The following is a 50,283-nucleotide window of genomic DNA, read 5'->3' as shown; positions in this document are numbered from 1 at the left end:
GGTGGCGGGGATCAAGATCCAGACGGTGTTCTAGGCTGTTGCTTCGGACAACCGCGATTCGGTCATGGCCAGCGGCCATTTCTTCAGCGCCGCCCAACGCGGCGCGGCGGGCTGAACAGCCCGGCGTGCAGAACGTAATAGGAGAGTAAGCAATGCCTGTCATCAACCCCGAAGGGAGTACCGGACGATGAGCGAAGGTAACCGCAGTCGATCGCGCCTGCTGCCGAGCCTGCTCGGCCTGTTGATCCTGCTGTCCGGCCTGGCGCTGCTGGCCGGCGGCATCAAGCTGGCGAGCCTGGGCGGCTCGCTGTACTACCTGCTGGCCGGCATCGGCCTGGCCCTGAGCGGACTGTTGCTGCTGCTGGGCAAGCGTGCGGCGCTAGGCCTGTACGCTCTGGTGCTGTTCGCCAGCACCGTCTGGGCGCTGTGGGAAGTCGGCCTGGACTGGTGGCAACTGGTGCCGCGCCTGGCTCTGTGGTTCGTCTTCGGCCTGCTGCTCTGGCTACCCTGGTTCCGCCGCCCGCTGCTGGCCGACGGTCCGGCGCCGCTGGGCACCGCGGCGCTGGGCGTGGCGGTGGTCCTGGCCGGCGCCGCCGCGGTGGGCAGCCAGTTCACCAATCCGGGGCAGATCGTCGGTCGCATCGACCGCGACAGCGGCATGACCAGCACCGCCCCGGCGATGCCGGACGGCGACTGGCAGGCCTACGGGCGCACCGAGTTCGGCGACCGCTACTCGCCGTTGAAGCAGATCACCCCGGCCAACGTCGGCCAGCTCGAGGAAGCCTGGCGCATCCGTACCGGCGACCTGCCGACCGCCGACGATCCGCTCGAACTGACCAACGAGAACACCCCGCTGAAGGTCAACGGCATGCTCTACGCCTGCACCGCGCACAGCAAGGTGCTGGCCCTCGACCCGGACACCGGCGCGGAAATCTGGCGCTTCGATCCGCAGATCCAGAGCCCGGTAGGCTTCAAGGGCTTCGCCCACATGACTTGCCGTGGCGTCTCCTACTACGACGAAGAGCAGTACGCCAGGAGCGACGTCGGCGCGCCGCCGGCCGCGCTCTCCGAGGCCGGCAAGGCGGTCGCCGCCAGTTGTCCGCGGCGCCTGTTCCTGCCCACCGCCGACGCCCGCCTGATCGCGATCAACGCCGACAACGGCAAGGTCTGCGAGGACTTCGGGGTCAAGGGCGCGGTCGACCTGACGGCCGGCATCGGTCCGTTCACCCCGGGCGGCTACTACTCCACCTCGCCGGCGGCGGTCACCCGCAATCTGGTGATCATCGGCGGCCACGTCACCGACAACGAGTCGACCAACGAGCCGTCCGGGGTGATCCGCGCCTTCGACGTGCACGACGGCAAGCTGGTGTGGAACTGGGACAGCGGCAACCCGGACGAGACCGAGCCCCTGGCTCCCGGCAAGTTCTATACCCGCAACTCGCCGAACATGTGGTCGCTGGCCAGCGTCGACGAGAAGCTCGGCCAGGTCTACCTGCCGCTGGGCAACCAGATGCCCGACCAGTGGGGCGGCAACCGCACCCCCGGTGCCGAGAAGTTCAGCGCCGGCCTGGTGGCCCTCGACCTGAACACCGGCAAGCTGCGCTGGAACTACCAGTTCACCCACCACGACCTGTGGGACATGGACGTCGGCAGCCAGCCGACCCTGCTCGACCTGAAGACCGCCGATGGCGTCAAGCCGGCGCTGATCGCGCCGACCAAGCAGGGCAGCCTGTACGTGCTGGACCGCCGCGACGGCACGCCGATCGTGCCGATCCGCGAAGTGCCGGCGCCGCAGGGCGCGGTGGAGGGCGACCATACCGCGCCGACCCAGGCGCGTTCCGACCTCAACCTGCTGCGCCCGCCGCTGACCGAGCGCGACATGTGGGGCAGCAGCCCGTTCGACCAGATGCTCTGCCGCATCCAGTTCCGCTCGCTGCGCTACGAGGGCCAGTACACCCCGCCGTCGGAGCAGGGCAGCCTGATCTATCCGGGCAACGTCGGAGTGTTCAACTGGGGCGGGGTGTCGGTCGACCCGGTGCGCCAGATCCTCTTCACCAGCCCCAACTACATGGCCTTCGTCTCGCAGATGGTGCCGCGCGACAAGGTGCCCAGCGGAAGCAAGCGCGAGGGCGAGACCAGCGGCGTGCAGCCGAACACCGGCGCGCCCTACGCGGTGATCATGCATCCGTTCATGTCGCCCATCGGCCTGCCGTGCCAGGCGCCGTCCTGGGGTGACGTGGCGGGTATCGACCTGACCACCGCCAAGGTCGTCTGGCAGCACAAGAACGGCACCAGCCGCGACAACACCCCGGTGCCGATCGGCCTCACCGTCGGCGTACCGAGCATGGGCGGCTCGATCACCACCGCCGGCGGCGTGGCCTTCCTCAGCGGCACGCTCGACCAGTACCTGCGCGCCTACGACGTGAAGGACGGCAAGCAGCTCTGGCAGGCGCGCCTGCCGGCCGGCGGCCAGGCCACGCCGATGAGCTACACCGGCAAGGACGGTCGCCAGTACGTGCTGATCGTCGCTGGCGGACACGGCTCCTTCGGTACCCGCATGGGCGACTACATCATCGCCTACGCCCTGCCCAGGCAATGACCCGCCCACCGGGAGCCCACAGCCGGCTCCCGGCCTTCCGGGCCTCGGCCCGGAAGGGGCTTTGCCAAGGGGAGGCGCGTTCCCGCCCTTGGCAAAGCCCCTTCGATACCTTGCGACCCGCGGAACCCTGCATGCCGTCCCGACCCCGACCCAGCTTCGTCTCCCACCTGTTGCCCGGCTCCCTGGCGCTCTGCGGCCTGGCCATCGCCTGCGCCGTCCAGGGCGAGGAGCGACGCAGCCTCGAACCCATGGTGGTGACCGGCAGCTACAACCCCAGCGACACCTTCGACCTGCCGTTCTCGGTGGATAGCATCGAGCGTCGGCAGATCGCCGACGGCCAGCTCGGCATCAACCTCTCCGAAGTCCTGCCGCGGGTACCTGGCCTGGTGGTGCAGAACCGCCAGAACTACGCCCAGGACCTGCAAATCTCCTCGCGCGGCTACGGCGCCCGCTCGGCCTTCGGTATCCGCGGGCTGAAGCTGCTCGCCGACGGCATCCCGGCCAGTACGCCGGATGGCCAGGGCCAGGCCGCGACCCTCAACCTCGACGTCGCCGAGCGCATCGAGGTACTGCGCGGGCCGGCCTCGACGATCTACGGCAGCAACGCCGGCGGGGTGATCCAGATGTTCTCCCGCGACGGCCAGGGCGCCCCGCGGGTCGGCGCGGAAGCCACCGTCGGCAGCGATGGCCTGAGCCGCAACCACCTGTACACGGAAGGCGAGGGCGACGGGGTCGGTTTCCTGGTGGATGCCTCGCGGATGGACACCGACGGCTACCGCGACCACAGCGCCGCGCGCCGCGACCAGACCTTCGCCAAGCTCAACTTCAGGCCCGACGCCGACAGCCGCCTGGCGCTGATCTACAGCAGCCTGGAACAGAACGACACTGAAGATCCGCTGGGGCAGACCTGGGACGCCTACAAGCACGACCCGCGCTCCGTCACCGCCAACGCCGAGCTGTACGACACGCGCAAGAGCATCGACCACCAGCAGGCCGGGATGAACTACGAGCGCTACTTCGGCGAGGCGACCTTGCAGGTCAACGCCTACGTGGGCAAGCGCAGTGTCGTGCAGTATCAGGCGATACCCAAGCAGATAGGATGCGAGAGTAATCCGCGTTGCCAGAGAAACGGCGCGGTGATCGACTTCGACCGCGACTTCCACGGTGGCACCGTGCGCTGGCTGCAACCGGTAAGCCAGGCGCCGGGCGAGCTGAACCTGACCGTCGGCCTCGACTACGACCAGAGCCGCGACGACCGTCGCGGCTACCAGAACTTCAACGGCGACCAGCTCGGCGTGAAGGGCAAGTTGCGCCGCGACGAGGTGGACACCGCCACCAGCCTCGATCCCTACCTGCAGGCGAGCTGGGCCATCGACGCCTGGACCCTGCAGGCCGGGGTGCGCCACAGCACCATGAAGATGGAGGTCGACGACCGCTACCTGAGCAACGGCGATGCCAGCGGCTCGCGGCGCTACCGGAAGAACACCCCGTCGTTCTCGGTGATGTACGCCTTCACCCCCGACCTGCACGGCTACCTCAGCGCCGGCAAGGGCTTCGAGACTCCGACCCAGGCGGAGATGGCCTATGCGCCGGTGGCGGCGAACGCGCCGGACGTCTTCAACTTCGGCCTCAAGCCAGCCACCAGCAGCCAGTACGAAGCCGGGCTGAAGGCGCGCCTGTGGGGCAATACGCGGGTCAACGCGGCGATCTTCCAGATCCGCACCGAGGACGAGATCGTCGTCGCCAGCTCCCTCGGCGGTCGCACCAGCTACCAGAACGCCGGCAAGACCCTGCGTCGCGGCTTCGAACTGGGCCTGGAGAGCGAACTGAGCGAGCACTGGAACGCCAACCTGGCCTATACCCGGCTATCCGCCACCTACGATTCGGATTTCGAGGCCGGCGGCAAGACCATCGGCAAGGGCAAGCACCTGCCGGGCGTGCCGGAAAGCAGCCTGTTCGGCGAACTGGTGTGGAAGCCCGCGGAGGGCATCAGCATGGGCTGGGAAGGCATGTACCGCAGCCAGGTCTACGTCGAGGACAGCAACAGCGAAAAGGCCGCGCCGAGCTATGCGGTATTCAACTGGCGCACCCGCTTCGAACAGCGCCTGGGGGCCTGGACCTTCCACCAGCTGGTGCGCCTGGACAACCTGTTCGACCGCCAGTACGTCGGCTCGGTCATCGTCGGCGACGGCAACCGGCGTTACTACGAAGCGGCCCCCGGGCTGTCCTGGTACGCGGGAGCCGGGGTCGAATACCAGTTCTGAAGTGCCGGATGCGCTTGTTCGCGCTACCCGGCCAGCCCTTGTCAGCGTCGTCAATTCCGATTACTGTATGAATGTACAGTAATCGGAAATCGCCTGCCTGCGCGACAAGGAGCACCGATCATGAGCCACAACCTTGCCGAACTGCCGCTGTCCCGACGCCACGCCCTGGAGCGCGAGAAACAGGCCTGCCTGCGCCTCCACCTGTCCCGCAATCGTGCCAGCGAACGCCTGGAGCGCGCCGTGCGCGACGAAGTCGAGCGCCTGCTGGGGGCTCGCGAGCGCCAGGGAACCGGCTGGCCGGAGTGGGTCAGCGCGGAGCTCTGCGTGGCGGACGACCCGCTCTTCGTGCGCAAGGTGGTGGCGCGCCTGAAAGCCGCGGTGGACTGGCAACGCCAGCGCGCAGCCTGAGCGTTGCTCGCTTCAGGCCCCGCTGCCGTCGCTCCCGGGCGCGCGATGATGTTGCAGGGCGCGCTGGCGATGGCCGGCGAGGATGTACCGGTAGATCAGTCGTGCGAGCGGCTCCAGCTCCATTTTCTGGCCGTTCAGCGCGGCGCCGCACAGCGCCAGCTTGACCCGCTTGCCGCCGGCCACCGCGCGGGCTTCGGGGCGGGCGAAAGCCCGCGGGTCGAAACGGGCATGGTTGTCGAAGCTCGGCGCCGTGCAGTCGAAGGTGGTCGCGAAGGTGAGTTCCAGCCAGCGCCCGCGCTCGATCTCCAGCGACTGGAAGGTGTACATCGGCACCTGCGGCGCGTTGGCGAAGGCGATGCTCTCCGGCGTCAGGGTGAGCGCGACCTGGCCGTGGCGCCGGTAGAGGAACACGCCCGCCAGGCAGGCGTACAGGCCGCCGCCCAGCAGCAGCGCGGCTGGCAGCCAGAACAGCCATTGGCCACTGGCCAGGCGCCAGGCGTTGGGCAGCGAAGCGAGCCAGAGACCGGTGGCGCCAGCCACCAGGCCAGCGAGCAGGGCAACGCAGGCGGTGCCCCGCGAGACCTCGCGGATCTCGCAGCGGGCTTCCAGCGGCGGCAATTCGTCGAGGGTTTCGTCAGTTTCTTGCATGGGGATTCTCACAGGTCTTGCCGAGCAGGTCGGCGCTGAGCGCTCGGCTCAACGCCAGGGGGGCGCCGAACCAGACGCCCAGCGCCTGGCTCGGCGGTCGTGTCGGAACGGCCCGGCCGGCGGTCCCGGCCCAGGTGCGTTCGAAGCTCTCTCCCAGCGCCGTGCAGCGCAGGCCCAGCGGAGGGTGGGTATCCTGCGGATGGACCTGGAGTCCCTCCGCCCCGGGGGCCGGTGCTTCCAGGCCGGACTGGCCCAGGTAGACGTGGATGGCGTCCACCAGGTTGTCCGGCGCGCGCGCCGGAGCGAGCAGGCAGTGTTCGAGGAACGCCCGTATCGGCGCGCCGGCCGCCGCGCTGCGCAGCAGGGCCGAGGCCATCGCCGGCGCACCGGCCAGTTGTGCGGCGCGGCGGTCGGCGGCGAATTCGCGCAGGCGGCTCCAGTGGTTCACGGCGAGGCCGAAACGTTCGAGGAAGTACCCGGCCAACAGTCGCGCCGGTTCCAGTGCCGCACGTTCGAAGACGTTGGCTTCCTGCTCCTCGATGGCGGCCAGTTGGCTCGCGGCGCCCTGGTAGATCGGCAGGAAGCGCAGGCTGTAATGGGCGTCGCGGCCGGCGAAGTGGGCCAGTTCGTGAGCGATCACTGCACTCAGTTCGGCGCGGTCCAGCAGGCCCAGCAACGGTAGCGAGAGGTATAGGCTGCGTCCTTCCAGATGCTCGCCGGAAGGTTGCAGGCAGACGCGGTTGGCGGTCACGTAGAAGCCGTCGCAGAGACCTACCAACAGGTGCTGCGGGGCTGGCGTGTCGAGGCGCGCCGCCAGCTCGCGCAGTAGCGTCCAGAGTTCCGGTGCATCCTCTTCGCCCAGCCGGCGGCCGATGACATCCAGGGCCGGCGCCGGGCGCAGGCGCAAGCGGCTGATCTTCGCCAGCATTTGCCACGCCGACGCCAGCAGGCCGAGAAGGATCAGCGCCACGCTCAGTTGGGTGCGTCCTTCGCTGACCGGAACCTGGCCGACCCGCCACAGCCCGAGGATCTCGAACGTTCCGGCACAGGCCAGGGCCAGGGCGAGCAGGCCGATCTGGGCGAGGAGCAGGCAGGGCAGCAGGCGTCGGCCCAGCTCGAACCACAGGAGCAGGCAGCGACGCGAGCGCAGTGCGCTGCGTGCGGCGCCGGCGATGCCGGCCAGGGAGACGGCTCCCAATACGGCGACCAGCGCCGCCAGGCAGGCTCCGCTATCGGCGAGGACGGCGGCGAAGCGATTCAGGCGCTGTGCGCTTCGTGTGTCGGCGAGTTGCTCGTCGAGCCGCGCCAGGGCCAGGTCGCGCACATAGGCCCGGCCGTCCACCCGGACGCTGGCCCTCGGCGGCAGCGCCCGCGCTTCGGCGAGCGCGCGCTCGACCCGCTGCTGCGCGGCGCCCAGTCGCTCGGCCTGCTGCTCGGCGCGCCAGGACTGCCAGGCGCCGAGCCCCGCCAGCAGCGCTGGAACCAGCACCAGGCAAAGCAGCAGCCTTCGCGGATGGACCGTGCCCTTCACTCAGCCCTGGCTGCGCAGTTGTTGCAGGTAGCGCTGGGCGTGGGCGGCCTGGATGTAGGCGTCGAGGATCGCCGCCATGTCGTCGCAGTCCAGCTTCTTGCCATCGCTCTGCAGGCCGGCCGACATGATGGTGATGCGCGGGTCCTTGCCTTTGAAGGCCATGGCCTGGGAGGCGAACACCTGGCGTACGGCGCGATGGGTCGGCAGCGGCGTTTCGGGCCGCAGGTGGAGGGTCTGGGTGGTTTGCAGCATGTCGGCCTTGACGCTGAAATCGATGACGTCGGCCAGCTCGACCGGAGCCGACAGGCTGTCGGCCCAGAGCTGGGTACGGGTCAGGCGCATGAAGGGGGTCTTGCCGGAGTTGCGATGCTGGTAGCCGAGGAACAGCCCGAACAGGCCGAGCAGCAAGCCGACGACGCCGACCCCCGGCTTGCCCTGGGAGAACCACATGCCGGTCATGATGAAGGGCACGATGCTCAGCAGCGGACCCAGCACCACGTACTTGCGGGTATTGGTGAACTCGGTGGCCGGCGGTACGTTGGCGATCACCCGCTCCAGGTGGGCGATGACCTCGGCGGTCTTCGCCTGGTTCAGCTCTTCGTGTTCGGCACCGAGGGTTTCGGCGAGGTTGGAGACGAGGTCCCGGGGTTCCTGGTTGCTCATGGAAATATCCTTGGAGTTGGGAGTGAAGAGGAAGCACTGGGCGGGATCTCGCCCAGTTGGCGGAGCCGGGCCTGGGCGCGGGCGATGTCCAGGTAGAGGTCGATGACCTCCGCGGCTTCCAGTAGCGACAGGTTGCGACCGTTGAGGCGCCAGCCGGGGGACAGCAGGCGAACCCGTGGGCCGTCCCGGCATTCGCTGACGGCACGCGCGGCGAACGGATCGAGCGGGCGCGTGGATGGTGCCGGTAGCGCCTTGCCGTGCAGTTCGAGGACTATCGCGGAGAACCAGACCCCGTCCTCCAGGCGCAGGTCGGCGACCTCCAGCAGGTCCAGCGGCGCCGACAGGCTGCGGGCGCGCAGGCGCCCCTGGCCGAGGACGAGGAACGGCGCGCTCCTGGCGTTGCGCTGCAGGCAGGCCAGGCACATGAGGAGGGCGGCCGCCGCCAGCAGGCACAGCGCCGCCGCCTCATGGCCGGGACCGGGGTGGTCGCGCAAGGTCCAGGCGCCGCCGAGCAGCAGCAGGCCGAGCAGGGCGGACAGCGGCGCCGCGCCACGGGCGGCGCCGATGCTTATCCGGTTGGGGACGCTGGCGACGAAGCGCCGCAACTGCGTGGCTTCGTCGCCCCTTGTCCCGGCGGGGCAGGGCGTTTGCGCGCCCGGCGGGATCACCGGCTTTCCCCGTGGCCTGCATCGAGCAGGCGGTTGAGCCACTGCGTGTCGTCGGCGCTGACGATGCGCCTTGCCTGTCGCAGCAGATCGTCGTCGAGCGCCAGGGAAAGGTCCGCGATCCGCTGGTAGGTCGGCGGGTGACTGTCGAAGGGGTGTTCCAGGCGGCGAGCGCTGTCGTGTTCGTCCAGTTCCAGGGAGTTCCCGCGCAGATGGTCGGTCAGCGCATGCACCAGGTTGCGCGTCTGCGGGCTGGCCAGCAGGCGTTCGATCAGTCCTGCAAGGGCGCAGGTGCGTAGCAGCGCGATGGCGAAGACCCGCGCGCCGGCTACCCGCGCCCCGACCTTGTCGGCGGCCAGTTCCTGGCGGCGATTCCAGTGCAGGTAGGCGCGCTCGAAGCGATCGAGGAAGTACAGCGCGGCCCACAGGCCCGGCTTGCCGAGCAGGCCGACACGCCCATCCTCGGGTGCGGCGATGCGTTCGATGCGCAGGCGCACCTGCCGCTGCAGGAGCGACAGGGAGGCACCGTGGGCGGTGTCGCCGGCGGCGAAGTGGCCCAGTTCGTGGCCGATGATCGCGGCGCTTTCGGCCTCGCTCATGACCGAGGCATAGGTCAGCGGGATGTACAGGGTACGCCCCTCCAGCGGAATGCCGCGGGGCGCCAGCAGGACCTTGGCCTGGGTGACGAAGTAGCAGTGCTCGATGCCGGTGACGACATGGTCCGGTAGCGGCGCTCCGGCGCGGTCGGCGATCTGTCCCAGCCATTGCCAGAGGCCGGGCGCGGCGACCCGGTCGAGTTCGCGGCCGAGCAGGTGGAGCACCGGTTCCTCCAGCGGCAGCAGTTCGCCGCGCAGGCGCCGCAGCATGAGCAGGCCGCCGAGGAACAGCAGCCACAGCGGCAGCGAGAAGAGCAGGGCGACGAAGCCGTGGCTGTGCCAGTGGCTGTAGCTCCACAGCGCTTCGTAGAGCAACTGGCTGGCCAGGGCGGCGACCAGCAGGCCAGCGTGCAGCGGGACCAGTCGACCGAGGCGCCGCCAGGCCGGCGCGAGGTGGCCGAGCAGGTAGGCTTGCGAGCGCATCGAGCGGCGCCCGTCGTATTCCAGTCTCGCCAGCAAGGCGGCCGCGACCAGCGCCGACGCCAGCGCGCAGAGCTTGCCGATAGCGGCCAGCCAGCCGCGCAGAGCCAGCCAAGGATGGTCGCGGCGGATGGCCTCGGCGTCTTCGGCGAACTGGTGAAGATGACCTTCGACGCCATAGGCCGGACGGAACAGGTGACGGGGAATGGCGCCGGCGGCGTCCGGGTCGTTGCGCACCGAGGCGCTCCAGTCGCGCATGAACTGTTCGTCGCGCAGGGTCGAGTCGACCCGGAAGGCCTGCACGGCGGACCAGGCGTAGAGCGCCAGGGGAATCAGGAAGAGGAATGCGAGCAGCCTTACCCGCAGCGTATCGTGGCTCATCCGCGTTTATTTCTGCTCGAGGTAGTCGGTCAGGAATGCCTGGGGCTCGCCTGCGGACGACAGCGACTCGCTATAGGCGACCTGCCGCGTCTGCTGTTCGCCGGGCAGGTAGAGCTCGCCCCAGCCGTCGCGCACGATCAGGATCACATACTTGCTGCCGTTCAGTTCGGTGGAGTAGCGACTGTCCCTGGCGCTCTTTTCCACCTTTACCTTGTGGATCAGGCGGTCCCAGTCGTGGTCCAGACCTTCGACCTGCAACAGCGCTTCGCCGGCCGCCGCTTCGCCGATACGCAGGGTCCAGACCTTGAGCCCCTGCTGGCCCTGGTAGGCCACCACCTTGTCGGCGACTGGCGGCCGCGCCTCTTCGGCCTGCGCCGTGCAAGATCCCCACGCCAGTGCGCCCATCAGCAGTGCCGCAGTCCACTTTGCTATCATTCTCGCCCCCTTTGGCAACGCGATGTAAAAGGGGCGCATCTATTAATACAGGCGCGAGCCACGAACAACCGAGGCGGCCGCCGCTCACAGGAAAAGCGTCGTCGCCCACAGGTTCGGTTCGATCAGCGCACGGAACCATCCTGGAAAGCCGCTGCCTGAACCGGTTCAGATGGTTGCGTCCCACCGATACCTACGCCATGGAAAGCTGGAATCCCTACCACGACACGGAGCTCTATTTCGACGCTCCTTCACCCCTGAGCCAGTCGCAGATCCTCGACGCGCGCGAAATGCTCGGCAGCGCCACCGGTCACTACCAGGCGCGGACGGTGCGCCCGTCGATGCAGTATTTCGATTGCGACCTGAGCTTCACCGAGCCGCTGCGAACCCACAAGGTGCTGCCGGAAGGCCTGTGCATCGTGCAGATGTTCGACGGCCAGTGGCGGCACAGCGTCGACGGCGGCGAGCCTTATCTCTACAACCTGGGCGGTCCTTCGGTGCTCGGCACCGGCGAGCCGATGGAGGCCTTCGATATCCTGCCGGCGGGCAGCCGCGTGCGCCTGGGCGGGCTGCGGATCGCCGCCAGCTATCTGGAAGAGGAACTGGAAACCGGCGATGGCGCCCTGCGGCCGCTGGCGCGGCTGAAGGGCGACGGCGCGAGCTTTACCCAGTTGTCCCGTTGCGGCGCCATCACCGCCCTGTTCGAGCGCCTCTACCAGAATCCATACCGCGGCGCCCTCGGACGCCTGCACGAAGAGAGCCTGACCCTGGGCCTGCTGGTGGAGCTGGCCGCCTACCTGGGCGGCGCGGACCTTCGTCGCGCGCGCACCCCACGCGCCCAGCGCGACCTGGCCCATGAAGCGCGCCGCCTGCTGGAGGCGAACCTCGGTGAGCCGCCGGCCAGCCTCGAACTGGCGCGCCAACTGGGGGTCGGCGAAACCACCCTGCGGCGGATTTTCAAGAACGAGTTCGGTCGCTCGATGTTGCAGTACGTCCGCGACCGGCGTCTCGAGATCGGCCGGCAGATGGTCCGCGAGGGTCGCTGGCAGATCGCGCAGATAGCCTATCGCCTGGGTTACTCCAGTCCGGAAAACTTCACCCATGCCTACCGCGCGCGCTTCGGCCATCCGCCGGGGCGCGAGTGAGGCGGACGCGGTTCAGAGCGAACGCTGGTCGACCCGCGCGGAAAGCTGCTCGGCGCTTTCCTTGCGCTCCGAATAGCGGTCCACCAGGAAGTCCGTGCGCTCGCGCAGGAGCAGGGTGAACTTGAACAACTCCTCCATCACGTCGACCACCCGGTCGTAGTAGGGCGATGGCTTCATCCGGCCCGCTTCGTCGAACTCCAGGTAGGCCTTGGGAACCGAGGACTGGTTGGGGATGGTGAACATGCGCATCCAGCGACCCAGCACGCGCAACTGGTTGACCACGTTGAACGACTGCGAGCCGCCGCAGACCTGCATCACCGCCAGGGTCTTGCCCTGGGTCGGGCGCACCGCCCCGAGTGCCAGGGGAATCCAGTCGATCTGCGCCTTGAATACCGCGGACAGCGCACCGTGGCGCTCGGGCGAGCACCAGACCTGGCCTTCCGACCACTGCACCAGGTCGCGCAACTCGCGGACCTTGGGATGCTCCACCGGTGCATCATCGGGCAATGGCAGCCCGGAAGGGTCGAAAATCCGCGTTTCGGCACCGAAGCGTTCGAGCAGGCGTGCGGCCTCCAGCACCAGCAGGCGGCTGAAGGAGCGCTCGCGGGTCGAGCCGTAGAGCAGGAGGATGCGCGGCCTGTGCCCGGAGACGGGGGGCGGGTCGCCGAGCAGCGCGGGATCGAGGTTGGGTAGTTGTTCGGACATGCTTCCTCCGGTCAGAGCGAGCCGATGCGCTCCAGCTCACGCTTGAGCTGGTCGCGATCCAGGGTAGCGAAGGGCAGGCCGAGGAAGGCTCGGCAACGCTGTTCGATGCGTGCCAGGGTGGCGTGGAACGCCGCATCCCGCAGGGCTTCGTCGCCATCCAGGGCGGAGGGATCGGCCAGGCCCCAATGGGCCTTCAGCGCTGCGCCGAGATACAGCGGGCAGGCTTCCCCCGCGGCGGCGTCGCAAACGGTGATGACGATGTCCGGCGGTGCGCCTTCGAAGGCTTCGCTGCCCTTGCTGTACAGGCCGTGGGTGGCGATGCCGGCCTGTTCGAGGGTCGCCAGGCTGCGCGGATGCACCCGCCCGCTGGGCTGGCTGCCGGCGCTGCATGCCTCGAAACCCGGCGGGGCCAGGTGGTTGAACATGGCTTCGGAAAGAATGCTGCGGCAACTGTTGGCCGTGCACATGAACAGGACTCGCATGGGATGCTCCTGCCGCCGTCGCCGGCGGCCGTCAGATGGCCAGGCGCAGGGCCAGGGCCGAAAGGGTCGCCAGCAGGACCGGCAGGGTCAGCAGGGCGCCGACCCTGAAGTAGTAGCCCCAGGTGATGCGCATGCCTTTGCGCGCCAGCACGTGCAGCCAGAGCAGCGTCGCCAGGCTGCCGATAGGGGTGATCTTCGGACCCAGGTCGCAGCCGATGACGTTGGCGTAGATCATCGCTTCGCGCACCGCGCCGGCGGTGTCGCTGGCCTGGATCGACAGGGCGCCGAGCAGCACGCTGGGCATGTTGTTCATTACCGACGAGAGGGCGGCGGAAAGCAGTCCGGTACCCAGCGCGGCCGCCCATACGCCGTGCTCGGCCAGGCGGTTCAGGAGCTGCGCCAGGAGGTCGGTGAGACCGGCGTTCTTCAGGCCGTAGACCACCAGGTACATGCCCAGCGAGAAGACCACGATCTGCCAGGGCGCTTCGCGCAGCACCCGCCGGGTCGAGATCACCCGCCCGCGCCCGGCCACCGCCAGCAGCAGCGCCGCACAGGCCGCGGCCACCGCGCTGACGGGGACGCCCAGCGGCTCCAGGGCGAACAGCCCGGCGAGCAGGACCAGCAGCATCCAGCCACCGACGACGAAGGTCGCGCGGTCGCGGATCGCCGCCCGCGGCGGCTTCAATTGCTCCAGCGCATAGACCGGCGGCAGGTCGCGGCGGAAATAGAGGAACAGCACCAGCAGGGAGGTCGCGACGCTCACCAGGTTTACCGGCAGCATGACCGCGGCGTACTCGCCGAAGCCGAGCCCGAAGTAGTCGGCCGAGACGATGTTCACCAGGTTCGAGACCACCAGCGGCAGGCTGGCGCTGTCGGCGATGAAGCCCGCCGCCATGACGAAGGCCAGGGTCGCCGCCGGGCTGAAGCGCAGGGCCAGCAGCATCGACATCACGATGGGCGTGAGGATCAGCGCCGCGCCGTCGTTGGCGAACAGCGCCGAGACCGCCGCGCCGAGCAGCACGCAGAAGGCGAACAGGCGCCGGCCGTCGCCGCCAGCCCAGCGCGCGACGTGCAGCGCGGCCCATTCGAAGAAGCCGGCCTCGTCCAGCAGCAGGCTGATGACGATCACCGCGATGAAGGTGGCGGTGGCATTCCAGACGATGTTCCAGACGGTCGGGATGTCGCCCGGCGCGACGCTGCCCAGCGCCAGGGCGAGCAGGGCGCCGATGCTGGCGCTCCAGCCGATGCCGATGCCCCTGGGCTGCCAGATGACCAGGACCAGGGTGAACAGGAAGATGGCGAAGGCGATCAGCATGGGGCGGCTCGCGCTATTGGCAGCAGGCGGAGGCGCGCTGCGGGCGGCCGTCCATGTCGCGCAGGCGCGCTGCGTCGGCTTGCAGCCAGTCGCCGTTGGCCCGCAGGGTCACTTGCAGGACTTCGTGGATCCAGGCCGGCAGCGTAGGGTTCAGGCGGTAATACACCCACTGGCCCTGGCGACGGTCGAGGAGCAGCCCGGCACTGCGCAACTGGGCCAGGTGGCGGCTGATCTTCGGCTGGCTGTCGGCGAGGGCGCACATCAGTTCGCAGACGCACAGTTCGCCCTGGTCGACGATCAGCAGGGTGGCGCGAACGCGCGTCTCGTCGGCCAGGCACTTGAACACTTCGGCGGGGCTGGGCATCGCTGGGCCTTCCTGGATATATGGAAAGCTGAATATACGGATATCCGTATGTATTGCAAGCGCCCCCGCTCCCGCCGGCTAGCGGCGGGCGGCCTGGACTTCCTCGCTCGGCGTGCGCCCGAAGTAGCGCTTGAACTCGCGGCTGAACTGCGAGGGACTCTCGTAGCCGACCTGGTTGGCGGCGGTACTGGCGTTCAGCCCGTCCTGCACCATCAGGCTCCAGGCCTTGTACAGGCGCACGCTCTTCAGGTACTGGAGGGGCGAGGTGAAGGTCATCGCCTTGAAGTTGTGGTGGAAGGTCGACACGCTCATGTTCGCCTCGCGAGCCAGGGTGTCGATGTCCAGCGCACTGGCGTAGTCGGTGTGGATGCGCCGCAGGGCCCTGGCCATGCGCCCGTAGCCGCTGTGCCGGCCGGCCACCGCACGCAGGGCGTTGCCCTGCTCGCTGCGCAGGGCGCGGAAGATGATCTCGCGGACCAGTTGCGGGCCGAGGATATGGCTGTCCAGCGGGCTCTGCAGGCAGCCCAGCAGGCGCATCACCGCATCGGCCATCCCCGCGTCCAGCGGTACCGAAGCCATCGGCGCGCTGGGTGCCAGCTCATTGTCGTCGTCGCTGCCGGGAGCCTCTTCCATCTGTAGCAGCAGTTCCTTCAAGGTGCCGATATCCACGTCGACGCTCACTCCCAGCAAGGGTTCGGCGGCGGAGGCGTGGGTTTCGCATTCGAACGGCAGGGGCACCGACATCACCAGGTAGCGTTCGGCGTCGTAGCGGTAGGTTTCGCCGCCGAGGAAACCGATCTTCTGGCCCTGGGCGAGGATGCAGATGCGCGGCTCATAGAACACCGGGCTGCGCGGATAGGCCTGTTCGGCGCGCATCAGGCGAACCCCGGGGATGCGGGTGGCGTCGAAACCCGGTTCGTCTTGCAGGGTGGCGATCAGCGACGCCATGTCGGTGGAAGTAGTGCTCATGCCTTGGCTGTTTCTCCAGGAGGGGAGGCAAACGTAGCAACCCTGTGCGCGCCTGGGCAGTGGCGGCACGCAACATCGGCACGAATGGGCAAGGCTTCGACAGGAATGGACATTCTGCGGCGGCGCCCATCCGGCGAACAATTGCCCCCCGAACGGACCGCCGCCAGCAAGCCGTCGCGGCCCGCCATCCTGCGAAGAGGACACACCGATGACCCTACAGATCCGCGGCTACGCCGCCCAGTCCGCCAGCACCCCGCTGACCGCCCATCGCTTCGAACGCCGCGCGCCGCGCGCCGACGACCTGGTGATCGACATCCTCTACTGCGGCGTCTGCCACTCGGACCTCCATCAGGCGCGCAACGAATGGCACAACAGCCTGTACCCGCTGGTGCCGGGCCACGAGATCATCGGCCGGGTCGCCAGCGTCGGCGAGGCGGTGAGCGGTTTCGCGGTCGGCGAACTGGTCGGCGTCGGCTGCATGGTCGACTCCTGCCGGCACTGCGCCGCCTGCTCCGAGGGCCTGGAGCAGTATTGCGCGGAATACCCGACTCTGACCTACAACGGCCGCGACCGCCACGACGGCCTGCCGACCTTCGGCGGCTACTCGGAGCGCATCGTGGTCTCGGCCAGGTTCGTCCTGCGCATTCCCCAGGGGCTCGATCCGAAGGCGGCGGCGCCGCTGCTGTGCGCCGGGATCACGTCCTACTCGCCACTGCGTCACTGGAAGGTCGGTCCCGGCAGCCGGGTGGCGGTGGTCGGCCTGGGCGGCCTCGGTCACATGGGCCTGAAGTTCGCCAGGGCGCTCGGTGCCGAGGTGGCCCTGTTCACCCGCTCGCCGGGCAAGGAAGAGGAAGCGCGGCGGCTCGGCGCCGACCAGGTGATCCTTTCCACCGACCCACAGCGGATGGCCGCCGTCGCCGGACGCTTCGACCTGATCCTGGACACCGTGCCGCACCAGCACGACCTCAATCCCTATCTGGCGACCCTCAAGCGCGACGGCACCCTCGTACTGGTCGGCCTGCTCGAGCCGCTGGAGCCGGCGGTGCACGGTGCGCAACTGGTGATGGGACGCCGCTCGATCGCCGGCTCGGCCATCGGCGGCATCGCCGAGACCCAGGAAATGCTGGATTTCTGCGCGGCCCACGGGATCGCCTGCGACATCGAGATGATCGAGATCCAGCAGATCAACCAGGCCTACGAGCGGATGCTGGCCAGCGACGTGAAGTATCGCTTCGTGATCGACATGGCCTCCCTGCAGAAGTCCTTCTGAGACGGGCCGTCGGCGCCGGCGGGCTCAGCAGCCCTCGGCGTCGACCAGGAAGGTCTCGAAACGCACGCTTTTCGCCCCCAGCCGCCAGCCGCCAGACGCCCGCGCTCAGCGGGCCTTGCGCGTCCTCCCGGGCCTGCCAGGCGCGTTCGCAGTCCTCGCGTGAACGCCAGCAGGTGTAGTTCAGCACGTGCTGGCCGTCCTCGCTGGGGTGCAGGCTGGCGGACAGGTAGCCCGGGCAGTTCCTGAAGCAGCGTTCCAGGCGTTGCAGGTGCGCGTTCTGTTCCAGCGCCAGCGACAACTGGCTGGCGGGTTCCACCTCGATATCGATGAGTTGCGCGTAGCACGGCGACCGCTCGCTAGCGGCCGGGCACTGATCGTCGGTGCAGCAGTAGGAGGAGGGGATGAGCATGGCGGGTTACTCCGGGTGACTTGTGTCGAGGGCCGGCCCAGGGTAAAACCTCAAGCAAACTTGAGGTCAAGCCAATCATGAAGAATTCCTGCGCATCTCGTGAACTGAGCGTCGGCGAACTGGCCAGGCGTGCCGGCGTGGCGGTCTCCGCCCTGCATTTCTACGAAACCAAGGGGCTGATCAGCAGCCAGCGCAACGCCGGCAACCAGCGGCGCTTCAGTCGCGAGACGCTACGCCGGGTGGTGGTGATCAAGGTCGCCCAGCGGGTCGGCATTCCCCTCGCGGAGATCGCTCGCGCCCTGCAGACCCTGCCGGCGGGGCGTAGCCCTACCGCGGCGGACTGGGCGCGCCTGTCGGCGCAGTGGAAGGAGGATCTCACCGAGCGCATCGACAAGCTGCTGCTGTTGCGCGACCAACTGGACGGCTGCATCGGTTGCGGCTGCCTGTCGCTCCAGGCCTGCCCGTTGCGCAACCCCGGCGACCAGCTTTCCGCCGAGGGGCCGGGAGCGCACTGGCTGGACGCCGAGGGCCGCGAGCACGACGGCTAGGCAGCGGTCAGCCGTGGTGCTGGCGGTCGGCGACGGCCGGGCTGTCCTGCAGGTTGTCCGGCGGGATCGCCAGGGCGCGTAGCGATCCGGCCATGATGTCGCTGAAGGTGGGCGCCGAGACCAGGCCGCCGAAGTAGCCGATCCTGGTCGGCGAATCGATCATCACCGCCAGCACCAGTTGCGGGTCGGACGCCGGCGCCATGCCGACGAACAGCGAACGGTAGGACTTGTCCGCGTAGCCCCGGCCCGAGGCCTTGCGCGCGGTGCCGCTCTTGCCCGCCACGTGGTAGCCCGGCACGCGGGCGCGGACCACGCCCTTCGGGTCTTCCACCACGGTTTGCAGCATCGCCCGGATGCGCCGTGCGATCTGCGGGTCCATCGCCTGTCGCACCTGGTTCTGCGGGTTGTCGCGGAGCAGGCTGAGCGGCACCAGCTTGCCGTCGTTGGCGAACACCGAGTAGGCCTGGGCCAGCTCGGCGGTGTTCACCGCCAGGCTGTAGCCGAACGACATGCTGGCGGTGGCGATGTTCGACCATTTCTCGTGGAACGGCAGGTAGCCCGGGTTCTCGCCGGGGAAGCCCAGCGACAGCGGCGCGCCGAAACCGACCCGACCGAGCTGTTCGAGGATCGGCTTGGGCCCGATCTGCAGGGCGACCTTGCTCATGCCGATGTTCGAGGAGTTGATCAGTACCCCGGTCATGGTCAGTACGTCGCGCCGGGCGACGTCGTGGATGGTGTGCCCGTCGATGGTCATCCAGCCCGGTGCCACGCTGACTTGACTGTTCTCGTCGAACTTGCCGGAGGCCAGCGCCGCCGACATGCTGAACGGCTTGATCACCGAGCCCGGCTCGAAGGTATCGGTGAGGGTGCGGTTGCGCATGAAGGCCGGGGCGAAGCTGGCGCGGTTGTTCGGGTTGTAGGAGGGGAAGTTGGCCATCGCCAGGATCTGCCCGCTCTTCGGGTTCACCAGGACCGCCGAGCCGGAGTGCGCGCCGAACTTGAGCACGGCCTTTTCCAGCGCCTTGTAGGCGATGAACTGTAGTCGCAGGTCGATGCTCAGGGCCACGTCCTGGCTGGCCTTGGGCGTCTTCAGCACCTTGATGCTGTTGACCAGCGAGCCGCGCGGGTTGATCGCCACCTCGCGTACCCCGTCCTTGCCGCTCAGCCAGTCGTTGAAGCCCAGTTCGGTGCCTTCCTGGCCGCGGCCGTCGATGTTGACCAGGCCGATCAACTGCGCGGTCAGCTCGGAACTGGGGTAGAAACGCTTGTATTCCTTGATCTGGTGTACCCCCGTTATGCCCAGGGCCATCACCTCGCTGGCCTCGATCGGCGACAGGCCGCGCTCGAGGTAGAGGAAGCGCTTGTTCGGGTTGGCCTGGAGCTGGGCCAGCAGCGGCGCCGCGGGGCGGTGCAGGGCGCCAGCCAGGCGCGGCACCTCGTCGAGGTGGGCGGCCATTTCCCTGGGGTTGCACCAGATCGACGCGACTTCGGTGGATACCGCCAGCGGCTCGCCGTTGCGGTCGGTGATCATGCCGCGGGTGACCGGGATCGGCAGGTCGCGGATAGAGCGAAGGTCGCCCTGGTCGGCGAGGAATTCGTGGTCGTGGACCTGGAGATAGACCAACCGTCCGGAGACGGCCAGGGAGGCGAGGACGAACAGGGTGACGACAAGGATGAAGCGGTAGTTTCGGCGTTGACTGCTCATGCAAGGGCACACTGGGGAAGAGGGAGAGCGGAAGCCCGTCCGGGGCAGTGCTGAAACATCCTGTTGCAGTTGGCAACTGTACCGTCACCCGCCACCCGCCGGTCAAGCCCTTTGCCGCCGTCTAGAGCACCAGGCGCATCGCGCAGCGGCTGTCGGCGGCGAAGCCGATCTCCTGCTCGTGGCCGAGGATCGCGCGCAAGCGCTCGCCGGCTTCCTGCCAGGTCAGCCGCTGGAAGCCCAGGCGTGCGTAGAACGGCGCGTTCCAGGGCACGTCGCAGAAGGTCGTCAGGGTCAGCGCCCGGCAGTGGCTGGCGTGGGCGTAGGTCACCGCGCGCTCCAGCAGGCGGCGGCCCAGGCCCTGTTGCTGGTGGGCCTGGGCGATGGACAACTCGGCGATGTGCAACTCGTCGGCGCAGCGTTCGGCGGCGAGGAAACCGACCGGCTGGCCATCGGCGTCTTCCGCCAGCCAGTGGCTGCCGCGCTCGATCAGGCGGCGATGGAAGTCCACCCCGGCGACCCCGGCGTCGGCGATCCAGGCCAGCTCGGGCAGCAGGCGGAAGCTTTCCCCGGCTGAGCGCTCGATGGCCGGGAGCAGCGCGGCGTCCTCGTCGCGGCTGGTTCTGATGCGGTAGTCCATTGGCTTTTCACTCCATGAGCAGGCCGTCGAGCAGCACGTCCAGGGCCTGGCAGGCCCTGGCCAGGCTCTCCGGCGGGTGTTCGGCGTTGGCGATACGCAGGGCGGCGTCCACCAGCGCGCCGTTGAGCAGCCAGGCCAGGGCCTCGGCGTCGGTGCGGCGGACCCGCCCGCTGTCCATCAGTTCGCGCAGTTGCCCGGTCATCGAGCTTAGGCAGCGCAGTTGGCTGGCCTCACTGCTGGGGCTGCCGAGGATGGCCGGGGCATCGCGCAGGACGATGCGCTGGATTTCCGCTTCCAGGGCCATTTCCAGGTAGGCCCGGTTGTAGGCACGGAAGCCGCTCCAGAGGTCCTCGCCGGCAGCCAGGATGGCGCCGAGGCGAAGATTCATCTCGTCGTCGATCTGCTGCACCACCGCGGCCAGCAGGCCTTTCTTGTCGCCAAAGTGGTGATACAGCGCGCCGCGGGTGAGGCCGGCGCTGGCGGTCAGTTCGTCCATCGAGGCGCCGGCGTAGCCGTTGTCGGCGAACGCTCGGCGCGCGGCGTCGATCAGCTTGGCGCGGGTTTCCTCGATCATCTCGGCGCGAGGCTTGCGGGCCATGCGAGGTCTCCGGGTGGCGAAGGGGCTTCAGGATAATTGACATACGCTGCGTATGTCTCCATGATTTTTAACATACGCAGCGTATGTTAATTTCGTCTTCTCCCGTCGTCGCCGGTTCCGCTGGAGCCGGCCAGCCGAGGCTTTCCATGAGCAACCCCTATCTCGAACTGTTCGCCGCGCCCGGCGCCAAGGGCTTTTCAGCCGCCGGCCTGCTGGCGCGGATGCCCCTGTCGATGACCGGCCTGGGCATCGTCACCATGCTTTCCCAGGTGCATGCCGACTACTGGCTGGCCGGTACCGTGGCGGCCACCTTCGTGTTCTGCAATGCCTTGCTCGCGCCGCAGGTATCGCGCCTGGTGGACCGCTTCGGCCAGGGCCGGGTGCTGCTCCCGGCCGCGCTGGCCAGCGCCCTGGCGATGAGCGCGCTGTTGCTGTGTACGCACTATCGAGCGCCGAATGCCTGGCTCTACCTGTTCGCCTTGCTCGCCGGGGCGATGCCGAGCATGCCGGCCATGGTACGGGCGCGCTGGACCGAGCTGTACCGGGGCTCGCCGAAGCTGCACACGGCGTTTTCCTTCGAATCGGTGATGGACGAGGTGTGCTACATCATCGGGCCGGTGCTGGCGGTGAGCCTCAGCGTCGGCTGGTTCGCCGAGGCGGGGCCGCTGCTGGCGACGCTGTTCCTGGTCGCCGGGGTGAGCCTGTTCAGCCTGCAACGCGGCACCGAACCGCCGCTGCATGCCCATCCGCGGCGCCGCGCCGGCAGCGCGCTGGCCTATCCGGCGGTACGCGTGCTGGCGCTGGTGCTGGCCGCCATCGGGGTGATCTTCGGCGCGGTGGAAGTGGTCAGCGTGGCCTTCGCCGAGGCGCACGGCAACAAGGCTGCGGCAAGCCTGGTGTTGTCGGTCTATGCCGTCGGCTCATGTCTCGCGGGATTGCTGTTCGGGCTGCTGCGCTGGCGCCTGGCGCTTTCCCGGCAACTGCTCTGCATGGTTACGCTGATGGCCCTGAGCCTGATGCCGCTGCTAGGAGTGGAGAGCATCCTTGCGCTTGCCCTGACCGTGCTGGTGGCCGGCTTCAGCGTGGCGCCGACGATGATCCTGGCCATGGGCCTGGTCGAGCGCGCGGTGGACCCGGCGCGCCTCACCGAAGGCCTGACCTGGGCCATCACCGGGCTGGGCATCGGCATGGCCTTGGGCTCGGCGCTGGCCGGTTGGGTGGTGGAGGGCTACGGCGCCGCCAGCGGTTTCCTCGTCGCGGTCGGCGCCGGCTGGCTGGCCTGGCTGCTGGCCCTGGCCTGCTTCCGGGTGCTGGCTCAGGACGAGGCCGGAGACTGCGCGGTGTCCGGCTGAGCCGGGAAGGCGTATTCGCGTTCGACCCGGGCGATCCGCGCGCTGAAACCGGCGTACCAGTCGCGCCGGCCGCGCGCCTGGGCGTCGCGGTGCTCCGCGTGGCGGCTCCAGGCACGGATCGCCGCCTCGCTGTCCCAGTAGGAGACGGTGATGCCGAAACCGTCGGCGCCGCGGACCGACTCCACGCCGAGATAGCCCGGCTGGCGGCTGGCCAGTTCCAGCATGCGCTCGGCCGCTTCGGCGTAGCCGTCGTCGACGGCGCTGCGATGGGAGCTGAAGATCACTGCGTAATAAGGTGTCGGGCCGCGCCGGGGGTGGTCGCGGCGCTGCGTCCGGCACGCCTCGACGAATGCCTTCGGCAGTGGCGGCAGGACGCCGGCCAGGGCTGCCCGCTCGGGTTGGAACAGGGTGGCGACGAAGAACGGATGCTGTTCCAGCTCCACCGCGCGGATCGCTCCGTCGGCGCTCCAGGCGCTGGCCCGCAGTGCGCCGCCGGTAAGTTCCGCGGCGAAGCGCGGGGCGATTGCATAGCGGCAATGGTAGTCCGCCTCGATCCAGTCGGCGGCATACGCCAGGGCCAGGCGCGAGCCGCGCAGCAGGCGGACTTCCTCGCGGGCTTCGAGCAGAGCGCAGGGCAGGGCGGCGATCACCGCCTGGTCGCTGTGCGGATGCTCCTCGCCATGGGTCGCCGCCTGCCAGCCGAGGGCGTTGCGGGCGAACTCGAGGATCGTGTGCTGGAAGCCGGCGCAGGTACCGAGGAACGGCCGGCGCCGGCCCCGGGCATGGGCGATCAGGCGCAGCACCGCGTCGGCGTCGCGATAGGGGCTGCCCGGCACGCACCAGAACCCGTCATAGCGCTCCAGCGCCGGCTCGGCGGGCAGGCGGTCGCTGGCCAGCCAGTCGAATGCGATCTCCAGGCCGAGTGCCTCGCCGGCCAGGCGCAGGGCCAGGGGAATCGCCCGGTGGGCGGTGATGTGCGGGTCGTGGTCGCCGACCAGGGCAATGCGCAGCGGCGCCGCGGGAGGGGTGGACATCCGTTTTCGCTCCAGTTTCGCCACGCCGGTTGGCGGGCCCTGGCGCTCACTCTATAGTTGCGTTTCCGCACTCGATATCGGCGCCAATGCAAAAGATGAATGCACCGCTGCAATATCGCCTGGACCATGCCGATCTTGCCCTGGTCCTCGCCCTGGTTCGCGGCGGCAGCCTGGCGCGGGCCGCAGAGTTGCTCAGGGTCGATGTGTCGACGGTCTTCCGGGCCATCCGCCGGCTGGAGAAGAACCTCGGCAAGGCATTGTTCGACAAGAGCCGCAGCGGCTACCTGGCGAACCAGACCGCCCGCCGTCTGGCGCAGCAGGCGGAACTGGCGGAGCAGGCGCTGGAGGCGGCGCGCATCGGCCTCGAACTGGAGCGCGAGGTGCTCAGCGGTACCGTGCGCATGACCTGCTCCGACGCCGTCCTGCATGGCCTGCTGCTGCCGGCGCTGGCGCGCTTCATGCCTGGCTATCCGGCCCTGCAACTGGAGCTGGCGACCTCCAACGACTTTGCCAACCTCAGCCGGCGCGACGCCGACATCGCCCTGCGCATGACCCGCACGCCGCCGGAACACCTGGTCGGGCGCAACCTCGGCGAGGTGCGCTACGTGCTCTGCGCCAGCGAACGCTACCTGGAGGGCCGCGACGCGACGGAGCCCGCCATGCTGCACTGGATCGCCCCGGACGATTTTCTTCCCGACCACCCGAGCGTGGTCTGGCGTCGTCGACACTATCCCGGGGTGCTGCCGGCCTACCGCTGCAACGGCGTGCTGGCGGTCGCCGAGATGGCCCGCGCCGGCCTCGGCCTGGCGGCGATCCCTGCCTACCTGCTACGCGACGGCGACGGCCTGCGGGTACTGGACGCCGACCTCGAGGGCTGCGCCAGCGCCCTGTGGCTGCTGACCCGCCCGGACTGCCGGGCGTTGCGCTCGGTGGTCGCATTGTTCGACGAGCTGGGGCGGCATGTGCGATTGGGAGATGAGTGAAGGGGTGCCCGTGCCTGGTATGGCAACCCTCTCCCGCGAGCGGGAGAGGGGCTGGAATGGCAGGCCTGGCGCTCAGCCGCGATCCGCCGCGGCCGATCCCGGCGGCGGAATGTCGCCCACCGCCGCCGCGCCGGTGTCCTTGCGCAGGCGCCTGACCTCGTCGACGCTGACGCTTGGCGCCTGGTTGCCCCAGCTGGTGCGGATGAAGTTGACCACGTCGGCGATCTCCTGGTCGTTCATCCGCCAGCCGAACGGCGGCATGGTGAAGCTCGACGGTGCCTGGTGGGTGGCCGGCAGGGTGCCGCCCTTGAGCACGATGTGCACCAGGGAGGTCGGGTCGCTGCCGGTCACTACCGGGTTGCCGGCCAGGGCCGGGAAGACCCGCGCATAGCCCTTGCCGTCGGTGCGGTGGCAGGCCCCGCAGTTGTCGACGTAGAGCGCCGCGCCGGTCTTGCTGTCGTCGCCGTGGAACAGTGCCTGGGCTACGCTCTCGTCGTAGACGTGCGGCTGGTCGGCGGGGTCCGCCGGCGGCAGCGACTTGAGGTAGCGGGCGATGGCGGTGAGGTCGGCGTCGGTCATGTACTGCATGCTGTGCACCACCACGTCGGACATGCCGCCGAACACCGCGCTGCGCTCGCTGCGGCCGGTACGCAGGAAGCTGACCAGGTCGGCTTCGCTCCAGCTGCCCAGTCCGGTCCGGTGGTCGCCGCGCAGGCTCTTGGCGATCCAGTTCTCCAGCGGCGCGCTGCCGGACAGGTAGGCCGCGCCATCGCTCGCCGCCAGGGCCTTCTCCTGCATGCCCAGCCCACGCGGGGTATGGCAGGCGCCACAGTGGCCAAGGCCTTCGACCAGGTAGGCGCCGCGCGCCAGCACCGGGTCCTGCCCGGCGGCGGCCTGGAAGTCCTTCACCTCGGGAGCGAAGGTCCAGCGCCAGAATGCCAGCGGCCAGCGCATCGACAGCGGCCAGGGGATGTCGCTGGCCTTGTTGGGCTGCTCCACCGGCTCCACGCCATGCATGAAGTAGGCGTAGAGGGCGCGCATGTCCGCTTCGCTGACTCGCGCGTAGGACGGGTAGGGCATCGCCGGGTAGAGCGTGTCGCCGGACCTGGCCACGCCGTGGCGCACGGCACGGTCGAAGTCCTCGAAGCTGTAGTCGCCGATGCCGGTCTTGCGGTCCGGGGTGATGTTGGTCGAGTACACCGCGCCGATCGGCGTTTCCATCGGCAGGCCCCCGGCGAACGGCTTGCCGTCCCTGGCGGTGTGGCAGGCCACGCAATCGCCGGCGCGGGCCAGGTATTCACCCTGCCTGACCAGGGCCGGGTCCGGCGCTGCGGCGGCCTGGGCGATGCCGCAGGCGAGGGCGGAGAGGGCGAGGAAGGCTGTCGGTTTCATCGTTGCGCTCCTCATGCCTGCACCAGCGGACCGGGGTTCTTCAGGTATTGCTCGCGGATCGCCTTGGCCGACCAGTAGGCCAGCGCCGCCACCAGCCCAGTGGGGTTGTAGCCGGTGCCCTGGGGGAAGGCCGAGGCGCCCATGACGAAGACGTTGTGCACGTCCCAGCTCTGCAGGTAGCGGTTGAGCACACTGGTCTTCGGATCGCTGCCCATGATCGCCCCGCCGAGCAGGTGGGTGGTCTGGTAGACCCGTGTATTGAAGTGGTCGCCGAAGTTCTTGACGCTCACCGAGATGGCCTTCGGGTTCATCGCTTCGGCGATCTTGCGCATGTGCTCGGTGACGTAGCGGCTCATGCGGATCTCGTTGTCCTTCCAGTCGAAGGTCATGCGCAGCAGTGGCTGGCCGTAGGCGTCCTTGTAGGTCGGGTCGAGGTCGAGGTAGTTGTCGCGGTAGGTCATGTTGCTGCCGTGGGCGTCCATCGACACGGTGTGCGTGTAGGCGTCCTTGACCGCCTGTTTCCAGCCGCTACCCCAGCTCGGCGTGCCGGGCGGCACGGCGAGGCCGCCGATCGGCTTGGAGCCGGCCTGGTTGACCCACATCGGCGAGCCGCCGACGAAGCCCAGCGGTCCGTGGTCGAAGTTGTCGGCGTTGAAGTCGTCCACCGCCACGCCGCCACCGCCGGTGCCGACGAAGGGGTTGGTATGCACGTCCTTGTCGAAGAACGCCTTGATGGTGGCCATGTTCTGGTAGGCGAAGTTCTTTCCCACCACGCCCTCGCCGGTGCGCGGGTCGTAGGGCTTGCCGATGCCGGAGAGCAGCAGCAGGCGCACGTTGTGGAACTGGAAGGCGCTGATGATCACCAGCTTCGCCGGCTGCACGATCTCGCGCCCCTGGGCGTCGACGTAGGTCACGCCGGTGGCCTGCCTGCCGTCGCTGTCGAGGTTGACCTTGAGCACGTTGCAGTTGGCGCGCAGTTCGAACAGCGGGGTCTGGCGCAGCGCCGGCAGGATGTTCAGGTTCGGCGAGGCCTTGGAATACATGTAGCAGGCGTAGCCGCTGCAGAAGCCGCAGAAGTTGCACGGCCCCATCTGCACCCCGTAGGGGTTGGTCCAGGGCCCCGAAGCGTTGGCCGCCGGCAGGTCGTAGGGGTGCAGGCCGAGTTCCTCGGCGGCCTTGCGGAACAGTTGCGCGGAGTACACCTGGCGCAGCGCCGGCAGCGGGAAGTCGTCCGAGCGGTCGGCGGCGAACGGATTGCCCTTGCCGACCACCTGGCCCTTGACCGTATGCGCGGTGCCGGAGGTGCCGAAGACCTTCTCGGCGAAATCGAAGTGCGGCTCCAGCTCTTCGTAGCTGACCCCGTAGTCCTGGATGGTCATGCCTTCGGGGATGAATTTCTTGCCGTAGCGTTCCTCGTAATGGCTGCGCAGGCGCAGTTCCTCGGGCATGATCCGGAAATGCACGCCGGACCAGTGCAGGCCGGCGCCACCGACGCCGTCGCCGGGAAGGAAGGCGGAGAGCTGACGGTAGGGCAGCGCGGTGTCGTTGATCCCGTGGCGGATGCTCACGGTGCTCTTGGAGAGATTCTGGAACAGCTTGCCGCGTGTGTTGTAGGTCAGCTCGTCGAGGGTGTTCGGGTAGGCGCCGTCGGGATAGGTATCGCGGTTCTCGCCGCGCTCCAGCGCCACCACGTTGAGCCCGGCCTCGGTCAGCTCCTTGGCCAGGATCGCTCCGGTCCAGCCGAAGCCGACCACCACCGCGTCCACCGGTTTGAGTGTCGTCGCCATGTTCAACCCCTCTCGCCGGAAATCGCCACCGGCGGGAAGGGATACTTCTCGCCGCGGTCGGCCCAGTCCATGAAGTCGGTGCGGGCGCCGGGGAAACCGACCAGCTTCCAGCCCACCAGGCCGCGATTGCCGCCGTGCTGCGGATCGGAGAAGAAGCCTTCGTGGGTGTTTTGCAGCAACTGGCCGAAGAGCAGCTTGGCCGGCAGGTCCTGCAGGTCGATCTGGCCGGCTTCCAGGCGTTGCAGGATGTCGTCCTGCGCCGACGGCTCCAGCTCGGCGAACGGCTTGCCCTGGTTGGCCTTGCTCCAGCGTTCCAGGGCGGCGATGCCGACCCGGTAGATGTCGCGTGGCACCAGCTTCAACTGATGGCCGAACTCCGGCGCGGCGTCGGTGACGAACGGCCCCTGCATGTACCAGAGTGCGCCGTGCCCGTAGGGGGTTTCCATCTGTCGGTCGATGAACTCCGGCACCCCGGCCTCGATGGCGCCGGGGCCGTTGTCGTCGCTGGGGATCAGTCGCGCCACCGCGGCGTTGACGAAAGCCCATTCGGTGTTGGTGAAGAAGCGAGGCTGGTAGCGTTCGCGGGGTTTGTCCTGCTCGGCGGCGGGCGTCTGCATGGCATGGCCGACGCCATAGCCGGCCAGGGTCACCGCCGGGATCACGGTCAGGGTCTTGCGCAGGAAGTCGCGGCGGCCGTTGACGGCCTTGTCATCGGGCATGGTGGGGTCCTCTCTGGATCATCACGGTTTCGTCTTTCTGATAATGATTAGCAGGCTAATTATAAGTTCATGTGTCACGTTGAAAAAACGTTTCAGCAAGGATTCAGGCAGGCCAATACCGGCAAGTGAAGCAGAACGGCGCGCCGGGCGTCGGCCCGGCGCGGCCTTCAGGCGCCTCGCCGTCGCGCCCAGGCCGAAGGATTGACCAGGTTCAGCGGCCGCTCGCCGGCGAGGGCCGCCAGCAGGTTGTCTACCGCGCAGCGGGCCATGGCTTCGCGGGTTTCCTCGGTGGCCGAGCCGATGTGCGGAGTGGCCACCACGTTCGGCAGGCGCAGCAGCGGCGAGTCGGGAGACAGCGGCTCGCGCTCGAACACGTCGAGGCCGGCGGCGCGGATCCGCCGCTGGGCCAGGGCCTCGATCAGGGCCGCCTCGTCGACCACCCGGCCACGGGAGATGTTGATGAAGATCGCCTGCGGGCGCATCCGGGCGAACTGCGCGGCACCGATCAGGCCTTCGGTGGCGGCGGTCAGCGGCAGGGTCAGGCAGACGAAGTCGGATTCCTCGAGCAGCGCGTCGAGGGGGCGGTAGCTCGCTGCGTAGCGTTCTTCGACGTGTGGCTTCGGGCTATGGCTGTGGTACAGCACGCGCATGCCGAAGCCGTGGTGCCCGCGCCGGGCCAGGGCCTCGCCGATGCGGCCCATGCCGACGATACCGAGGGTCTTGCCATGCACGTCGGTACCGAACTGGGCGGCGCCGACGCTCTTCTTCCATTCCCCGGCGCGCACCCAGCCGGCCAGTTCCACTACCCGCCGGGCTGTCGCCAGGATCAGCGCGAAGCCGGTGTCGGCGGTGGTCTCGGTGAGCACGTCGGGGGTATTGCTGAGGAGGATGCCGCGGCGGTCGAGGTAGTCGATGTCATAGTTGTCGACGCCCACCGAGACGCTGGCGATGGCTTCCAGTCGCGGTGCCAGGTCGAGCAGTCCGGCGTCCAGGCGCAGGCTGGCGCCGAGCAGGCCGTGGGCCTCGGGCAGGGCGTCGCGCAGGCGGGCCAGGTCGTCGCGGCCGGGCTCCTCGACCAGGAGCACCTCGACCCGTTCGCGCAGGCGTTCCATCAGGGGCGCGGAGAGACGTTTGTAGAGAACCACTTTCTTCATCGGATGCTCCGGAGTCGGTCAGGGGTGGGCCGGCGCCGCCCGCCGCGAGGCGTGCGCGCGAGCGGCATCGGGCTCGCGCTTGTCGGCGTGCGGGTTGAGGAACACGGTGAGCAGCACCGACAGCAGCAGCGCTCCGCTCATGAACAGATAGGAAGCCCCGGGCCCGCCGGTGATGCCGTTCAGGTAGCCGACCAGCCAGGAGCCGGAGAACGAGCCCAGCGCGCCCATGCTGTTGATCAGCGCCATGGCGCCGCCGGCGACGTTGGCCGGGAGGACTTCCGGGACGATGGCGAAGAACGGTCCGTAGGGCGCGTACATGCAGGCCCCGGCCAGCACCAGCAGGGCGTAGGACAGCCAGAAGTGCTCGCTGCCGAGGGCGTAGGAACCGTAGAAGGCGATGGACGCGATGAGCAGCGGCGGCCAGACGAAACGCTTGCGTTTCTGCAACCGGTCCGAGGCCCAGGACACCCCGAGCATGGCGATCACCGCCGCCAGGTAGGGCAGCGCCGACAGCCAGCCGGCTTCGATGATGTCGATGTTGGCGCCGTGCTTGAGGATCGACGGCAGCCAGAGGACGAAGCCATAGACGCCGATGCTCCAACAGAAGTACTGCAGCGAGAGGACGATGACCTTTGGCGAACGGAACGCCTCGCGGTAGTTCTTCACTGGCTTGATGCCCTGCTGCTCGGCGGCCAGGGCGTCTTCCAGGTCGCGTTTTTCCGAGCCGCTCAGCCAGGCGGCCTGGCGCGGGCGGTCATCCACCAGGCGCCACCAGATGAAGGCCCAGATCACCGCCGGCAGGCCTTCGATGATGAACATCCAGCGCCAGCTGAAATGCTCCACCAGGTAGCCGGAGACCACCGACATCCAGAGGATGGTCACCGGGTTGCCGAGGATCAGGAAGGTGTTCGCCCGCGAGCGCTCGGCGCGGGTGAACCAGTGGCAGAGGTAGACCAGCATCGCTGGCATCACCGCCGCCTCGACCACGCCGAGGAGGAAGCGGATGCCGATCAGCAGATAGACGTTGGCGACCATCCCGGTCAGGGTGGCCAGTCCGCCCCAGAGGATCAGGCTGACGAAGATCAGCTTCTTGACGCTGCGCTTTTCCGCGTAGATCGCCCCCGGCACCTGGAAGAAGAAGTAACCGAGGAAGAACAGCGCGCCCAGCAGCGAGGACAGCCCGGGAGTGATCCGCAGGTCGTCGGCCATCCCGGAGGCGGCGGCGAAGCCGTAGTTGGCGCGGTCCAGGTAGGCCAGGCTGTAGGTGACGAAAACGATCGGCATGATGTACCACCAGCGGCTGCTGGCGAGGCGAGGCATGGTCATGGTCGGGTATCTCCTGAGCTTGTCTTGTTCTTGTCGCAACAGGTGCCGCGTGGGCGGCGGGTTCAGGCGCTCCTGCGGCGCTCGCGGTCGAGCAGTTGGCTGCGTTTCGGCAGCCCCTCCATGTCGCCGCGGACCTGTACCGCGCGGCTGCCGATCCAGTTGCCGCGCGCCACCGCGTCGGGCAGCGGCAGGCCTTCCAGCAGCGCGCTGACCACCCCGACCGCGAAGCCGTCGCCGGCGCCCACGGTGTCCACCACGGTCGCCACCGGCACGCCGGGGACCAGCCCTTCGCCGTGGGCATCGCGATAGTAGGCGCCGCTCGGGCCGAGCTTGATCGCCACCGCGTCGACGCCCATGTCCAGGTAGAACGCGGCGATATCCGCGGGTTCCTGCCAGCCGCTGAGCAGGCGGCCTTCCTCCAGGCCCGGCAGGACCCAGTGGGCATGCGCGGCGAGGGCGTTGATCTCGGCGATCATGCGGCGCTCGCTGGGCCACAGCGAGGGCCGCAGGTTGGGGTCGAAGGACAGGCTGGCGCCCTTGCCGCGCATGCGCCGCATCAGTTCGTGGGACAGTTCGCAGGCACTCGCCGAGAGTGCCGGCGGAATGCCGGTGGCGTGCAGGTGGCGGGCGCCGAGCATTTCTTCGCGGATATGGGCGAGGCCCAGCCGGCTGGCCGCCGAGCCGCGGCGGAAGTACTCGACCCGCGGGTCGGCACCATCGACCTCGCGGGACTTCATCTGGAACCCGGTGGGCGCTTGCGCGTCGACCTCGACGAAGCGGCAGTCGAGGCCCTCGCGGGTCAGGCTGTCGAGTACGAAGCGGCCGAGCGAGTCGTCGCCGACCCTGCTCAGCCAGGCCACCGCGAAGCCGAGGCGGGCGAGGCCGATGGCGACGTTGCTGTCGGCGCCGGCGATGCGCTTGCCGAACTGCTCGACCCGGTCCAGTTCGCCGGGCTGTTCGGCGACGAACATGGCCATGGTCTCGCCGAAGCAGAGGATCTCGAAGTCAGCCATGCTGGCGTTCCTCCTGGGGCTGGCCGAGGCGGGCGAGGGCGGCGATGTGCCGGCGGCTGAGACTGAGCAGGTCGTCGCCCTGCAGCGGGTATTCGATGGCCCGCGCCACGCCTTCCGGGAAATGCTGCAGCAGGCGCTGCCAGTACTGCAGGTCGGCGGCCGACGGCGGCACCGCGACCAGCTTGCCGTCGCGGTTGCGGATCACCGCCTTGCAGTGCACGTAGCCGACATAGCGGCCAAGGCGCAGGGCGGCTTCGTCGGCCGCCTGCTCCTGCCAGCGCCAGTTGCCGATGTCGAAGGTCATCGCCAGGTCCAGCTGCTGGCGTTCGGCGAGGCGGAAGAAGCGTTCCAGCACCTCGATCCGGCCGCCCTGGGGCGTCTGGTCGTTCTCCACCAGCAGTTGCAAGCCGTGGCGCGCCAGGCGCCGGCCGAGGGCGGCGAGATCGGGCTGTTCCGGCAGAAGGCCGAGCGAGACCTTGAGCCATCCGGCTCCGCAAGCTTCGGCGCGGCGCAGGGTCGGCTCCAGCTCGGGGTTCAACTGGCCGTCTTCGCGCCACAGCTCGAGGGGTGAGGAGAACACGCACTCCAGCCCCTGCAACTGGATGGCGGCGGTCAGCGCCTCGGTATCCGGCGGGCCGGCGAAGAGTTCCTCGCGCAGTTCCACGCGCTGCGCGCCGGCCATCGCCAGCAAGGGCAGGAAGCTGGCCTGGCCGCGACTGCGAACGAGGTCCGCGCCATAGCTGGAAAGACTGATGGAGACGGGGTGAAGGGACATTGGCGATCCTCTGAAACCGGTTTCATTTCAAGCCGTGCGAAAGCCGCCGGCAACGCGCCGGCGGCGGGCCGCTAGCCGCGTGGATGGGTCGAGCCGCGAACGATCAGTTGCGCCGGGAAGGTCACCCGGCGCGCCGGCTCGCGGTCGCCTTCGAGTCGCGCCAGGAGGCGCTCGAAGGCGGTGCGGCCGATTTCGTCGGTGGGTTGGGCGAGGGCGGTGATGCCGCTGCCCACCAGTGGGTACCAGTCGAGTTCGTCCAGGGCCAGCAGGCCGACCTCATCGAACAGCCGGCAGCCGAGGTCGCGCAGTTGGCGGGTGGCGCAGAGGGTGGCGACGCCGTTGCAGGTGAACAGCGCCTTCGGCCCGGGGCCGCTGGCCGAAAGGAAGGCGCGCAGGCCGTCGCGGAAGAAGTCGTCGGTTTGCAGGACCTGGCCCTTGAGCGCCGGTCGCCGGCCGATGGAGGCATTGAAGGCCTGGACCCGCTCGATCCGCGAGCTGGTGCCGTCGAGCGGTTCGGTGACCAGCAGGATGTCGCGGAAGCCGCGGTGCTGCAGGTGGTCGAGGGCCTGTTCGACAGCGTCGGCGTTGTCCAGGCCGACCAGGTCGGTATCCAGCTCGGCCAACTGGCGGTCCACCAGCACCATCGGCAGTTCGCGGTGCAGGGCGCGCAATTCGCCGGGATGGTGGCCGAGGGTGTTCACGATCAGTCCTTCGACGTTGTAGGACTGCAGGGCGGCCAGGTGATGACGCTCCTGCTCGTCGTCGCGGTCGGTATTGCACACCACCAGGCTGTAGCCGTGTTCGCGGCAGGCGGTTTCCACGCCATGCATGACGGCCACGGAGTAGGGGTTGAGGATGTCCGCCACCAGCATTCCGATCAGCCGTGTGCGCCCGCGCTTGAGGCCTCGGGCCATCTGGTTGGGGCGGTAGTCGAGCTGGTCGATGGCGCGCTCGATGCGCCGGGCGGTGGCATCGGCGAGCAACTGGCGGTCGCCGCCGATATAGCGCGACACGCTGGCCTTGGAGACGCCGGCGGCCTCGGCCACCTGGTTGATGGTGACGCGGCCACGGCTGGGCAGTACTGAACCATTCACGGACCTGGTACCTCTTGGTGCTGTTCTTATTGGTGTGTCCGGCTGGTCTTCGCCAGCGGATGCCAGGAGTTGAAACCGGTTTCAGAAAATACCAGAAGGCCGATGCCCGTCAACGGGAAAAAAACGCCTACCGGGGCCGAGCCAGGCATGAGGCCAGGACGTTGTTCATGAAAACCGAATAATCGTTTCGAATGATGGTTTGCAATTATTAATGTCGAATGGAATGAATGTGCCATATCTCCATAAATAAAAAGGAAGTTTGTCCAATACTTGAGAAACTACTTTAAGAAGGTTTTGTCGGTAGAAAGCGATCAATCAGGCGAGCTTCGCTGACATGAAAAGCACCCGGCCGACCGTCTGAAGCAGTTCTCATTTATCGGAAAACGAAGGTGGCGCGCTGAAACTTATGCGCGCCTGGCGGTCTTTATCGACGACCTGACCGCCCGGTCGCGTCATCACGCTCACCGATCGTTGCGGGTCCTGTCGAATGCCGCCGTTCCGTCGCAGCAGGATTTTTCGACAAGACCCGTCCGGACCCACTTCCCGGCTAAGGAATGACAGGATGAGCGCCGCCCTGGAGCGATTGAATCATCTGAACCTGAATCACTTGTATGCCTTCGTCGCCGTCGCCGAACACAACAGCTTCACCGCCGCGGCGGAGGCCCTGGGCTTGTCGAAATCGCTACTCAGCGAGCAGTTGCGACGCCTGGAGGCCGACCTCGGGATCCAGTTGCTGACCCGTACCACCCGTCGCATGACCCTTACCGATCGCGGCGAACTGCTGTTCGGCGTGGCCCAGCGCATGCTCGGCGAGCTGGACGGCGCGCTCTCCGATGTGCGCGACCTGCAGGGCGAGCCCAGTGGCCGGTTGCGCATCACCGCGCCGCAGGACTTCGTCAAGTGGCACATCAGCAGCGTTTCCGCGGCGTTCATCCGGCAGTTTCCCAAGGTCCAGGTGGAAATGCTGGCCGATGACCAGTTCAGCGATCTGGTCGGCCAGCGCATCGATCTCGCGGTACGTATCGGCTGGCCGCGCGACTCCGGCCTGCATGCCAGCAAGCTGTGCGACTTCCAGCAGGTTGCCGTGGCGACGCCGGGATACCTCGCCGGCCTGCCGCCGGTGCTCCAGCCGCACGACCTGGCGCGTTGCGAATGGATCGGCCATACCCGCCTGAGCACGCCCTGGACCTGGACCTTCGAACGCCAGCGCGAGCGTGCCACGGTACAGACCCGAGGGCGCCTGCTGGCGAACAACACCCTGGCGGTGTACCGCCTGGTGCTCGACGGTGCCGGCGTCAGCGTGCTGCCGAGCTTCCTGGTAGCCCGCGAGATCGCCCGCGGACGGCTGGTCCGGCTGCTGCCCGGTTGGCGCCTGCCGCAGGGCGGCATCTATGCCCTGTACCCCTCGGCGCGCTACATGCCGGTGCGGGTCAGGGCGTTCATCGAGTCGCTGCGCGAGCATCTCGGTCGCGAGCCGTTCCGCCTGGCGCAGAGCGAATGAGGCTGGGCATCCGTGCTGGGGGGCTGTAGGGCGAATAACGCCACCGGCGTTATCCGCCGCCGACGTCGTGGATAGGCGGCGGATAACCGCGAGCGGTTATTCGCCCTACGGCCCCAGGCTGCCCAGGTAGCCGGCGAGCGCCTGGATGTCGCTATCCTCCAGGCCGCCGGCGACCGCGCGCATGGTCGCGCTGTTGCCGCGCTTGCCGTCGCGGAAGCCGTGCAACTGGGTTGCCAGGTATTCCGCCCATTGCCCGGCCAGGCGCGGCGCCTTCAGCGCCGCCAGGCCCTGGGCGGCGGGCCCGTGGCAGGTGACGCAGGGCGGTACGCCGCGCTGCGCCAGGCCGTTCTCGAAGAGCTGGCGGCCGCGTTCGCGTTGCCTCGGGTCGGCCAGGGTCTGCTCGCCGGCACTCATGCGCTGGGCGGCGAACCAGGCGGAGACGTTGACCACGTCCGCCGCGCTCAGCTCCTCGCCGCGGCCGTTGGTGGCCGGGTTGCGCCGGCGCTGGGTCTTGAGGTCGTAGATCTGCTTGTACAGGTATTCCCGGTCGAGCCCGGCGAGCTTCGGGTAGCTGCGGTTCGGCCGCGGCCCGCCGTTGCCGTCGTCGTCGTGGCAGCGCGAGCACATTTTCTGCGCCATCGCCTTGCCGCGCGCCAGGTCGGCGGGCGCGTCCGGGCCCGGCACGGCGGCGGCCAGCGGCAGGGAAAGCAGGGCCGAGAGGTAGCCGGCCAGCCAGCGTTTGCGCTCAGTCATGCTGCCAGGGCCCCCGCAGCCAGCCGTGGATGTCGTAGTCGGCCATACAGCGCTGGACCATCGCCTCGCAGTAGGCCAGGTGCCCGCGACGGCTGGCCCAGGCCAGCGAGTCGAGGCGGATCTGCTCGGCATTGCCGGAATAATGGCTCTCATAGACCGCGTGGCGCGCGCCGAACTCGCTGCCGGTGGCGTCCCAGATCAGCTTGAACAGCTTCAGGCGCTGCTCCGGCTCCAGCTCGGCACCGCGGTAGTAGCTGTCCACCAGCCGCCGCGCCTCGCCGTCGCGCAGGTCGGCGGCGCCCGAGACGGTGACCAGCGGGGCGCCGCCGAGGGCGCTTTCCAGCAGCTCGCGGACCCGCTTCCAGATCTGCGGCACCTGGATGCGCAGGGCATTGGCGTACTCCAGGCGCGGCACCGCCGACCCGGCGGCGTTGCGCTCCGGGTCGCGGGCCATGGCGGTGGTCAGCGCCTGCAGCAGGTGCTGCAGGGCGATCAGCTCGCCGAGGGCAGCCTGTATCCCGCGGAAGCCCTGGGTGCCATTGGCGCGCACGCCGAGGGAAAGCAGGCCGATCATCAGCTCCAGCTTCACCCCGAGGCGGATGCCGGACTGGAAGTTGTACAGGTTGGCGAAGCCCGACTCGGCATAGAAACCGGTGGCGCGGCGCAGGTCGCGGTAGACCAGGACGTCCTCCCAGGGAATCAGCGCCTTGTCGAACAGCAGCACGCTGTCGTTCTCGTCGAAGCGGCTGGACAGCGGATAGTCGAAGGGACTGCTCGCGCGCTCCTCGTAGGATGGCCGGCACATCAGGCGCAGGCCGGGGTTGTCCATGCGGGCGAAGAACACAACAGCGAAGTCCTCGGCCTTGCCGGCCTCCATCTGCGCCGAGGCGACCGGGGCGACGAAGGTGGCGTTGGTGATGGCGCTGCCGGTGGCGAGCATCTTCGCCCCGCTGACGACGATACCCTGGTCGGTCTCGCGTTCGACGTGGACGAACACGTCGCGCATCTCGTGGATCGCCTTGCTGCGGTCCAGCGGCGGATTGATGATCGCGTGGTTGAGGAACAGCCCGCGGTCGGCGAAGGCGCGGTGCCAGGCGCAGGCGTTCTGCCGGTAGTCGCCGTAGAAGCCGGCGCCGGCCTCCAGCCCGGACATGAACGCCGCCTTGTAGTCCGGGGTACGCCCCATGAAGCCGTAGGTCATGCGCGACCAGCAGCCGATCGCCTCGCGCGCGCCGAGCAGGTCCTCGGCGTTCTGCGCGGGGGTGAAGAAGCGGTGGCTGCGGCGGCCCTGGGCATCGACCCGGGTGAGGACGTCGCGCTGCTCGCCGTGGAGGCCGTCGTAGAGCCCGGCGATACTGCGGCAGGCGTTGCGGAACGCCCTGTGCCGGGTGACGTCGGCGACCCGTTCGCCGTTGAGGTAGACCTGGCGACCGTCGCGCAGGCTGTCGAGATAGTCGGCGCCGGTCATCAGCGCGTTGGGGACGGAATGGCTCATGCTGGTTCCTTGTCGGGACGCCGGCCGTGGCGCGCACGGCCGGCGGGGCGGTCAGTCGCGCTGCAGGTGCGGGTTGCGCAGCGCCGGCTCGGCGTGGATATGCACCCGCCGCAGGTGGCGCGGCGCGCGGTGGGCGAAGGCCTCGCGACCGTGCAACAGGGTCAGGTTGTCGGCGATCACCAGGTCGTCGCTGCGCCAGCGGTGGGCGTAGTGCGCCTGTGGGTGGTACAGGCAGCGGCGCAGGCTGTCGAGCAGTTCGCCGCGCTGTTCCGGGGCGATGCCGTCGTAGTGGAACTCGGAGGGGTTGATGAAGCTGGCGTCGCCCTCGACCGGCGGTTCGCAGAAACGCAGGATGGGGAATTCGCGGCGCGGGTGGCGCTCGACTATCGGCGCCGCCGAGCGGCTGCTGTAGTGCGCCGCGCTGCGCTGGTACCGGCCGCTGGCGCGGCGCCAGAGTTCCAGCTCGCTACTGTCGGCCAGTTGCAGCGCCGCCGGGGTCGAGCTGAAGGTGGTGCGGCCGCCGTCGCTGTCGCCGGGCGCGTCGACACAGTGGAACACCTGGAATTCCGGGACCGTCTCCAGGTACATGCCGTCCCAGTGCAGCGGCACGTAGTTGTTGGCGAAGATGTGGTCCTCGGCGCCTTCCTGTTCCACCAGCTCGAGCACCGCGCCGAACGGCCACAGCATGACTTCGCCGAAGTCGTGGCAGTAGCGGGTCAGGCTCTCGGCGTCGGCGAAGGCGGCGAAGCCGCGCAGGAGCAGCAGGTGGTGGCTGCGAGCCAGGCCCTTGAGCCACTGCGCCGGCAGCTCGCCGACGTGCATGCCGGGGCGGCCGGGCTCCAGCAGCAGGCCGAAGCGCGGCTGGTTGCCCTGTTCGTCGCGCAGCGGCGAGAGACGTACCGGTTGATCGCTGAGATAGGCGTTCATCGTCTGGCTCCTCGGGCTCAGGCCACGGCGGCGCGCCGGGCGGCCCTGGCCGGCAGGCGGTAGTGACTGGGCTGGCCGTTGATCTGCACCAGCTCGCCGCCGAGTTCCAGCACCTCGCTGCGCTTCATCAGCACGAAGCGGTCCTCGGTGTTCACCGCCACGCCGTGCCAGGGCGTCAGCCAGTCGTCGCGGGTCGGCATCATGTGGATGCCGAACTTCAGACTGTCCGCCGGCTGCGGATGGATGGACAGGCGGATCGCGCGGGGGAACTGGTCGGCCAGCAGCGCGCCCCAGGCCCAGCTGCGCTGGATCACCCCGTAGGCGCGCTCCTTGGCGTCGCGTTGCAGGGCAGTCTTCGAGCCCTGGTAGTCGGGGGTCAGGCCGTCCTCGTAGAGGAAACGGGTGATGGCGCGGTACAGCAGCAGGCCTTCTTCGCTGGCCAGCAGGGTCTCGCGGATGCTTTCCAGCGGCTCGGCGTAGCCGTCGATCAGCAACTGGCGGAGCTGCTCGTGGTTGTCGCGCTGGGCCTCGAAGGCGCGTACGTCCTCCAGGTTGAACACACCGATATGGGTGGCGCCGATCTCCTCGATCATCAGGCGCAAGGCATCCTGGTAGGCGCTGATGTGCGCATCGCCGATCCTCACCAGGTCGCCGAACACCCGGCCGTCGGAGCAGACGGTGATCTTCGCGCCCGGTGCATAGAACAGCTGGATGCGCTGGCACAGGTGGTTGAGGAACGACAGCGACAGGCGCTCGGCCATGTCCGGACGGCTGTCGAGAACCTTGCCGGGGTTCGGCGACTTGGCCGGAAACGCCGGCAGGACGAATTCGATGGGCTCGCCGGCTTCGATGAAGGCGGCGATGCGCGGCAACTGGACCTGTTCGATGCGGCGGATCTCGTCCGCTTCGCTGGCGCTCTGGCGATGCTCGGGGTAACGGCGGCGATAGAGCAACAGTTCTTTCAATACGCGTGCGGGAAGGGTGTCTTCGGCGATGGCGTACATGCAGGTGTTTCCTCCTTGTGGGCGGATGCCGGCGGGGCCGGCAGCGGAAGGCGACATCCTGTGGACTCGCCGCCGGGGGATAAACCGGGGAAGGCCGGAAACACTGTTCGCTGAAGCTTGACGATGGGCGCCGGGCACGGGCGGGCCGCCGGTGTTGTCGCGTATCGCGGGGAGGGCTGAAGGAAGCGGCCGCCGGCGGGCGGCCGCAGGGCGGTCAGTCGGCGTTCTCGCCGCACAGGTCGAGGGCGAACCAGCGTTGCGCTTCGTCGCGTCCGAGGCCGGCGCCGAGCAGGCCGAAGAGCTTGCCCAGGGCCGCCTCGCGGGTCATTCCGCCAGCCGAGAGCAGGCCGGCGTCGCGCAGGCGGCTGCCGGCGGCGTAGACGCCGAACTCGACCTGGCCGTAGGCGCACTGGCTGACCGCGGCGAGCAGCACGCCGCGGGCGTGGGCTTCGCGCAGCAGCGCCAGCAGCTCCTCGTCGTCGGACGGGCCGGTGCCGCTGCCATAGCATTCCAGCAGCAGCGCTTCCACGCCGCTGTCGAGCAGCCCGCGCAGGTGCGCGGCGCGCAGCCCTGGATAGAGCGGCAGCACGGCGAGGTTCACTTCCCGGCGCGGCTGGCGGTAGCCGAGCGCCGCAGGCACCGGCGCATGCTCGGCGTGGCGCGGTCGCGGCAGTTCGGCGAAGGCGTCGAACGCGTCGCTGCGCAGCTTGCTGACTCGCGCGCCGTGCAGCAGGGCATCGTTGAAATAGACCTGTACGCCGCGCGCGTGGCCCTCCTGGAGGACGCGCAGGGCGCCGACCAGGTTGTCCCAGGCATCGCTGCCCGGCGCGCCGGCCGGCAGCATGGAGCCGGTCAGCAGCACCGGGATCGGCAGGTCGAGGAGCAGGAAGGACAGCGCCGCGGCGCTGTAGGCCAGGGTGTCGGTGCCGTGCAGGAGCAGCACGCCGTCGTGGCCGGCGTCGAGCGCGGCGACGATGGCGTCGCGCATCGCCAGCCAGTTGCCCTGGGTCATGTTGGCGCTGTCCAGCGGCGGTTGCAGTTCGGCGAAGCGCCAGCGCAGGTCCGGGGCGTCGCCGAGGCTTTGCAGGTGGTCGCGCATGCGCGCTTCGAAGCCACCGGCCGGAGCCAGTCCCTGAGGGGTCTGCAGCATGCCGATGGTGCCGCCGGTGTAGAGCACGAAGAGGTTCTTGACTGGGAGCATCCGTAATCCTTGTGTCGGGCCTTTTCGCGCCGGACGTGCGAAGAGGGGACACCATTGTGGCGCAGGCGCCGCTCCGGGGGGAGGGCGCCTGCGCAAGACTCAGCGATTGCCGCTCGGCAGCGGCTCGGCGTCCGCCTGCGCCGGGGGCTCGGCGCGCTGGCCGGCGGGCCAGGCTTCGCGGTCCAGGTCGAGGTCGGCGAACTGCGCCGAGTCGAACACCGGTTGCTTGATCCCGGCGCGGCGCTGCACGTCATAGTCGCGCATCACCCGCAGGCCGACCTTGAACAGCAGGGCCAGGGCCATCAGGTTGACGAAGGCCAGGCAGGTCATGGTGATGTCGGCGAAGGCGAACACGGTGGACAGGTCCTGCACCGAGCCCCAGACCACCAGGGCCAGCACCAGCGCGCGGTAGCCGATCAGCACCAGGCGGTTGCGGCTGAGGAACTGCAGGCTGTTCTCGCCCAGGTAGAAGTTGTAGAGGATGCAGGTGAAGACGAACAGCGACAGGGCCACGCTGACGAACACCCGGCCCCAGTCGCCGACCACCGCGGCCAGGGAGTTCTGGGTGAGGACGATGCCGTCGCCTTCGAAGCCCGGGGTGTAGAAGCCCGAGAGCAGGATCAGCAGGGCGGTGCAGGTGCAGATCACGAAGGTGTCGAGGAACACGCTGAAGGCCTGGACCACGCCCTGTGCCGCCGGATGGCGCACGGCGGCGACCGCGGCGACGTTCGGCGCGCTGCCCAGGCCGGCCTCGTTGGCGAAGACGCCACGCTTGACGCCCATCACGATGGCGCTGCCGAGCAGGCCGCCGAACGCCGGGTCTAGGCCGAAGGCGCTCTTGACGATGGTTTCCAGCATTGCCGGGACGTGCTCGATCTGGCTGGCGATGACGTACAGGGTGACGCCGATGTAGGCCAGGGTCTTGATCGGCACCAGCAGGTCGGAGACCGCGGCGATGCGCTTGATGCCGCCGATGAAGACCACGCCGAGCAGCACCGCCAGGGCGATCCCGGTGTGCTGCGGGGCGAAGCCGAAGGCGTTCTGCAGCGAATGGGTGACGGTGTAGGACTGCAGGCCGTTGAAGGCGAAGCCGTAGGTCACCAGCAGGAGTACCGCGAAGACCACCGCCATCGAGCGCAGCTTCAGGCCGTGCTGGATGTAGTAGGACGGGCCGCCGCGATACAGGCCGTCGCCGTCGCTGCGCTTGTAGACCTGGGCCAGGGTGCATTCGAAGAAGCTGCTGGACATGCCGACCAGCGCGGTGACCCACATCCAGAACACCGCCCCCGGACCGCCGAGGGTCACGGCGATGCCGACCCCGGCGATGTTGCCGGCGCCGACCCGGCCGGCGAGGCTCAGCATCAGGGCCTGGAAGGAACTGAGCTGGCCGGCCTGGCCGCGCAGCGATTCCCTGAATACGCCGAACATGTGGCCGAAGTGGCGGAACTGGACGAAACGCGAACGGATCGTGAAGTAGGCACCCAGGCCGACGATCAGGACGATGAGGACTTTTCCGGAAAGGAAATCGTTGAGCATTTCAAGCATGGAGGTCTACCTCGGTTCTTATTCTGGTACCGGCGTGCGCTGCGGCAGCGCCTTGGTGCGCGGCGCATGGTTGGCCATGACGCACCTGGTTACAATTTCGCGGGTTGCTCCTGCTTGATGCGACCTGATGCTAGAATCGCGTCCATAGCATCAGTTTTGGAGCCATCGATGTCCGAGCACCTGGGCGCCAATCTCAAGCTGCTTTGCAGCCATTATCGCTCGATTTCCGAGGTTTGCCGGCAATTGGCGATCAATCGCGCACAGTTCAACAAGTACCTCAGCGGCCAGAGCCAGCCGACGCCGTACAACCGCAAGCGGATCGGCGACTTCTTCGGCGTCGAGGACTACGAGCTGGGCTTGCCGCCCGAGCAGTTCGCCCGCCTGATCGGCGCCCGCACCAGCGCCCAGCCGCGCCAGCCCAGCAACGACCCGCTGTTGCGGCTGCTACAACCGCTGCGCGCCGAGGCCGGCGACCTGGGCCGCTACTGCGGCTACTACTTCGAATATGCCAACTGCATGTCGGTGCCAGGCAGCATCCTGCTCTCCCTGGTGCATCTCTACGAGGAGGACGGCGTGTTCCTCTTCGAGCGCCAGGAACGCCAGGAGCGCACCAGCAGTACCGACGTGCAGGCGGAGGAGTGGGCGCGTTGCCGCTATCTCGGCGCGGCCTTCCAGTTGCAGGACCGGGTGTTCCTGATCGACTACGAGTCGCTGACTCTCAACGAGATGAGCCAGACCATCCTCATTCCCAGTTTCAAGAGCCGTATCACCCGCCTGAACGGCCTGAAGATGGGCGTTTCCAGCGGTGACCGGCGGACCCCGGCATGCAGCCGGGTGGTCTGGGAGTACCTCGGTGCGGAAATCAACCGGATCAACGCCTACCGCCAGGTGCGCCTGTACCGCCCGGACGATCCGCGGATCGACGAGGATATTCGCCAGCGCCTGGCGGCGGGGAGCTTGCGGCATGGGTTGCTGGAGACGGAGTGAGGGGCGGGGATCGCGCAGGGCGGTGAGACCTGCTGACGACCTGGTTCGCGGCCACGAAAAAAGCCCCCTTGCCCGACGGGCAAGGGGGTAATGTGCGCCGGTGGTTGGCCGGCTACCGAGGTTCGCGGGAATCAGATGTGCAGGGCGTGTCCCAGCGCGCGCAGGGCGGCTTCCTGGACCGCTTCGCCGAGGGTCGGATGGGCGTGGATGGTGCCGGCGATGTCTTCCAGGCGGGCGCCCATCTCCAGCGACTGGGCGAAGGCCGTGGACAGTTCCGAGACCGCCTTGCCCACCGCCTGCCAGCCGACGACCAGGTGGTTGTCGCGACGCGCCACCACGCGGACGAAGCCTTCGTTGGCCTCCAGGGTCATGGCGCGGCCGTTGGCGGCGAACGGGAAACTCGCCACCAGGCAGTCCAGGCCGGCATCCTTCGCCTGCTCCGGGGACAACCCGGCGACCACCACTTCCGGATCGGTGAAGCACACCGCGGGGATCGCCACCGGGGCGAACTGGCGACGCTTGCCGGCGATCAGCTCGGCGACCATCTCGCCCTGGGCCATGGCCCGGTGCGCGAGCATCGGCTCGCCGGCGAGATCGCCTATGGCCCAGACATTGCGCATCGAGGTGCGGCACTGGTCGTCGACCTTCACCGCCCGGCCGTTCATGTCCAGGCCCAGGCTTTCCAGGTTCCAGCCTTCGCTGCGCGGCTTGCGGCCGACCGCCACCAGTACCTGGTCGGCGGCGATCTCGCGCTCCTCGCCGGCGCCGTCGCGGACCCGCACGCCGTTCTCGCTCGGGCCCAGCAGGCTGTGCCCGAGGTACAGCTCGACGCCCAGCCTGCGCAAGGCCTGGGCCACCGGCTTGGTCAGTTCTTCGTCGTAGCCCGGCAGGATGCGTGGTTGCGCTTCCACCACCGCCACCTCGACGCCGAGCTTGCGGTAGGCGGTACCCAGCTCCAGGCCGATGTAGCCGCCGCCGACCACCACCAGGCGCTTGGGCAGGCTGCCGGGCGCCAGCGCCTCGGTGGAGGAGATCACCTTGCCGCCCAGCGGCAGGATCGGTAGCTCGACGCTCTGCGAGCCGGCGGCCAGCAGCAGGTGCTCGCACTCGATGCGCTGGCTGCCGCCGCCGGCGAGTTCGACCGCCACGCTTTTGCCGTCGAGGATCCTCGCCCAGCCCTGGACGACATCGACCCCGTGTTTCTTCAGCAGCGCGGCGACGCCGCTGGTGAGGCGGTCGACGATGGCGTCCTTCCATTCCACGGTGCGGGCGATGTCGATGCTCGGCGCCTGTACCTGGATGCCCAGCGCCGACCGGCCGGCATAGTGGCGGGCCTTGAGGTATTCCTCGGCGGCGTGGATCAGCGCCTTCGACGGGATGCAGCCGACGTTCAGGCAGGTGCCGCCGAGGGCGGCGCCCTCCACCAGTACGGTGGGAATGCCCAGTTGCCCGGCACGGATCGCCGCGACGTAGCCGCCGGGACCGCCGCCGACGATCAGCAGGGAAGTCTTCAGGATCTGGCTCATCGCTTACTCCAGGAACAGGGTGGCGGGATGTTCGAGCAGGCCGCGCACGGCCTGGATGAAGGCCGCCGCGTCCATCCCGTCGACGACCCGGTGGTCGAAGGAGGAGGAGAGGTTCATCATCTTGCGCACGACGATGTTGCCGCCGACCACCATCGGTCGCTCGACGATGCGGTTGACGCCGACGATGGCCACCTCCGGATGGTTGATCACCGGTGTGCTGACGATCCCGCCGAGCGCGCCGAGGCTGCTCAGGGTGATGGTCGAGCCGGACAGCTCCTGGCGTTGCGCCTTGCCGCTGCGTGCGGCTTCGGCCAGGCGCGCCACTTCGCTGGCGTTGCCCCAGAGGTCGCGCGATTCGGCGTGGCGCAGCACCGGCACCATCAGGCCGTTGTCGCTCTGGGTGGCGATGCCGACGTGCACCGCGCCGTAGCGGGTGACCACCTCGGCCTCGTCGTCGTAGCGCGCGTTCAACTGCGGGAAGTCGCGCAGCGCCACGACCATGGCGCGGACCAGGAACGGCAGCAGGGTCAGCTTGCCGCGCTGGCCACCCCATTTCTGGTTGAGATGGGCGCGCAGGGCTTCCAGATCGGTGACGTCGATTTCCTCGACATAGCTGAAATGCGGGATGCGTCGCTTGGCGTCCTGCATCTTCTGGGCGATCTTGCGACGCAGGCCGATCACCGGCACCGCCTGTTCGTCGTGTCGCTCGGCATACCCCTGCGCGGCGGCGCCGCTGCGCGCGACGCTGCCATCCTGGGTCAGGTAGGCATCGAGGTCCTCGTGGAGGACGCGTCCGGCGGGACCGCTGCCCTGCACGAACTGCAACTCGATGCCCAGGTCGCGGGCGCGCTGGCGCACCGCGGGGGAGGCCAGCGGGCGTTCGCCGGGCTGGCGCCGCTGCCGTGGCGCCTCGCTGTCGCGCAAGGCGCGCGGCGCTTCGGCGGCGGCTTTCGGCGCCGCGACCGGGGCTTCCTTCGGTTTCTCCGGGGTGGCGGCGACGGGCGCGGCCGGCGTCGCCGCGGCCGGACTCTCGGCGAGGTTGCCGGCACCTTCCACCTCCAGGCGGATCAGTTCGCCGCCCACCGCCATCACCTGGCCCGGCTGGCCGCCGAGGGCGAGGATGCGTCCGGCCACCGGCGAGGGAATCTCCACCGTGGCCTTGTCGGTCATCACCTCGGCGAGGACCTGGTCTTCATTGACCGAGTCGCCGACCTGGACATGCCACTCCACCAGTTCGACCTCGGCGATGCCTTCCCCGATGTCCGGCATCTTGATCACATGGGTACCCATTCAGACCTCCATCACACGCTTGAATGCCGCGCCGACGCGCGCGGGGCCGGGGAAATACGCCCACTCCTGGGCATGCGGGTAGGGGGTGTCCCAACCGGTGACGCGCTCTATCGGCGCCTCCAGGTGGTGGAAGCAATGCTCCTGCACCAGCGACATCAGCTCGGCGCCGAACCCGCAGGTGCGGGTCGCCTCGTGGGCGATGACGCAGCGGCCGGTCTTCTTCACCGAGGCGACGATGGTTTCCAGGTCCAGCGGCCAGAGGCTGCGCAGGTCGATGATCTCGGCGTCCAGGCCGGTCTCGTCGGCCGCGGCCTGGGCCACGTAGACCATGGTGCCGTAGGTCAGCACGGTCAGCGCCGCGCCGGGGCGGACGATCGCCGCCTTGTCCAGCGGCACCTTGTAGTAGCCGTCCGGCACCTGGCTGGCCGGATGCTTGGACCAGGGCGTCACCGGGCGGTCGTGGTGGCCATCGAACGGGCCGTTGTAGAGGCGCTTGGGCTCGAGGAAGATCACCGGGTCGTCGTTCTCGATGCAGGCGATCAGCAGGCCCTTGGCGTCGTAGGGGTTGGACGGCATCACCGTGCGCAGGCCGCAGACCTGGGTGAACATCGCCTCCGGGCTCTGGCTGTGCGTCTGCCCGCCGTAGATGCCGCCGCCACAGGGCATGCGTACGGTCATCGGCACGATGAAGTCGCCGGCCGAGCGATAGCGCAGGCGCGCCGCCTCGGAGATCAACTGGTCGGAGGCCGGGTAGACGTAGTCGGCGAACTGGATCTCCACCACCGGGCGCAGGCCGTAGGCACCCATGCCGACCGCGGCGCCGATGATGCCGCTCTCGGAGATCGGCGCATCGAACACCCGCGAGGTGCCGTATTTCTTCTGCAGGCCTTCGGTGCAGCGGAACACGCCGCCGAAGTAGCCGACGTCCTGGCCGAATACCACCACGTCGTCGTCGCGCTCGAGCATGATGTCCATCGCCGAGCGCAGCGCCTGGATCATGGTCATGCTGGTGACCGTCTGGGCGTTCTCGTGTTGCGGGTTCATGGCATTCATACCCCGAGCTCCTGGCGTTGCCGGCGCAGGTGCTCCGGCAGTTCTGCATAGACGTCCTCGAACATGCTGGCGGCGCTCGGCACCCGGCCGTCGATCAGGGTGCCATGGCTCTCCGCCTGTTTCTGCGCGGCCAGTACTTCGGCTTCGAGGGCCTTGTGGGTGGCTTCGTGCTGTTCCTCCGACCAGATGCCGAGGCCGATCATGTGCCGCTTCAGGCGGGCGATCGGGTCGCCCAGCGGGAAGTTGGTCCAGTCGTCGGCGGGGCGGTACTTGGACGGGTCGTCCGAAGTCGAGTGCGGGCCGGCGCGGTAGGTGACCCATTCGATCAGGCTCGGCCCGAGGTTGCGCCGGGCGCGCTCGGCGGCCCACTCGGAGGCGGCGTAGACCGCCAGGAAGTCATTGCCGTCGACCCGCAGCGAGGCGATCCCGCAGCCCACGCCACGGTTGGCGAAGGTGGTGCCTTCGCCGCCGGCGATGGCCTGGAAGGTGGAGATCGCCCACTGGTTGTTGACCACGTTGAGGATTACCGGCGCGCGGTAGACATGGGCGAAGGTGAGGGCGGTGTGGAAGTCCGACTCGGCGGTGGCGCCGTCGCCGATCCAGGCCGAGGCGATGCGCGTGTCGCCCTTGATCGCCGAGGCCATGCCCCAGCCGACCGCCTGGATGAACTGGGTGGCGAGGTTGCCGGAGATGGAGAAGAAACCGGCCTCCTTGCTCGAGTACATGATCGGCAGCTGGCGGCCCTTGAGCGGGTCGGCCTCGTTGGAGAGAAGCTGGCAGATCATGTCCACCAGCGGGTATTCGCGGGTGATCAGGATGCCTTGCTGGCGATAGGTCGGGAAGCACATGTCGCCGTCGCGCAGGGCCAGGGTGTGGGCGGTGGCGATGGCTTCCTCGCCGAGGCATTGCATATAGAAGGAAAGCTTTTTCTGCCGTTGCGCGGTGAGCATGCGCGCGTCGAACAGGCGGGTCTTGAGCATCGCCCGCATGCCGCGCAGCAGTTGTTCGTTGCTGAGCTGCGGATTCCAGGGACCGACGGCGTGGCCGTCGTCGTCGAGCACGCGTACCAGGCTGTAGGCCAGGTCGCTGGTCTCGGCGGGCTCGACATCCACCGGCGGCTTGCGTACCTCGCCGGCGGGGGACAGGTGCAGATAGGAAAAGTCGGTCTTGCAGCCAGGACGCCCGGTGGGCTCCGGGACATGCAGACGCAACGGCTCGTAATCACTCATGACAGGCCTCCGGCCCGGTCCGGGCCAAACGGTTGGAGAGATCAGAAACGGGCGAACGGCGCTCGAAGCGGCGGACTGGGCGGATGGCGGGTTCCCGTCCTGTGGGTGGGGGCGGGTTGCAGGCATGCCGGGGTACGGCAGGCGCGGTCGTACTGGGTGACGTCACTCATGGTGAGGCCCTCGGGTTTTGTTTTTGTAATTTCAGTATAGGCTTCGGGTGCTAGTTTTTTGCTCCAAATTGACTAAGGTATTCCGGCAGTATTGGGTTGTTTGAACTACAAGAATTGCTAACAAGAGAAACAACGCACCATGGCTGAACTCGACCGCATCGACCTGAAAATCCTCCGTGCCCTGGCCGACGACGGCCGCCTGAGCTGGCGCGATCTCGCCCAGAAGGTCGGCCTGTCGCTGACGCCGACGCTGCGCCGGGTACGCCGCCTGGAAGAGGAACACTACATCCAGGGCTACTTCGCCCGGCTCGACGAGGAGCGCCTGTCCGGGGCGATGAGCGTGTTCGTCTCGGTGTCCCTGGAAAAGCAGACCGGCGACTACCTCGCTCGCTTCGAGGAACGCATCGTCGATGCGCCGCAGGTCATGAGCTGTTTCCAGATGACCGGCGATGCGGACTACATGCTGCGGGTTGTGGTCAAGGATCTCGCCGCCTACCAGGCGTTCCTCACCAATACCCTGACCTGCATTCCCGGCGTGGCTGGCATCAAGTCGGCCTTCGCGCTGAAGTCGGTGATGCTGCGCTCGGCCCCGCCGCTCTAAGCATAGACCCTGTCTATCTGCGTAACGTTACGCTATTCTAATTGCGTAACGTTACGCAGATGGAGGCGTTCATGAAAGCCAGCAAACCCGGGCCCAAGCCGAGCGGCAAGGCCAAGTCGGCCGCCCAGCGGATGCGCGAATACCGCGCGCGCAAGGCCGAAGAGGCCCTCGGCGCCGAGCATTCCGACAAGGAGCGCGAGCGGCAGATCCGCCGTGAGGCGCGCGCCGAACTCGAACGCGTGAAGCTGGAGCAGCAGCGCCGCGAACACACCCTGCGCAAGGAGTTGGAAGCCTGCCAGACCGAGATTGGCCGCCTGCTCGGCCTGCTGCGCCGGCACGGCATCGATCCGCACCCGGGCAACTGATCAGCCGGGCGTGTCGAGGAAGGCCAGCAGGGTCGCTTCCTCGGCACTCAGCCAGCGGCGCTTGCGGGCGCGCCTGAGCTGGCCCAGTTGCCCGGCCTGGTAGGCCTCGATGATCGCCGGGTGGATGTAGCATTGCCGGCAGATCGCCACGCTGTTGCCCAATTCGGCGGCGACCTCCGCCACCACCGCGCCAAGCCCGTCGGCTTCGGCACGCCGCAGGCGCTCCAGCGCCAGCGCGCTGCCGGCCCAGGTACGGTAGTCCTTGGCGCTGAAATCCTCGCCGGTATGCCGGCGCAGGTACTCGTTGATGTCGTGGGAGCCGATGCGGTGCGGCTGGCCGTCCTCGTCCAGGTACTGCAACAGGTCCTGGCCGGGCAATTCCAGGCAGCGCCGCAGCACCCGCGCCAGGCGCGGATGCTCCAGGCTGACGTCATGCTCGATGCCGCTCTTGCCCTTGAAGCGGAACCGGATGCGACTGCCGTTCACGTCCACGTGCCGGGTACGCAGGGTGGTCAGACCGTAGGAGCGGTTGTCGCGGGCGTAGCGGTGGTTGCCGACGCGGATCAGGGTGGCGTCGAGCAGCGCAACCGCCAGGGCCACCACCTTGTCGCGACCGAGGCCGGGCAGGCGCAACTGGGCGTCGATGTGCCGGCGCAGCCGCGGCAGCGCCTGGCCGAAGCGCAGCAGGCGCTCGTACTTGTCGGCATCGCGTACCTCGCGCCAGCGCGGGTGGTAGCGGTACTGCTTGCGCCCACGGGCGTCGCGGCCGGTGGCCTGGAGATGGCCGTTGGGGTCGGGACAGATCCAGACCTCGCGATAGGCCGGCGGAATGGCCAGCTTGTCCAGCCGGCGGATCTCCTCGGCGTCGCCGATGCGCTGGCCGTCGGCATCGAAATAGACGAAGCGCTTGCCCTGCCGGCGTCGACGGATGCCCGGCTGGCGGTCGTCGACGTAGCAGAGGCCGGCGGGCAGGGCGGGGATATCCGGTGGCGCTGCGCTCATGCTTGGGTTCCGAAGGAAAGCTTGCCTGTTTAGGCCGTTGCGCCCGCTGGAACGTTCAACCGCGCTGCGCTTGCTCCTGCTCGTAGCCGAGGGCGCCGGCGATATGGCGGCCGGCGATGTAGCCGAAGGTCAGCGCCGGCCCCAGGTTGATGCCGCCGGAGGGATAGTGGCCGGCGAACAGGCTCGCCATG

Annotated in this window: 47 protein-coding genes and 1 pseudogene (1 of these 48 cut by a window edge); 12 read left to right on the top strand and 36 right to left on the bottom strand. The window is 68.5% G+C overall.

What is annotated here, in order from left to right; genetic code table 11:
* Window positions 1-187 precede the first annotated feature (187 nt).
* The 3 genes from HMPREF3014_RS00885 to HMPREF3014_RS00875 all read left to right on the top strand — a co-directional run bounded on the left by HMPREF3014_RS00885 (window position 188) and on the right by HMPREF3014_RS00875 (window position 5,271).
* Entirely contained in the window at window positions 188-2,599 is a 2,412-nt protein-coding gene (locus HMPREF3014_RS00885; protein WP_003089344.1) for a glucose/quinate/shikimate family membrane-bound PQQ-dependent dehydrogenase, read from the top strand.
* Window positions 2,600-2,730: 131 nt separating this feature from the next.
* A complete protein-coding gene (locus HMPREF3014_RS00880) occupies window positions 2,731-4,863 on the top strand; it encodes a TonB-dependent receptor family protein (protein WP_012614167.1) in 2,133 nt (710 codons plus the stop codon).
* Window positions 4,864-4,983: 120 nt separating this feature from the next.
* Window positions 4,984-5,271 carry a hypothetical protein gene (locus HMPREF3014_RS00875; RefSeq protein ID WP_003113759.1) on the top strand — a complete coding sequence of 96 codons (288 nt, stop codon included), beginning with the start codon at window positions 4,984-4,986 and terminating at the stop codon, window positions 5,269-5,271.
* Between the two features lie 12 nt (window positions 5,272-5,283).
* Here the strand turns inward: HMPREF3014_RS00875 and HMPREF3014_RS00870 are convergent, their stop codons facing one another.
* From HMPREF3014_RS00870 to HMPREF3014_RS00845, 6 genes are read right to left on the bottom strand one after another with little or no spacing between them, the layout of a single operon-like run.
* Entirely contained in the window at window positions 5,284-5,919 is a 636-nt protein-coding gene (locus HMPREF3014_RS00870) for a hypothetical protein (protein WP_003160276.1), read from the bottom strand.
* Window positions 5,906-7,450 (bottom strand): M48 family metallopeptidase, encoded by a 1,545-nt coding sequence (locus HMPREF3014_RS00865; protein WP_003117821.1) that lies wholly within the window; start codon window positions 7,448-7,450, stop codon window positions 5,906-5,908. The genes HMPREF3014_RS00870 and HMPREF3014_RS00865 overlap by 14 nt, the downstream gene beginning before the upstream one ends.
* Entirely contained in the window at window positions 7,451-8,113 is a 663-nt protein-coding gene (locus tag HMPREF3014_RS00860; protein ID WP_003089328.1) for a hypothetical protein, read from the bottom strand.
* Window positions 8,110-8,781 (bottom strand): hypothetical protein, encoded by a 672-nt coding sequence (locus tag HMPREF3014_RS00855; RefSeq protein WP_003122739.1) that lies wholly within the window; start codon window positions 8,779-8,781, stop codon window positions 8,110-8,112. The genes HMPREF3014_RS00860 and HMPREF3014_RS00855 overlap by 4 nt, the downstream gene beginning before the upstream one ends.
* A complete protein-coding gene (locus HMPREF3014_RS00850; RefSeq protein ID WP_003124658.1) occupies window positions 8,778-10,235 on the bottom strand; it encodes a M48 family metalloprotease in 1,458 nt (485 codons plus the stop codon). Before HMPREF3014_RS00850 ends, HMPREF3014_RS00855 begins: the two co-directional genes overlap by 4 nt.
* A 6-nt stretch (window positions 10,236-10,241) precedes the next feature.
* The gene (locus HMPREF3014_RS00845; protein ID WP_003089323.1) at window positions 10,242-10,670 is read right to left on the bottom strand and encodes a hypothetical protein; all 429 of its coding nucleotides are present in this window, start codon (window positions 10,668-10,670) and stop codon (window positions 10,242-10,244) included.
* A gap of 287 nt (window positions 10,671-10,957) precedes the next feature.
* On the opposite strand from HMPREF3014_RS00845, the gene HMPREF3014_RS00840 reads away from it, so the two are divergent.
* Window positions 10,958-11,812 (top strand): helix-turn-helix transcriptional regulator, encoded by an 855-nt coding sequence (locus tag HMPREF3014_RS00840; protein WP_003122741.1) that lies wholly within the window; start codon window positions 10,958-10,960, stop codon window positions 11,810-11,812.
* A gap of 12 nt (window positions 11,813-11,824) precedes the next feature.
* Here the strand turns inward: HMPREF3014_RS00840 and arsH are convergent, their stop codons facing one another.
* The 5 genes from arsH to HMPREF3014_RS00815 all read right to left on the bottom strand — a co-directional run bounded on the left by arsH (window position 11,825) and on the right by HMPREF3014_RS00815 (window position 15,647).
* Window positions 11,825-12,517, bottom strand: coding sequence for an arsenical resistance protein ArsH (gene arsH, locus HMPREF3014_RS00835; RefSeq protein WP_003117819.1), 693 nt, complete (start codon window positions 12,515-12,517; stop codon window positions 11,825-11,827).
* An 11-nt stretch (window positions 12,518-12,528) separates the two neighbouring features.
* Window positions 12,529-12,999 carry an arsenate reductase ArsC gene (locus tag HMPREF3014_RS00830; RefSeq protein ID WP_003112098.1) on the bottom strand — a complete coding sequence of 157 codons (471 nt, stop codon included), beginning with the start codon at window positions 12,997-12,999 and terminating at the stop codon, window positions 12,529-12,531.
* 31 nt (window positions 13,000-13,030) lie between these two features.
* Complete coding sequence (locus HMPREF3014_RS00825) at window positions 13,031-14,314, bottom strand: arsenic transporter (RefSeq protein WP_023087513.1); 1,284 nt, start codon at window positions 14,312-14,314, stop codon at window positions 13,031-13,033.
* Between the two features lie 13 nt (window positions 14,315-14,327).
* Entirely contained in the window at window positions 14,328-14,678 is a 351-nt protein-coding gene (locus tag HMPREF3014_RS00820) for a metalloregulator ArsR/SmtB family transcription factor (RefSeq protein WP_003124660.1), read from the bottom strand.
* 78 nt (window positions 14,679-14,756) lie between these two features.
* Window positions 14,757-15,647, bottom strand: coding sequence for an AraC family transcriptional regulator (locus tag HMPREF3014_RS00815; RefSeq protein ID WP_003113750.1), 891 nt, complete (start codon window positions 15,645-15,647; stop codon window positions 14,757-14,759).
* Between the two features lie 208 nt (window positions 15,648-15,855).
* Here HMPREF3014_RS00815 and HMPREF3014_RS00810 point away from each other — a divergent pair, with 208 nt between their 5' ends.
* Window positions 15,856-16,917, top strand: a complete 1,062-nt coding sequence (locus tag HMPREF3014_RS00810; RefSeq protein WP_003113749.1) for an NAD(P)-dependent alcohol dehydrogenase — start codon at window positions 15,856-15,858, stop codon at window positions 16,915-16,917.
* Window positions 16,918-16,941: 24 nt separating this feature from the next.
* On the opposite strand, the pseudogene pumA reads toward HMPREF3014_RS00810, so the two are convergent.
* A pseudogene (pumA, locus tag HMPREF3014_RS00805) lies at window positions 16,942-17,326 on the bottom strand (monooxygenase PumA).
* Window positions 17,327-17,403: 77 nt separating this feature from the next.
* On the opposite strand from pumA, the gene soxR reads away from it, so the two are divergent.
* Entirely contained in the window at window positions 17,404-17,874 is a 471-nt protein-coding gene (soxR, locus tag HMPREF3014_RS00800; RefSeq protein WP_023087514.1) for a redox-sensitive transcriptional activator SoxR, read from the top strand.
* 7 nt (window positions 17,875-17,881) lie between these two features.
* Here the strand turns inward: soxR and HMPREF3014_RS00795 are convergent, their stop codons facing one another.
* From HMPREF3014_RS00795 to HMPREF3014_RS00785, 3 genes are all read right to left on the bottom strand, one after another.
* Entirely contained in the window at window positions 17,882-19,579 is a 1,698-nt protein-coding gene (locus HMPREF3014_RS00795) for a peptidoglycan D,D-transpeptidase FtsI family protein (protein WP_003110751.1), read from the bottom strand.
* A 121-nt stretch (window positions 19,580-19,700) separates the two neighbouring features.
* A complete protein-coding gene (locus HMPREF3014_RS00790; protein ID WP_003089295.1) occupies window positions 19,701-20,216 on the bottom strand; it encodes a GNAT family N-acetyltransferase in 516 nt (171 codons plus the stop codon).
* A 7-nt stretch (window positions 20,217-20,223) separates the two neighbouring features.
* Window positions 20,224-20,814 (bottom strand): TetR/AcrR family transcriptional regulator, encoded by a 591-nt coding sequence (locus HMPREF3014_RS00785; RefSeq protein WP_003113746.1) that lies wholly within the window; start codon window positions 20,812-20,814, stop codon window positions 20,224-20,226.
* Between the two features lie 146 nt (window positions 20,815-20,960).
* On the opposite strand from HMPREF3014_RS00785, the gene HMPREF3014_RS00780 reads away from it, so the two are divergent.
* The gene (locus HMPREF3014_RS00780) at window positions 20,961-22,166 is read left to right on the top strand and encodes an MFS transporter (RefSeq protein ID WP_003117816.1); all 1,206 of its coding nucleotides are present in this window, start codon (window positions 20,961-20,963) and stop codon (window positions 22,164-22,166) included.
* Here the strand turns inward: HMPREF3014_RS00780 and HMPREF3014_RS00775 are convergent.
* Window positions 22,130-23,200 (bottom strand): CTP synthase C-terminal region-related (seleno)protein, encoded by a 1,071-nt coding sequence (locus HMPREF3014_RS00775; RefSeq protein WP_009876431.1) that lies wholly within the window; start codon window positions 23,198-23,200, stop codon window positions 22,130-22,132. The two genes, HMPREF3014_RS00780 and HMPREF3014_RS00775, sit on opposite strands and share 37 nt — an antisense overlap.
* Before the next feature lie 86 nt (window positions 23,201-23,286).
* Here HMPREF3014_RS00775 and HMPREF3014_RS00770 point away from each other — a divergent pair, with 86 nt between their 5' ends.
* On the top strand, window positions 23,287-24,183 hold the full coding sequence (locus HMPREF3014_RS00770; protein WP_003117815.1) for a LysR family transcriptional regulator: 897 nt from the start codon (window positions 23,287-23,289) through the stop codon (window positions 24,181-24,183).
* 72 nt (window positions 24,184-24,255) lie between these two features.
* On the opposite strand, the gene HMPREF3014_RS00765 is transcribed toward HMPREF3014_RS00770, so the two are convergent.
* From HMPREF3014_RS00765 to ptxS, 8 genes are all read right to left on the bottom strand, one after another.
* Window positions 24,256-25,575, bottom strand: coding sequence for a cytochrome c (locus tag HMPREF3014_RS00765; RefSeq protein WP_003113742.1), 1,320 nt, complete (start codon window positions 25,573-25,575; stop codon window positions 24,256-24,258).
* A gap of 11 nt (window positions 25,576-25,586) precedes the next feature.
* Window positions 25,587-27,362 carry a GMC family oxidoreductase gene (locus HMPREF3014_RS00760; protein WP_003110747.1) on the bottom strand — a complete coding sequence of 592 codons (1,776 nt, stop codon included), beginning with the start codon at window positions 27,360-27,362 and terminating at the stop codon, window positions 25,587-25,589.
* 2 nt (window positions 27,363-27,364) lie between these two features.
* A complete protein-coding gene (locus HMPREF3014_RS00755; protein ID WP_023087515.1) occupies window positions 27,365-28,081 on the bottom strand; it encodes a gluconate 2-dehydrogenase subunit 3 family protein in 717 nt (238 codons plus the stop codon).
* Between the two features lie 167 nt (window positions 28,082-28,248).
* Window positions 28,249-29,235, bottom strand: a complete 987-nt coding sequence (locus HMPREF3014_RS00750; RefSeq protein WP_017002037.1) for a 2-hydroxyacid dehydrogenase — start codon at window positions 29,233-29,235, stop codon at window positions 28,249-28,251.
* A gap of 18 nt (window positions 29,236-29,253) precedes the next feature.
* Window positions 29,254-30,561 (bottom strand): MFS transporter, encoded by a 1,308-nt coding sequence (locus HMPREF3014_RS00745; protein WP_003113740.1) that lies wholly within the window; start codon window positions 30,559-30,561, stop codon window positions 29,254-29,256.
* A 62-nt stretch (window positions 30,562-30,623) separates the two neighbouring features.
* The gene (locus tag HMPREF3014_RS00740) at window positions 30,624-31,574 is read right to left on the bottom strand and encodes a sugar kinase (protein WP_003089272.1); all 951 of its coding nucleotides are present in this window, start codon (window positions 31,572-31,574) and stop codon (window positions 30,624-30,626) included.
* Window positions 31,567-32,349, bottom strand: a complete 783-nt coding sequence (locus HMPREF3014_RS00735) for a sugar phosphate isomerase/epimerase family protein (RefSeq protein WP_003113739.1) — start codon at window positions 32,347-32,349, stop codon at window positions 31,567-31,569. Before HMPREF3014_RS00735 ends, HMPREF3014_RS00740 begins: the two co-directional genes overlap by 8 nt.
* Before the next feature lie 71 nt (window positions 32,350-32,420).
* A complete protein-coding gene (ptxS, locus tag HMPREF3014_RS00730) occupies window positions 32,421-33,443 on the bottom strand; it encodes a transcriptional regulator PtxS (RefSeq protein ID WP_003113738.1) in 1,023 nt (340 codons plus the stop codon).
* A 562-nt stretch (window positions 33,444-34,005) separates the two neighbouring features.
* Between ptxS and ptxR the strand changes: the two genes are divergently transcribed.
* Entirely contained in the window at window positions 34,006-34,944 is a 939-nt protein-coding gene (ptxR, locus tag HMPREF3014_RS00725) for an HTH-type transcriptional regulator PtxR (protein ID WP_003089264.1), read from the top strand.
* Window positions 34,945-35,049: 105 nt separating this feature from the next.
* Here the strand turns inward: ptxR and pvcD are convergent, their stop codons facing one another.
* The 6 genes from pvcD to HMPREF3014_RS00695 all read right to left on the bottom strand — a co-directional run bounded on the left by pvcD (window position 35,050) and on the right by HMPREF3014_RS00695 (window position 41,869).
* Window positions 35,050-35,697, bottom strand: coding sequence for a paerucumarin biosynthesis heme-binding protein PvcD (pvcD, locus tag HMPREF3014_RS00720; protein ID WP_023087516.1), 648 nt, complete (start codon window positions 35,695-35,697; stop codon window positions 35,050-35,052).
* Window positions 35,690-37,192 carry a paerucumarin biosynthesis protein PvcC gene (gene pvcC / locus HMPREF3014_RS00715; RefSeq protein ID WP_003089259.1) on the bottom strand — a complete coding sequence of 501 codons (1,503 nt, stop codon included), beginning with the start codon at window positions 37,190-37,192 and terminating at the stop codon, window positions 35,690-35,692. Before pvcC ends, pvcD begins: the two co-directional genes overlap by 8 nt.
* A gap of 51 nt (window positions 37,193-37,243) precedes the next feature.
* Complete coding sequence (gene pvcB / locus HMPREF3014_RS00710) at window positions 37,244-38,119, bottom strand: paerucumarin biosynthesis oxygenase PvcB (protein ID WP_003122753.1); 876 nt, start codon at window positions 38,117-38,119, stop codon at window positions 37,244-37,246.
* Between the two features lie 17 nt (window positions 38,120-38,136).
* Window positions 38,137-39,123: a paerucumarin biosynthesis protein PvcA gene (pvcA, locus tag HMPREF3014_RS00705; protein ID WP_003089256.1), complete on the bottom strand. Its 987-nt coding sequence runs from the start codon at window positions 39,121-39,123 to the stop codon at window positions 38,137-38,139.
* 214 nt (window positions 39,124-39,337) lie between these two features.
* Window positions 39,338-40,324, bottom strand: a complete 987-nt coding sequence (locus tag HMPREF3014_RS00700) for an asparaginase (protein WP_003113732.1) — start codon at window positions 40,322-40,324, stop codon at window positions 39,338-39,340.
* A gap of 99 nt (window positions 40,325-40,423) precedes the next feature.
* Entirely contained in the window at window positions 40,424-41,869 is a 1,446-nt protein-coding gene (locus HMPREF3014_RS00695) for an alanine/glycine:cation symporter family protein (RefSeq protein ID WP_003113731.1), read from the bottom strand.
* A 168-nt stretch (window positions 41,870-42,037) separates the two neighbouring features.
* Here HMPREF3014_RS00695 and HMPREF3014_RS00690 point away from each other — a divergent pair, with 168 nt between their 5' ends.
* The gene (locus HMPREF3014_RS00690) at window positions 42,038-42,856 is read left to right on the top strand and encodes a transcriptional regulator (RefSeq protein ID WP_003117809.1); all 819 of its coding nucleotides are present in this window, start codon (window positions 42,038-42,040) and stop codon (window positions 42,854-42,856) included.
* A 131-nt stretch (window positions 42,857-42,987) separates the two neighbouring features.
* On the opposite strand, the gene lpdA is transcribed toward HMPREF3014_RS00690, so the two are convergent.
* The 4 genes from lpdA to HMPREF3014_RS00670 are packed head-to-tail and all read right to left on the bottom strand — an operon-like array spanning window position 42,988 to window position 47,954.
* Window positions 42,988-44,382 carry a dihydrolipoyl dehydrogenase gene (gene lpdA / locus HMPREF3014_RS00685; protein ID WP_003144146.1) on the bottom strand — a complete coding sequence of 465 codons (1,395 nt, stop codon included), beginning with the start codon at window positions 44,380-44,382 and terminating at the stop codon, window positions 42,988-42,990.
* 3 nt (window positions 44,383-44,385) lie between these two features.
* Window positions 44,386-45,672 carry a dihydrolipoamide acetyltransferase family protein gene (locus HMPREF3014_RS00680; protein ID WP_003124668.1) on the bottom strand — a complete coding sequence of 429 codons (1,287 nt, stop codon included), beginning with the start codon at window positions 45,670-45,672 and terminating at the stop codon, window positions 44,386-44,388.
* Window positions 45,673-46,725, bottom strand: coding sequence for an alpha-ketoacid dehydrogenase subunit beta (locus HMPREF3014_RS00675; RefSeq protein ID WP_003089248.1), 1,053 nt, complete (start codon window positions 46,723-46,725; stop codon window positions 45,673-45,675).
* Complete coding sequence (locus tag HMPREF3014_RS00670; RefSeq protein WP_003111886.1) at window positions 46,722-47,954, bottom strand: 3-methyl-2-oxobutanoate dehydrogenase (2-methylpropanoyl-transferring) subunit alpha; 1,233 nt, start codon at window positions 47,952-47,954, stop codon at window positions 46,722-46,724. The genes HMPREF3014_RS00675 and HMPREF3014_RS00670 overlap by 4 nt, the downstream gene beginning before the upstream one ends.
* A gap of 309 nt (window positions 47,955-48,263) precedes the next feature.
* Here HMPREF3014_RS00670 and HMPREF3014_RS00665 point away from each other — a divergent pair, with 309 nt between their 5' ends.
* Both HMPREF3014_RS00665 and HMPREF3014_RS00660 read left to right on the top strand, forming a co-directional pair.
* On the top strand, window positions 48,264-48,725 hold the full coding sequence (locus HMPREF3014_RS00665) for an Lrp/AsnC family transcriptional regulator (protein ID WP_003089245.1): 462 nt from the start codon (window positions 48,264-48,266) through the stop codon (window positions 48,723-48,725).
* 71 nt (window positions 48,726-48,796) lie between these two features.
* Window positions 48,797-49,090 carry an inner centromere protein gene (locus HMPREF3014_RS00660; protein WP_003113727.1) on the top strand — a complete coding sequence of 98 codons (294 nt, stop codon included), beginning with the start codon at window positions 48,797-48,799 and terminating at the stop codon, window positions 49,088-49,090.
* On the opposite strand, the gene HMPREF3014_RS00655 is transcribed toward HMPREF3014_RS00660, so the two are convergent.
* Together HMPREF3014_RS00655 and HMPREF3014_RS00650 are read right to left on the bottom strand one after the other, a co-directional pair.
* Window positions 49,091-50,092, bottom strand: a complete 1,002-nt coding sequence (locus HMPREF3014_RS00655) for a DNA topoisomerase IB (protein ID WP_003113726.1) — start codon at window positions 50,090-50,092, stop codon at window positions 49,091-49,093. It abuts the gene before it with no gap.
* A 55-nt stretch (window positions 50,093-50,147) separates the two neighbouring features.
* Window positions 50,148-50,283 carry the end of an FAD-dependent oxidoreductase gene (locus tag HMPREF3014_RS00650; protein WP_023087517.1) on the bottom strand. The gene runs 1,598 nt beyond the window's last position, so 136 of the gene's 1,734 nt are visible here — the last part of the coding sequence; its start codon lies off the right edge, out of view — the gene reads right to left on this strand; it ends in the stop codon at window positions 50,148-50,150.

Origin of the sequence: Pseudomonas sp. HMSC065H01 (assembly GCF_001815235.1) — a bacterium.
Lineage (GTDB): Bacteria > Pseudomonadota > Gammaproteobacteria > Pseudomonadales > Pseudomonadaceae > Pseudomonas > Pseudomonas aeruginosa.
This window is presented reverse-complemented; position numbering and strand designations above follow the sequence as displayed.

Coding starts and splice junctions, on each gene's coding strand:
- HMPREF3014_RS00885 (WP_003089344.1), top strand. CDS start 188: ATGAGCGAAGGTAACCGCAGTCGATCGCGCCTGCTGCCGAGCCTGCTC.
- HMPREF3014_RS00880 (WP_012614167.1), top strand. CDS start 2,731: ATGCCGTCCCGACCCCGACCCAGCTTCGTCTCCCACCTGTTGCCCGGC.
- HMPREF3014_RS00875 (WP_003113759.1), top strand. CDS start 4,984: ATGAGCCACAACCTTGCCGAACTGCCGCTGTCCCGACGCCACGCCCTG.
- HMPREF3014_RS00870 (WP_003160276.1), bottom strand. CDS start 5,919: ATGCAAGAAACTGACGAAACCCTCGACGAATTGCCGCCGCTGGAAGCC.
- HMPREF3014_RS00860 (WP_003089328.1), bottom strand. CDS start 8,113: ATGAGCAACCAGGAACCCCGGGACCTCGTCTCCAACCTCGCCGAAACC.
- HMPREF3014_RS00850 (WP_003124658.1), bottom strand. CDS start 10,235: ATGAGCCACGATACGCTGCGGGTAAGGCTGCTCGCATTCCTCTTCCTG.
- HMPREF3014_RS00845 (WP_003089323.1), bottom strand. CDS start 10,670: ATGATAGCAAAGTGGACTGCGGCACTGCTGATGGGCGCACTGGCGTGG.
- HMPREF3014_RS00840 (WP_003122741.1), top strand. CDS start 10,958: ATGCTCGGCAGCGCCACCGGTCACTACCAGGCGCGGACGGTGCGCCCG.
- arsH (WP_003117819.1), bottom strand. CDS start 12,517: ATGTCCGAACAACTACCCAACCTCGATCCCGCGCTGCTCGGCGACCCG.
- HMPREF3014_RS00830 (WP_003112098.1), bottom strand. CDS start 12,999: ATGCGAGTCCTGTTCATGTGCACGGCCAACAGTTGCCGCAGCATTCTT.
- HMPREF3014_RS00825 (WP_023087513.1), bottom strand. CDS start 14,314: ATGCTGATCGCCTTCGCCATCTTCCTGTTCACCCTGGTCCTGGTCATC.
- HMPREF3014_RS00820 (WP_003124660.1), bottom strand. CDS start 14,678: ATGCCCAGCCCCGCCGAAGTGTTCAAGTGCCTGGCCGACGAGACGCGC.
- HMPREF3014_RS00815 (WP_003113750.1), bottom strand. CDS start 15,647: ATGAGCACTACTTCCACCGACATGGCGTCGCTGATCGCCACCCTGCAA.
- HMPREF3014_RS00810 (WP_003113749.1), top strand. CDS start 15,856: ATGACCCTACAGATCCGCGGCTACGCCGCCCAGTCCGCCAGCACCCCG.
- soxR (WP_023087514.1), top strand. CDS start 17,404: ATGAAGAATTCCTGCGCATCTCGTGAACTGAGCGTCGGCGAACTGGCC.
- HMPREF3014_RS00795 (WP_003110751.1), bottom strand. CDS start 19,579: ATGAGCAGTCAACGCCGAAACTACCGCTTCATCCTTGTCGTCACCCTG.
- HMPREF3014_RS00790 (WP_003089295.1), bottom strand. CDS start 20,216: ATGGACTACCGCATCAGAACCAGCCGCGACGAGGACGCCGCGCTGCTC.
- HMPREF3014_RS00785 (WP_003113746.1), bottom strand. CDS start 20,814: ATGGCCCGCAAGCCTCGCGCCGAGATGATCGAGGAAACCCGCGCCAAG.
- HMPREF3014_RS00780 (WP_003117816.1), top strand. CDS start 20,961: ATGAGCAACCCCTATCTCGAACTGTTCGCCGCGCCCGGCGCCAAGGGC.
- HMPREF3014_RS00775 (WP_009876431.1), bottom strand. CDS start 23,200: ATGTCCACCCCTCCCGCGGCGCCGCTGCGCATTGCCCTGGTCGGCGAC.
- HMPREF3014_RS00770 (WP_003117815.1), top strand. CDS start 23,287: ATGCAAAAGATGAATGCACCGCTGCAATATCGCCTGGACCATGCCGAT.
- HMPREF3014_RS00765 (WP_003113742.1), bottom strand. CDS start 25,575: ATGAAACCGACAGCCTTCCTCGCCCTCTCCGCCCTCGCCTGCGGCATC.
- HMPREF3014_RS00760 (WP_003110747.1), bottom strand. CDS start 27,362: ATGGCGACGACACTCAAACCGGTGGACGCGGTGGTGGTCGGCTTCGGC.
- HMPREF3014_RS00755 (WP_023087515.1), bottom strand. CDS start 28,081: ATGCCCGATGACAAGGCCGTCAACGGCCGCCGCGACTTCCTGCGCAAG.
- HMPREF3014_RS00750 (WP_017002037.1), bottom strand. CDS start 29,235: ATGAAGAAAGTGGTTCTCTACAAACGTCTCTCCGCGCCCCTGATGGAA.
- HMPREF3014_RS00745 (WP_003113740.1), bottom strand. CDS start 30,561: ATGACCATGCCTCGCCTCGCCAGCAGCCGCTGGTGGTACATCATGCCG.
- HMPREF3014_RS00740 (WP_003089272.1), bottom strand. CDS start 31,574: ATGGCTGACTTCGAGATCCTCTGCTTCGGCGAGACCATGGCCATGTTC.
- HMPREF3014_RS00735 (WP_003113739.1), bottom strand. CDS start 32,349: ATGTCCCTTCACCCCGTCTCCATCAGTCTTTCCAGCTATGGCGCGGAC.
- ptxR (WP_003089264.1), top strand. CDS start 34,006: ATGAGCGCCGCCCTGGAGCGATTGAATCATCTGAACCTGAATCACTTG.
- pvcD (WP_023087516.1), bottom strand. CDS start 35,697: ATGACTGAGCGCAAACGCTGGCTGGCCGGCTACCTCTCGGCCCTGCTT.
- pvcC (WP_003089259.1), bottom strand. CDS start 37,192: ATGAGCCATTCCGTCCCCAACGCGCTGATGACCGGCGCCGACTATCTC.
- pvcB (WP_003122753.1), bottom strand. CDS start 38,119: ATGAACGCCTATCTCAGCGATCAACCGGTACGTCTCTCGCCGCTGCGC.
- pvcA (WP_003089256.1), bottom strand. CDS start 39,123: ATGTACGCCATCGCCGAAGACACCCTTCCCGCACGCGTATTGAAAGAA.
- HMPREF3014_RS00700 (WP_003113732.1), bottom strand. CDS start 40,324: ATGCTCCCAGTCAAGAACCTCTTCGTGCTCTACACCGGCGGCACCATC.
- HMPREF3014_RS00695 (WP_003113731.1), bottom strand. CDS start 41,869: ATGCTTGAAATGCTCAACGATTTCCTTTCCGGAAAAGTCCTCATCGTC.
- HMPREF3014_RS00690 (WP_003117809.1), top strand. CDS start 42,038: ATGTCCGAGCACCTGGGCGCCAATCTCAAGCTGCTTTGCAGCCATTAT.
- lpdA (WP_003144146.1), bottom strand. CDS start 44,382: ATGAGCCAGATCCTGAAGACTTCCCTGCTGATCGTCGGCGGCGGTCCC.
- HMPREF3014_RS00680 (WP_003124668.1), bottom strand. CDS start 45,672: ATGGGTACCCATGTGATCAAGATGCCGGACATCGGGGAAGGCATCGCC.
- HMPREF3014_RS00675 (WP_003089248.1), bottom strand. CDS start 46,725: ATGAATGCCATGAACCCGCAACACGAGAACGCCCAGACGGTCACCAGC.
- HMPREF3014_RS00670 (WP_003111886.1), bottom strand. CDS start 47,954: ATGAGTGATTACGAGCCGTTGCGTCTGCATGTCCCGGAGCCCACCGGG.
- HMPREF3014_RS00665 (WP_003089245.1), top strand. CDS start 48,264: ATGGCTGAACTCGACCGCATCGACCTGAAAATCCTCCGTGCCCTGGCC.
- HMPREF3014_RS00660 (WP_003113727.1), top strand. CDS start 48,797: ATGAAAGCCAGCAAACCCGGGCCCAAGCCGAGCGGCAAGGCCAAGTCG.
- HMPREF3014_RS00655 (WP_003113726.1), bottom strand. CDS start 50,092: ATGAGCGCAGCGCCACCGGATATCCCCGCCCTGCCCGCCGGCCTCTGC.